Genomic DNA, 55,947 nt, shown 5'->3' on the forward strand with positions numbered 1-55,947 from the left:
CACAACGCGAAGGCCGAGCTCCAGGCGCGCCACCCGGGCCTTTCCATCGTCGGCAACCTGGTCGCCGAAGATGCCCAGGAGGCGCTGCTGAAGGCGGCAGCGGAGTCCGATATGACGGTGCTCGGCTCGCGGGGGATGGAGCCCGTCGAGAGCTATTTCCTGGGCGACATCAGCATGCCCGTCGTGGCACGGGCCGAGCGGCCGGTGGTCCTGGTACGCGCCGGGACGCGCGAAGCGGGGACATCGTCCGCTCCAGGCGCCTCGGGCGGCGTAGTGGTGGCGCTGAAACTGCACGGTCCGTGCGACGAACTGCTCGCATTCTCCTTCGCCGCCGCCGCGGCACGGGGTGTTCCCCTGCAAGCCGTCCACGGCCGAAGCATGCCCCTCCACGCTCACGCTCCCTGGGGCATGGACCACGACGTGACCGAGAAGATCAGGCAGGATGCGCAGAAGCTCCTGAATGACGCTCTCCGCCCCTGGCGCGAGAAGTTCCCGAGCGTGGAGGTAACTCCCGGTATCGGTCTTGAAAGCCCTACCAAGGTCGTGGTCCGAACCGCAGAGGGTGCCGGACTACTGGTTGTCGGCCGACGCAGGCACCGCCCCGCCCTGGCTCCCCCATTGGGTGCAGTGGCCACTGCCGCAATCCATCACGCACGCTGCCCCGTCGCCGTCATTCCCCATGACTGAGCCGGGTCACCCCGAGGAGTCGATGGGCTCGGCGCACCGGGCCGACGCGTCCGCGCTCCGGAGCGGCGCCGGCCTCGACGTTCCACTACTCCCGCGGGCAGAGGTGTGCGAGACGCACACGGCCGTGCTGTTCTTCGTCGGTGACCGCGCATACAAGATCAAGAAGCCGGTCGACCTGGGGTTCCTCGACTACACGACCACGGCCGCCCGGCGGACCGCGTGCGAACAGGAAGTCGCTCTCAACCGCCGCTTCGCCCCCGACGTCTACCTGGGGCTGGGAGAATTCCGCTGCCCGGACGCGGACACGCCCGAACCGCTCGTGGTGATGCGCCGCATGCCGGCGGAACGCCGCCTGTCCCTGCTCGTGAGCCAAGGCGCCGATGTCGACGACGCGCTGAGGACCGTTGCACGTCTCCTCGCCTCCCGTCACGCGGACGCGCCCCGCGGCCCGGACATCGACGAGCAAGGCAGGCGGGACGCGCTGTCCGCACGCTGGGAAGCGAGCTTCACGCAGGTCAGGGAACTGACCGACGACGTCCAGCTGCTCGAAGGGGTGGAGGAGATCGAGCGCTTGGTGCGGCGCTACCTCGCCGGCCGCGAGAAGCTGTTCGACGCGCGTATCGAGCAGGGGCGGGTGGTCGACGGCCACGGTGACCTGCTCGCCCAGGACATCTTCTGTCTCGACGACGGCCCCCGCGTCCTGGACTGCCTGGAGTTCGACGACCGCCTTCGCTCCGTCGACGGTCTCGACGACGCGGCGTTCCTCGCCATGGACCTGGAGCAGACGGGTGCCCCGGAGGCCGCGGCGTTCTTCCTCGCCCAGTACGGCGAGTATTCCGGCGACCCCGCACCGCCGTCCCTGTGGCACCACTACGTCGCCTACCGCGCGTTCGTCCGCGCCAAGGTGTCCCTGATCCAGGCAGCCCAAGGCGCTCGCGGCGCGGAGACGGCAGCGCGGCGACTGGTCACCACGACGCTGCGCCACCTGCGCACCTCCGCTGTCAGCCTGACCCTCGTCGGCGGTCTCCCGGGCAGCGGGAAGTCCACGCTCTCCGGCGCACTGGCCGATCGCCTCGGTGTCACGCTGCTCAGCAGCGACCGCCTGCGCAAGGAGCTGGCAGGCATGCCGGCGGAGGAATCCGCGGCCGCGGGCTACGGCGAAGGGCTGTACACGCCCGAATGGACCGCGAGGACGTACGCGGCGCTGCTCGACCGGGCGTCCGCCCTCCTGTCCCGGGGCGAGTCCGTCGTCCTCGACGCCACCTGGTCCGATGCCGGACAGCGTGAAGCCGCCCTGCGCATGGCCGAACGCACCAGCGCCGACCTGGTGGCCCTGCACTGCCAGGCTCCGGGCGACGTGTCGGCCGCACGCCTGACCACCCGCGCCCCGGGGGCGTCCGACGCCACCCCTGAGGTGGCCACGGCCATGGCAGCCGCGGAGCCGACGTGGGAGGAGGCCGTCCCCATCGACACCGGCGGCCTTCTGGAGGCCGCGGTCATCCAGGCGATGGGGGCCGTGCGCCCGTACGGCTCCGGCCAGGCCCCGGTCTTCCGCCGCCCCTACATGGAACCGGACTGAGGCGAGTGGCGACGCCGCGTGCAGCGGCGTGCTCACGGCAACACGGCAACAAAGGTCCTGGCGGCAGCTCGATGTCCGATCTCATCGGATGTCCAGCACTTCGGCTGCCGGGCGCCGGGGCGTTGCCGGACCCTGCGGCCCGTATCCGAGCCGGATCACCATCTGGACGTGGGTCATCGCCGAGCCCGGATCGCGCACCGTCCAGCGGAGCGCGGGCCATTCGAGCGGCTGCGAGGTCATGGACGTGACCAGCCCGTCGGCGGTGGCTTGAAGGAGAACCCGCTGCAGGGCCTGGCCTGCTCGTAGCCAGTCCTCGGGCCCGTCACCCGAAGTGCCCAGCAGCACGATGTGCGGCCTCTGTTCGAAGGTAGCCCACCCGCGCCCGGGAACGGGCCGGGAGCGACCGAAGTCGCGCACGACTCCACCCCGACCCGAGTGCTTCGGACCGAAGGCGTTCACAGGAATCCCGTCGGGACGGGTCTGCTCGTCCGGTGTGCCGGAATGTGTCCACGCCATCGTCTCTGCCGTCAGGGAGGGATCCATCTCCTCGCGATGCTCGGAGTCGTGTACCAGACCCAGCACGGTGTCGGTGTGCCAGGCGTCCGGTACGGCCAGGCGACATCCTTCGAGAAGAGCGGCGGCTCGCAGTCCGTCCAACAGTGCCGGAGTGACCTCCTCTTCCGCGAAAGGAAATCGGCTGGAATGACGTCGCCGGACGGCTGGGTGGAGGGTTCCGAGATCGCTGTCCGTGGGCCCCGGGTCCCGGAGGCTGGCAGCGGCCAGCAGCCACGGATCGTCCGGGTCGGGCAGCAGCCGTACATCAGCGCCCCAGCCTGCCGAGGCTGCGGACACCCGTAGGTTGAACAGAGCGGCGGCGCAGCCCATATGGAGGGCGCGGTGGTCCGGGTCGGCATGGGGCATGGCACGGCCCGGGTCGCCGTAAAGCTCGATGAGCCCGGAGGCCGGTCGGTAGAGGAACTTCCAAGGCTGGGCATTGTGCATGGAAGGAGCCATGGCAGCGTCCTCGATGAGCGGAACAATCGCTGCCGCGTCCGGAAACGATGCGTTCATGAGACTTACCTGCCTGTGATGTGGGCTTCACTCGTGGGCGATGACGGCGACCGGTGCGACCGCGTGGTGCATCACGGCGTGTGTGATGGGGCCGATGTGAGCGCCGAAGGCGGAGTGGCGGATTCGGCGGCCGACGACGACGAGGGCGGCGGTGGAGGCCGCGTCGAGGATCTGAATCGCCGGCTGTCCGATGGTGGCCCGGGAGTCGACCTGCAGCGAAGGGTACTTCTCGTGCCAGGGGCTGATCATCTCGTCCAGTGTGGTGGTGATGCCGTGGGCCATTTCCTGCTGGACCCCGGGGTCGAGCGCCGGTGCGTAGCTGAGGATGGGCGGTGGCGACCAGCCGTGGATGACCACGAGCGGGCAGCGGCGGTGGGACGCCTCCTCGAAGGCGAAGGCGAGCAACTTGTCACAGGGCTGGTGGATGTCCACGCCGACCACGATGGGCCCTCGGTCGCGGGTACCGTCCGGCGGATTGCCCGCGCGGTCCACGGACCGGACCAGCACGACGGGGCGCACGGCCTCGATGACGGTGGAAGCGCCGGTGGACCCGACGAGGAACCCCGCGATGCTGCCGAGCGCGCGCGAGCCGAGTACGAGCATGTCAGAGTCCTCGGCGGCGCGGGCGAGGGCCAGGGAAGGCAGCCCGCCCACTCGGCGGGTGTCGACCTTCAGCGACGGATGTGCGCGGTGCGTCTCATCGGCGGTGTCGCGGAGGACGGCCTCGGCCCACCTCCGACGTTCCTCGGTGGTCGTGACGGGAAGGGGAGGATTCTCCAGCCATTCCTCGGCGTGGACCAGGTCCAGGGAGGCACCGCGAAGCTCGGCCTCATGGGCTGCCCAGCGGGCAGCCGCCGTACTTTCCGGGGACCCGTCGAGGCCGACGGTCACTCGGTTCGCCATGGTCTCCATCTCCCTCTTCGCGGATCGGAGTCTTCCCGCTCACTCCAGACTGACTGCCCGACGGCCTCCTGTTGAGGGGCCGGTCGGCCCCCCGGGGGGCCGACCGGCCCGCCCCCGGTGCGGTGGCAAGAGGTCTGGGGCCTGATCAACCAGGGCCGGGTCACGTCAGGAGGTCTGCCGGTCGGCCTGGCATCAGGCGAGAGCCCGGAAGGCCTTGTGCTCCCGTCCATGCCGCAGAGAAGCATGTCCCCATGATCTCGCGTCGACGAGCGGGGCGCTGGGCCCGAGCCCAGACTGGAGACGGGTACGGATACGCATGTGAGGAGGCAGCCATGACCACCGCGCGGGACATCATGCACAGCGGTGCCACCTGCGTACAGGAGACCGAGACGCTCATGGACGCGGCCCGGCGGATGAGCGAACTGGACGTCGGCGCACTGCCGATCTGCGGGCCCGACGACCGTTTGCACGGCATCATCACTGACCGTGACATCGTGCTGAAGTGTCTGGCCAAGGGCAAGGACCCACACCATATGACAGCCGGACAATTGGCGCAGGGTAAGCCGATCACGGTCGACGCGGAGGCTGACACGAGCCAGGTGCTGCAGACGATGCAGGATCACCGGATCCGGCGTGTCCCGGTGATCGCCGACCACCGTCTTGTCGGCATGATCAGTGAGGCCGATCTCGCCAGGCACCTGTCCGAGGAGCAAGTGGGTCATTTCGTCGAGACGATCTGCGCGGAGCGGTGAGCCGCACCACCATGCATGGGGGCGTCGCTATTCGTGCGCGATGACGGCGACGGGCGCCTTGGCGTGGTGGAGAACCGCATGGGTGACCGGTCCGATGTGCGCGCCGATCGAGCTCCGCCGGATGCGGCGGCCCACGACGATGAGACCCGCCTCGGCGCCCATCCTGATGAGTTCCGTGGCGGCGTGTCCGAGGCTCGCGCGAGAGATGACGCCGACATCCGGGTACTTGTCCCGCCAAGGCGCCAGGACATCGTGCAGAGAGGCCTCCGCGCTCATTTCGAGCTGGGCGTGGACTCTCGGATCGTACGCCGCGCCATACCCCACCAGGGGAGGCAGCGACCAGCTGTGCAAGACGTGGAGGGCGCATGCCCGCCGCGCCGCCTCCTCGAAGGCGAAGGCGAGCAGGGCATCACACGGTCGGCTGATGTCAACGCCCGCCAACAGCTCACGGGCCGTGTGCCGGCCGTCGGGGTGTGGCACCGCGTCCTCGCTCGCCCGCACCATGACCACGGGCCGTACAGTCGCCTGGATGACCGCCATGCCGACGGAACCGAGGACGAAGCCCGTGACGGTGCCCAGTCCCCGAGAGCCCAGGACGATCATGTTCGCGCCGACTGCGACGCTGGCGAGCTCGGCGGCCGGTCTGCCGTCGATCGATCGGATGCCGACCTCCAGTCCGGGGTGGCTGGCGCGCAGTTCGTCGGCGGTCTCGTTCAGCAGCGCCTGGGCCCAGTGACGGCGCACATCGCTGGTCGGCATCGGGAGGTCGCGGGGAGATGACCATTCCTCGGCGTGGACGAGGTGGAGTGGCAGGCCGCGCAGAAGGCCCTCTCGCGCCGCCCAGCGGGCGGCCGCGAGGCTTTCCGTGGATCCGTCGAGACCGGCGACGATTCGATCGTTCATGATGGCTTCTCCCGGCAGGGTCCCGCATGGGTCGGGGAGTTGGTCGTCGCACGTGCCGAGGCCGCACGGCGGTTTCTTCAGACTGAGTTCGTGTCGTCGATGGCGTATCCGAGATGCTGGGTTACGGAGACGACGCCGTCGACGGTCCGGCAGAGGCGCTCGATGAGCGGGATGAGGCTCCTGAAGTCGACGGTTCCGTGCAGTTCGACCCGGCCGTCGGTGACGGCCACGGTGATGGCCGAGGGGCTCTGACGTACGCCGAGTTCGAGGACGTCACCCATGATCTCGTGACGGATGTCCTCGTCCGCCCGGAGGAAGATCCGCAGCAGGTCCCGACGGCTGACGATTCCGATCAGTACGTCCGAGTCGTCCACGACCAGGAGCCGCTTGACTCCTTGTGCTTCCATCAACCTGGCGGCTTCGGCGACGGTCCAGTCCGGCCGGGCACACACGGGGGGCGAGGACATCAGCTCCTCGGCGCGCGTACCCGCGGCCTTGTCCTCCTGCCAGGCCTCCCGTTCGGGAAGTGACCGGAAGTAGTCGCTTTGGCCGGCGGATTTCGGCAGCAGGTCACGTTCCGAGATCACGCCGAGCGGTCGGCCGGCAGAGTCGACGACCGGAACGGCTGACACCTTGTGCTCCGTCAGGGTGCGGGCGATCTCCTTGAACGGAGCGTTGCTGGGGACGGTGACGACCTCGCGGGTCATCAGCTCGCGGACTTCCCGATGCTTCATGCTCTTCTCCTACCGCGCGGTGGGCGTTCGGGCGCCGACCGACACGTCGTCCTGCGTGTAGTCGAGCCGGTTGACCACGTCGACGACGCCGTCGACGCTCTGGCACAGGCGCAGCACGATGGGGACCAGGCTGCGCCGGCTTACGGTGCCGCTGAGGGTCACCAGCCCGTCGGTGACCTCGACGGTCAACGACGACGGGCTGAGCCCGAGGGTGTGGGTCACCACGTCTTCGAGGATTTCCTCCTGGATCGCGTGGTCCCTGCGCAGGAAGAGCTGAAGCAGGTCGCTACGGCTCAGGATGCCGATCAGTCGGCCGGCGGCGTCCACCACGGGCAGCCTCTTGACCTGCCGCCCCCGCATGACTCGCGCCGCGCGGACGACGCTCCATTCGGTCTGGGCGGTGACGGCGGGGCTTGTCATGAGATCGGCGGCCGTGTTCGTGCCGCTGCCGGAGCTGCGCTTGCGGAGCAGGTCGGCTTCGGAGACGACGCCCACGGGACGGTCGTCCTCGTCCACCACGGGCACGGCGGAGATGTCGAACTCTTTGAGCAGCCTGGCGATTTCCTTGAACAGGGTGCCCCGCTGGACGCTGACGGCTGTCGGGGTCATCAGGTCGGCGACGCTGCGGTGCCTCATCGTCGGTCTCCTTCACGTGCGGACTTCGGTGTCGAGGCGCACGGCCGTGACGTCTACGACGCCCGGTACGGTGCGTGCGACACGCACCAGCACGTCCTTCAGGGCCGGGTCGGGAAGGGAGCCGTCCAGGTGCACGATGCCGTCGGCCACGTGGACCTGCACCATGGCGGATCCGGCGGGGATGAGCTTGGCCATGATCAGTTCGCGCAGCTCCTCGGCGATGTCGGCGTCGGGGCGGAGATAGATCTTGAGGAGGTCGCCCCGGCTGACGACGCCGATCAGGCGGCCGTCGCCGTCGACGACGGGGAGCCGCTTGAGGTGGCCGCGGGCCATCAGGCGGGCGGCGCCGGGGATGGTGGCGTCCTTGGTCACGGTGACCGCCGGTACGGTCATCAGCTGCCCGGCGGTGACCGCACGCGACTCGTCCGCACCCTGGGCCTTGAGCAGCAGATCCGCTTCGGACACCACGCCGGCGACCCGTCCTTCCTCCGACAGGACGGGCAGGGCGCTGATCCGCCACTGCCGCATGGCCTCAACGACGTCCTTGAACGGTGTTCTGCGGTCGACGGAGATGACGGCATGGGTCATCACGTCCTCGACGGTGCGAAGGTGCTTCATGATGCCTCCAGAACGGCGTCCCGATACGTCCGATCGTGGACACCTGTGCCCGCCTGGCGGTAGGGCCGTCAGGGGATCATTTCGGGCTGATCGGCCCTGTTGTCCAGGTGTCGGGCGTGCTTTTGTGAAATTGGCGGAAAGAGTCCCTGAGAGGATGCGGAGAAGCGGCTGGTGGCCGCGCACCGCACGATCGGGATCCGCGAGAAGCGGACGGGCTCTTTCCGCCCATGTCGCGAGGATTCAATGCCGGGCATCGTGAGGGTCGGCAACAGGAGACAGGTCATCGACCGCGTAACCAAGGGATTGGTCCACGCTGACGACCCCGTCGACCGACCGGCACAGCCGTTCGACGACCGGAATGGCCGACCGCTCCTCGACCCGGCCGCTCAACGAGACGACCCCTTCGCTCACGGCCACCGCAACGCCTCCCGGGGTCATCCTGAGGGTCCGGCCCAGGACGTCGTCGACGATCTCGTCGCGGATGGCGTCATCGTTGCGGAGCATGGGGCGCAGCAGGTCGGTGCGGCTGACGATGCCCACCAGGGTTCCGGTCTCGTCGACCACCGGCAGGCGCTTGACGCCTCGCTCGTGCAGGAAGCGGGCCGTCTCGACGATGCCCCACTCCGGCCGGGCGGTCAGGACGGGAGTGGACATCAGATCGCCGGCGGTCCGGGCGCCCATGGAGGCACGGTCCCCGGGCGTCGCGGTGTGCATGGGGTCGCGTCCTTCGGTGTCGGGCAGTCCGGCCTGCCTGCGGAGCAGGTCGGCTTCCGAGACGATGCCGATCGGGTGGCGACGGGTGTCCACGACGGGCAGGGCCGAGACCCCGTTGTCGTTGAGGCTCCGGGCGACCGTTTTGAGTGAGGCTTCGGGGCTCGCCGTGGCCACGTTCCGGGTCATGACGTCTGCGACAGTGCGATGAGACATGGTCCGATCTCCTTGTGAATGGGGCCGTCCGCCGTCCGCCGTCCGCCGTCAGCCGTCAGCCGTGAGCGATGACCGCGACGGGCGCAGCGGCGTGGTGCAGGACCGCATGAGCCACGGACCCCAGATGCACGCCCAGAGGCGAGCGGCGCAGGCGGCGACCCACGACGATCAGGTCCGCGCTTGCCGCGGCCCGGACGAGCTGCTCGGGTGCGGGCCCCTCGAACGCCTCGTGGGTGACGCAAACGGACGGGAACTTGTGCCGCCACGGCATCAGCATCTCGTCGAGCATCACGGTGATGGTCCGGCCGATCTCCCGCTCGTTCTCCGGGTCGAAGAAGGGCGCGTACTGGTACATGGACGGCATCTTCCAGCCGTGGATCGCACGCAGGGCGCAGCCGCGACGGTCGGCCTCCTCGAAGGCGAAGGCCAGTACCTTGTCCGCTGCCTCGTGGATGTCGACGCCCAGGACGATCTGCCCGTAGCGGGTGGGCTGGGCCGCCTCGGGCGCGTCCGACTCGCGGACGAGCACCACCGGCGTCTCGGTGGCCACGAGTGTCGACAAACTCACCGAGCCGATGAGGAATCCCACCAGGCATCCCACCCCGCGGGAGCCGAGTACGAGCAGCCCGGCGTCGGCCGCCTCCGCGGCCAGGGCTGCCGCCGGCCTGCCGGAAAGGCATCTGGTCGAGACCTCCAGCCCGGGATGCCGGCGTCGCACGTCCTCCTCCGCTTCGGTGAGCACCTCGTCGGCCCAACGGTCGGCCGCTTCGCGGCCCGGCGCCGGTACCGAGGGGCTGATCAGCCAGTCGACAGCGTGGACGAGCCTCAGCGGCACTTCCCGCAGGACCGCTTCCCGGGCGCCCCAACGGGCCGCGGCCCGGCTCTCGGGAGAGCCGTCGACGCCGACGGTCACATGGTGCTTCATGGCGAGACCTCCTTGGGTGCCGCAGGACCGTGGCCCTCTTCCAGCGTCACCTGCGGCGCGGCGACCGAGGAGGGGCCGACTGGCCCCATGTGGGACCGATCAGCCCCCGCTACTTCACGGACGTGTGTGAGGCGACGTAGTCCGCGCAGCCGTCCAACGTGTTCAACGCCGGATAGTCGGTCTCGGGCAGGGCGAGACCGGTGCGCCCGCTCAGCGCCTCGATGAAGTTGAGGAAGTCGAGCGAGTCCATCTCCAGGCTGTCCCGGAAGTTCTCGTCCTGAGGGAGAGCGGCCGCGTCGGCGCCGGGAACCGCATCTGTCAGGACGTCCTTGATCAGTACGAGGGCCTCGTCACGGTTCACAGTTCCTCCGGTCGTTGGAGCAGGCGGTCGATGGACGTCAGGAAACGCGCCCCCGTGGCACCGTCGCTCGCACGGTGATCTGCGCAGAGCGTGGCCGTGACGGTCGGGTGCACCGTGAGCATCCCGTTCACGGCTACCGGCTGCTCGATGACACGCCCCAGACCGACGAGCGCGACCTGCGGCGGGTAGATCACCCCGAAGACCGCCTCCACCCCCTGATCGCCGAGGTTGGTCACCGTCAGTGTTGGGTCGGCCGTCTCCGAAGCCCGCAGTCGGCCGCCGCGCGCCCGTGAGACCAGTCCCTTCAGCGTCGCCATGAGCTCCGGCAGCGGCATCGTGTCGGCGTCCGTCAGCGCCGGCGCGACGAGGCCTCCACCGCGCAGGGACACCGCGACACCGAGTCGCAGGGTGTGCGAGGGGACGAACGCTCCGTCCTTCCAGTAGCCGTTCAGTTCCGGTACTTGGCGTGCAGCCAGGGCAACCGATTTGAGCAGCAGGGCCGCCGGCACGAACCGTTCCGCCACGGGCCTGCTCGCATTCCGGTCGCGCATCCATGCCATCGCGACGGCCAGATCGATCTTCGTCGACAGGTAGTAGTGCGGGATCTCGCGGTTGGCGCGGCTCATCAGAGCCGAGATCGCCGCACGCGCCGGAGCTGCGGGCTCGGCCGTCGCCGAAGACGGGCGCGCTGGTTCGCTTTGGACCGCATGTGCCGGAGGGCCCGCCGTGGCAGCACGTACGTCGTCGGCCCGGATCGTGCCGCCCTGTCCGGTTCCCCGGAGCGCACCCAGGTCGACGCCCGCCGACCGGGCCAGCCGACGGGCGAGAGGCGAGGCCTTCACCCGATGCGGCCCTTCGGTCGGTGCGTGCTCCACGTCGGAACGGGTGATGCGACCGCCCTTGCCGGAGCCGTGCACGGATGACAGGTCGATGCCCTTCTGCTCGGCCAAGTGCCGCACCAGGGGAGAGGACACGGTGTCCCCGGCCGCGGTGGTGGTGCTGCCCGTGGCGGCTCGCAGTTCGGAGGCCGGGGCCGTCGGCTGCTTCGCAGGGGCAGGGGCAGGGGCAGGGACGGCGGCCGGAGGCTCAGTTCCCGTGTTGATGACGGCCATCCGTGTACCGACCGGCACGGTGGTACCCGGGTCGACGAGGAGTGCACCGACCGTTCCCGAGTCGAAGCACTCGACCTCGATCGTCGACTTCGCGGTTTCCACGACGGCGACGACATCGCCCTTCGTGACGGTGTCACCGGGGCCTACCAGCCACTCCACGAGGGTGCCCTCGTCCATGTCCGCGCCGAGGGAGGGCATGGTGAAGTCGGCCATGTCAGGTCACCGTCCGGCGCACGGCGTCCACGATGGTCGCGGGCTGGGGAAGCGCCGCTTCTTCGAGCTGCCGTGCATAGGGAATGGGGACCTCCGCGCTGCATACGCGCTGAACGGGGGCATCGAGCTCGTAGAACGCCTGCTCGGTGATGCGGGACGAGATTTCCGCGGCCAGGCTGCCGCTGCGCCATGCCTCGTCGACGATCACGGCCCGGTGGGTTCGGCCGACGGACGCCATGACGGTGGCGTCGTCGAGGGGGCGCAGGGTGCGTAGGTCCACGACCTCCGCGCTGATGCCCTCCCCGGCAAGGGTTTCCGCTGCGGCCATGGCCTTCGGCAGAGAGCCGCCGTACGTGATCACCGAGACGTCCGTACCCGACCGGCGTACGGCCGCCGTGTCGAGATCGACGGCATCAACGGTGGCGTCCAGCGAGCCCTCCGCGTTGTAGAGACTGCCGTGTTCGAAGAGCAGCACCGGATCGGGGTCCGCGAGGGCGGCTGCGAGCATGTGGCGCGCGTCGTCGACCGTCGCGGGTGCCAGCACCCTGATGCCGGGGATGTGGGCGTACCAGCCTTCGAGGCTGTGGGAGTGCTGGGCGCCGAGCTGTCGGCCTGCCCCGGTGGTCATGCGGATCACGACGGGGACGCTCAGCTGCCCGCCCGACATGTGGAGCAGTGTGGCCGCGTTGTTGAGGATCTGGTCCAGGGCCAGGAGACTGAAATTGACGGTCATGATCTCGACCACGGGCCGCATCCCGCCGAGTGCGGCGCCGATGCCCGCGCCGACGAATCCGGATTCGGACAAAGGCGTGTCGCGGATACGGTCAGGTCCGAACTCTTCGAGCAGGCCCAGGCTGACGCCGAAGCATCCGCCGTACCGGCCCACGTCCTCGCCCATGAGGAAGACCCGTTCGTCCTGCAGCAGGGCTTCGCGCAGCCCCTCACGGAGCGCCTCCCGATAGGTGGTCGGCCGGGAAGTCCCGGTCGGTGCCTTCCGTGTGCTCATGCCGCGCCCCCGGTTTCGCTCGTGACGAAGCGGAGCAGGTCCGAGACCGGTTCGAGCGGGGCCTTCTCGGCCCGCTGTACGGACTGGTCGATCTCGGCGAGTACTTCCTTGTCGAGTTCTTCCATCACCCGGTCGTCGAGCTGCCCTTCGGAACGCATCAGTTCGGCCAGTCCTTTGAGGGGGTCGCGTCCCTTCCATTCCTCGATCTCGGACTTGGCCCGGTACCGGTCAGGGTCGTACATGGAGTGGGCGCGGAACCGGTAGGTCTGTGCCTCGAGGAAGTGCGGTCCGTTGCCTGCGCGCACGGACTCCGCCGCCCTGAGTGCGGCCGCTTCGACGGCGAGGACGTCCATGCCGTCGACCGTCCACGCGGGCATTCCGTAGGAGGCGGCACGCATGGCGAGGTTGGTCTGGGCGTGCTCCCGGGCCAGGCTCGTGCCCATGGCGTACAAGTTGTTCTCGCAGACCAGCAGCAGGGGCAGCCGCCACAGGGCCGCGAGGTTGGCCGTCTCGTGGAACTCGCCTTCGGCGAAAGCTCCGTCCCCGAAGAAACAGCAGGTGACGCGGGTGCTGCCGCGCATCCGGTCGGCGAGTGCGAGTCCGGCGGCCAGGGGCAGGCCGCCGGCCACGATCGCGTTGCCCCCGTAGAAGCGGTGCGTGGCGTCGAACAGGTGCATGGAGCCGCCGCGTCCGCGGCTGCAGCCGGTGGCCCTGCCGTACATCTCGGCCATCACGGCGTCGGCGGAGACTCCGCGAGCCAGGGCATGCCCGTGTTCGCGGTAGGTGGAGACCACCGCGTCCTCCTCGCGCAGTGCCTGGTTGACGCCCACGGCGACGGCTTCCTCACCGATGTAGAGGTGGACGAACCCACGGATCTTCGCGCCGCTGTAGAGCTCCACGCACCTTTCCTCGAACCGTCTGATGGCAAGCATCCGGCGGAGCAGGGACAGGTGGTGCCCGGGTGCGGGATGCCCGTCGGGAGCGCCGCGGGCGGTGGTGGCGGGTCCCTTCTTGTGCCCGCTCCTGCGTGCTGCGCTCCGGGCCTTTCCTTCGGGCTGCGGGGTGGTGCTGCTCATGGTTCCGCCTTCTCTCACGAGCGGGTCATCCGGGGTTCTCCAGCGTGGACAGATCACCTTCGGGCAATCCCAGTTCCCGGGCGCGCAGCAGGCGGCGCATCACCTTGCCGCTGCGCGTCTTGGGGAGGTTCTGCTCGAACTCGATCTCTCTGGGCGCCACCGCGGGGCCCAGCCGCCTGCGTGCGAACGCCAGAAGTTCTCGCTTGAGGGACGCGTCGGGGGAGAGCCCGGGACGGAGGGAGACGTATGCCTTGACGACGGCTCCCACGACCGGGTCCGGGCGGCCGATCACACCGGCCTCCGCGACAGCGGGATGCTCCATCAGCGCGCTCTCCACCTCGAACGGTCCGATCAGGTGTCCTGCCGACTTGATGACGTCGTCGGCGCGGCCGACGAACCAGAACCACCCGTCCTCGTCGCGTTTCGCAAGGTCGCCGGTGAGGTACCAGCCGTCTGCGAAGCAGGCCCGGTAACGGGCCTCCTCGTTCAGATAGCCCCGGAACATGGAGGGCCAGCCCGGACGCAGCGCCAGCTCTCCCTCGACGTCAGCCTCGGTGATGACCCGAACGCGGCCTCCCGCGACCTCGGCGCGTCCGTCCTCGCCGCGTTCGAGCAACGCGGCCTCCACACCGGGCAGAGGCCGTCCCATGGAGCCGGGCCGGATGTCGCTGGCCGCGAAGTTGGCGATCATGATCGCCCCGGTCTCCGTCTGCCACCAGTTGTCGTGGATCGGCAGGCCGAGTACCTCCTGCCCCCACAGGACGGCTTCCGGGTTGAGCGGTTCACCCACGCTTGCGATGAAGCGCAGAGCCGACAGGTCGTACGGCCCGGGCAGATCCCGGGTGCCGTCCCTGGGGGTTGCACGCATGAGCATGCGGATGGCGGTCGGTGCCGTGTACCAGACGGTGACCCGATGGTTGTCGAGGATGCGGTACCAGCGGTGGACGTCGAAGTCCCCTTCGTCGACCATGACGGTCGCGCCGTGCGTGAGCGGGGCGATGATCCCGTACGAGGTACCGGTCACCCATCCCGGGTCCGCCGTACACCAGTACACGTCCTCCCGGCGCAGATCGAGCGCGAAGGCCGCCGTCGCGTGGTGGGCCACAACCGCTTCGTGCACGTGGACCGCGCCCTTCGGGGTACCGGTCGTACCGCTGGTGAAGTGCAGCAGCGCCATGTCCTCCGGATCGGTGGCCGGCACCGTGTACTCCTCCGGAGCCTCGTCCATGAGTGCGGCGAAGGAGAGCGTGCCAGGCGGCGGATCGGTCACCGGACCCACGAGCAGGACATGGTCCAGATGAGGCAAGCGGTGCCTGTTCTCCTCGACCTTGCGCCGGTACAGCGCCTCGGTGGTGACAAGGACCCGGGCATCGCCCAGCTCCAGCCGCTGGCGCACGGGCTCGGGGCCGAAGGCCGAGAAGAGCGGGCACAGCACGCGTGCGCTGCGCAGCGTGCCCAAGACGGTCGTGTACAGCTCGGGGCAGCGGCCCAAGAGGGTGAAAACCCTCTCTTGTCGGTCCACGCCCAGGGAGGTGAGGACGTTGGCGAAGCGGCCGGTGAGGCCTCCGAGCTCGCCGTAGGTGAGGCGGGTGACGGTGTCGTCGGGTGCGATGCAGCGGAGTGCTTCCCGCCCGCCCCGGCCTGCCGCCAGGTGCCGGTCGACGGCCTCGTAGCCGATGTTCAGCCCGCCTCCAGGCAGCCCGGACAGCAAGGACCTGGCCGTTTCCCAGTTGAAGTCCGCGCGGGCCCGCTCGTAGTCCTGGAGCATGAAGACGACACCGGGGCCGGGCTGCTTGCGGATGATCGAGTAATCCATGGCCGGGTCCTTCTCCTTGCCTTGGAACCATCAAGGAGACAGCGTCACGTCGGGTGACGGCCGTAAACGCAGCGAGCGGGCGTCGGAGATTCCCCCAGATGGGCGACACGGGACGTCGCCGTTACAGGGACATCCCGTAGGCGGTGCGGTGCGGTGGGGTGGGCAGGGAGCCATCGTGGGTAGCCGCCAGGCGGGAGGCGACTGCGACCACACCGTCCAGCTGGCTGGTGAGGCGGATCAGGACCGGAATCTGGCTCTGTTTCTCCAGCCGGCCCTCCAGTGTCACGATGCCGTCGACCACGTGGACGGTGACCGCATCGGCGCTCAGCCCCATCGTGTCCACGAGTATGTCCGCGACTACGCGGTGACGTATCTCCGAGTCCGGTCGCAGGAAGAGCCAGAGCAGGTCACGGCGGGTGACGATGCCGACGAGTCGGTCCTCGTCGTCCACGACCGGCAGTCGCTCGACGCCGCGGCGGGCCATCAGCCGGGCGGCTCCTGCCGCGGTCTCGTCCGCGTGAACCGTCACCGCCGGTGCGGACATGGCCTCACCAGCGGTGAAGGTCACCTCGGACGGGAATGGGGCCCCGCCCCGGCCGGTATCGGGCTCCTCGCCCACCGGTGCGTGATCGGCGGCTGCGAGGCCGATCAGGTCGCTCTCGGAGACGATGCCGAGCACCCGGTCCTCGTCGTCGAGGACCGGCAGTCCGCTGATGTCGTGCTGAGCGAGCAGCTTCGCGACATCCTTGAAAGGGGTGGACGTCACGACCGAGACGACCTCGTCGGTCATCAGGTCTCCGACCTTGATGTGCTTCATGAGGCACCTCCTGCCGTCACGGCGATCCACCCGGACGGGAACGCCGGAGGACGCCGATAACCACGATCCGCCCCGTGCCAAGAGACGAGGAGGGCCGAATGGTCCGGAGCCGGGCCCGATCGGACCTGTGCCGCACCTGCGGCGCGGGATTGCATGAACCAGGACCACCGGTCCCTGCCAGGTACTGAAGGGCCGTCCTGACCGAGAAGTCAGAAGAGCCGACCGGAGAGCCCGACCCCTGGCGGCTCCCTGAGGAGGAACCATGGAAGGCACCACGAGCAGCTCGGAACTCGGCGCCGTCGTCGTCGGTGTCGACGGCTCCGAACCGGCCCGGTGGGCAGCGTTCTGGGCGGCGGCGGAGGCCGCGCGCCGCGAGTGCCCGCTGCGCATCGTGCACGGGTCCGACACGGACGGCCGGGTCCTCTACGTCTCGGCGAAGAGCATCGAGCATGTCCGCCAGGCGGGCCGGGAACTACTGGATGCCACGGTGGCCGCAGTCACGGAGCGGTTTCCCGGCCTGCAAGTCAACGCCGAGTTCAGCCGCAGGGCACCGGTCCCGAGCCTCCATCAGGCCGCGGGCCCCGACGGCACCATCGTGGTCGGCAGCCGGGGGCTGGGCGGTTTCAGCTCCCTCATGCTCGGATCGGTCGGCCTCAGGGTCGCAGCGGGGGCGAAGACGCCCGTCATCATCGTCAGGGGCACCGAGAACGGCGCTGGGACGGGCGCGGTGCTCGCCGCCGTCCGTGACGAGCACGACCTCGATTGCGCACGGTACGCCGCACGCGAGGCACAGATCCGCGAGGGCTCACTGCGGCTGCTGCACGTGTGGAACATCCTGCAGTCCGTCGGCGAGGTCGTGACCCTGCTCGACGACGTGGAGGAAATCGCCAACGAGCAGGTCCATCACCTGAACGCGGTGGCGGACCGGGTGCGCCAGGAGTTTCCGGACCTGGCCGTGCAGGGTGACGCGGAGAAGAGCACGTCAGTGGCTTCTGTCCTGGTCGAGGCTTCGCGCCGGGCGGACCTGCTGGTGATGGGCGGCCGAAGGGCACCCAGCTACCTCGGGCCCACCCTCGGACGGGTCACGCACAGCCTCGTCCATCATGCCCACTGCCCCGTAGAGCTCATTCCGCGCCACACGGACGAGAACGGGAGCGAATCGTGAGCGACGCGGGCGCACACGAGGAGATCGTCGTCGCCATCGACCCGGCCAGGGACTGGCGTCTTCCCCTGGCCTGGGCGGTGGACGAGGCCGGGCGACGCCGGCTACGGCTGCGACTCGTGGTAGCCGTACCTCCTCAGCACGACACGCAACACGTCGACGACACACCGCGTAGCATCGCCTTGCACCAGGTGGCCGCGGACACCCTCGGCGAGGCTGCCGCCTGGAGCAGGGAGCGACACCCGGAGGTCGAATCGGTCGTGGATCTCGTCGAGGGGTTCCCCGCCCCGGAGATCGGTCGTCTGTCGAGGCGGGCCCGCATGATCGTGCTCGGCTCCCGTCACCTGAGCCGGACTTCGGAGTTCCTCAGCGCCGGTTCCCTGGTTGTTCCCGTCAGCGCCCAGGCGCAGTGTCCGGTCATCGTCGTGGGCGACGCCGAGCACGTCACGCAACAGCCGCCCTACCTGGTGGTGGGCATTGACGGGAGCGATTCCTCGAAGGCGGCCCTCGCGCTGGCCTTCGAAGAGGCCGACCTCAGGGGGGCCAGGCTGCGTGCCGTGTCGGTGTGGGAGCCCCCGCTCTTCCTGCACCACGACGAGGAGGCCGCGCTCCAAGGGCAACGACGCATGCTGTCCGAGACGACGGCAGGCTGGTCGCAGGAGTACCCGGACGTCGTGTTGACGCACGAGGTGCTGTCCGGGCACCCGGTGGAGGAGCTCGCCGGTGCCGCCGAGCACGCCCTCGCCGTGGTCGTGGGCCGTCGAGGCAAGGGAGGTTACACGGGCATGCGACTCGGATCGGTCGTCCACGGGCTGCTGCACCGGGCGCACTGCCCGGTGATCACGGTCCCCGTGCGTTGAGGACTGCGTGACGACGCCCGCCATCGGGTGCACCGAGCATCGTGGCGGTACGACGGAAGCCGAACCGGAACCCGAGAGCGGACAGCGCTGAGCCTTCAGGCGGTGCTCACCGAGGGACGGTCTGCGTGACGCGCCACAGCCGCCGGGGGAGGCCGCCTTCCTCGAAGGCGGCGACCTCGACCAGAGTCCAGCTTCCGGCGAGGGCGTCGACCAGGTCGCGGGAGAAGAAGTGGACGGCGAAGCCGCCGTGTTCCCAGATGTCGTCTCCGTGCCCGGCACCGGCCTGGTAGTGGGCGTCCCCGGTGTGGCGGACGGTGTAGACGAACACTCCGCCCGGCCGCAGTACCCGTCGCACCTCGGCGGCCAAGGCGTGGATCTCCTGGGTGGACAGCGCCATGCAGAGCAGCATGTGGGCGAACACGGCATCCACCGCGGCGTCCGCGAGCGGCAGAGGCTCGCGGACGTCATGGACCGCTGTAGTGACCCGCTCCGTGACGTCTTGGGCCGCGGCGGCTTCACGCAACTGTTCCAGACCCACCGGGCTGAAGTCGGTGGCCAACACGGAGAACCCCTGGCGGGCGAAGTACAGCGCGTCACGGCCATGGCCGGCACCCAGCTCCAGCACCTTCCGGGCCCCGGCGGCCCCGAAGACGGCAGCGGCGTGGATCGCCGGATCGGATGGCTCCTCCCCGTACATGCCGGGATGCCAGCCGTAGATCTGCTGCCAGTGCGCACGCTGAACGTCGCCCAGCCCCTGCTCCCGCTCCGACATACTCACGCCCTCCTCACCAGGTCGGCCTCGCCTCAATCGGCCCGCCAGGCCACCCTGGAGGGACACCATGTCGTCACCGCGCCCACCCGCCGTTCCACGGCCGTCATTGCTGTCGGCACTCGGCTTCCGGCACAACTTCTGTGGTGAAGAGCCGACTCTTGCGGTGGCGCCCGGGGCGGGAAGGTGTGCCCATTGCGGCCTTCGTTCGGGTCCTCCCGTCTCGAGGCGGGCACGGCCCTGAGCATAGGACTAACGGCCCTGGTTGCGACCCCGACCAGCCCATGCCCGGACGACACGGGCCGACGGACAGTGAGGACATGGGGGACATGCCCTGCGGGCCGTGTCCCAGACCATCGCAACAGGAGCGTGAGCCATGTTCTGGTACGACCACGGAATGGGCGGATGGGGCTGGGTCGCCATGACGTTCAGCATGGTCCTCCTCGTGGCTCTGGCCGTCGCGGGAGTCGCACTGCTCCTCCGCAGTGCCGACCGCTTCCCCTCGGGCCCGGTGCAGCCCCCGGCCGCGCCTTCCGCCAAGCAGGTGCTCGCCGAACGGTTCGCCCGAGGCGAGATCGACGAAGAAGAGTACGAACAACGTCTGACCGCACTGCGCGCGCACGGGCCAGGGCACGGCCGGCCGGGACCGGGAGAGACCTGAACCCCTCCCTCGGGGACGGTACAGGCCGCGACAGGCGGCGTGCGGTTCGTGATCCTCCATACGGAGCGCGGGCGGAGGCAGGCCGCAGATGAAGGGTCGCGATATCGAGTCTGTAGGCGGGGAGTGGCTTGAGGGCCCACTGGCCACAGGAAGGGCCAACCGGCCCCTCCTGGAGGCCGACCCGCCAGACAGACTGAGAACAGAGAAGGCAGCGCATGCCATGGAACCAGCGGTTGCGTTCGCGCGGCACGACGGGTGTCCGCGCGGACACGATCAGCGCCCCGAGAGGAGGGGGGTCGACGAAGGGGTTGGTGGCAGGGATGGGTTCGTACGTGTACGACTTCAACGAGGGCGGCCGGGGCATGGCCGCGCTCCTCGGAAGTAAGGGCGCGAATCTCGCGGAGATGACGTGCCTGGGATTGCCGGTTCCGCCGGGCTTCACCATCACCGTCGATGCCTGCCGTGCCTTCCTGGCCACCGGTGAGCCGCCGGAGGGCTTGGAAGGCGAGGTCAGCGAGCACTTGGCGGCGGTGGAGCAGGCTGCCGGCAAGAGGCTGGGGCAGGTGGACAACCCGCTTCTACTGTCGGTCAGGTCGGGTGCCGGGCACTTCATGCCGGGCACGACGGAGACCATCCTGGACATCGGCCTGAATGACCTGTCCGTGCTGGGACTGGCCAGGGTGCCCGACCGGGACAGGTTCGGCTGGGATTCCTACCGACGTCTTGTGCAGATGTTCGGCAGTACGGCCATGGGTGTCGAAAGTTCACTGTTCGAAGACGTGCTCCGGCGTATTGAGCTGCAGCACCAGGTCGCGGACGACTCAAGGCTGGACACCTGCGACCTCATACGGGTTGTCGAAACGTTCAAGGACCTCATTCTCGAACGCACCGGCCGGGCGTTTCCGCAGGACCCGGCCGAGCAGCTGTGGCAGGCGGTCCTCACCGCGTGCCGGTCCGGAACGGCGGTCACCGTCCAGAGCATGGTCTTCGGCAATCTCGGAGCCGACTCCGGCAGCGGCGTCGTGTTCAGCCGGGATCCGACCGCCGGGCGTTCAGGGCTGTACGGCAAGTACCTGCCGAACGCGCAGGGCGAGGATGTCGACTCGGGCGTCCGCAACAGCTTGCCGCTCCAGGAGCTGGCTACGCTGGACCCGGCCTCGTTCGATCGCTTGTGCGGATGCATGGAGCAGCTGGAAGAGCACTATCGCGATGTGTGCGACGTCGAGTTCACGATCGAACACGGCACCCTGTGGCTGCTCGAAACCCATGTGGGCCGGCGCGCGAAGTAGCCGCACCATCGCCTCACTCCTACCTGGCGACGGAACCGCCGGCGGCGAGGCCCCGGCCGAGGATGCCTGTCCGCCCGCCTTGTGAGCGGGGCGGCTACGGTGCGAGCTCGATGCCGATGTCCGGCGATCGCTGGAGCGTGTTGTGGACGGTGCAGTGCGAGGCGACGGCGAGAAGGCCCGCGCGCCGCTCTGCGGGCAGCTGCGGCGGCGGCACGATCATCATGCGCACCGCGGCCACCCGGGCAGGGCGGTCGGTGGCCATGTCGAATTCCGCCCGCACGCCCAGCCCGTCGCACGGCATGCCGTGGCGGAGCAGGTAGCGCCCCGCGTAGAAGGCGACACACGTAGCCAGGGACGCTGCGAACAGCTCGGTCGGCGTGGGCGCGGTGTCCGCCCCGCCCGCGTCCGTGGGCTGGTCGACACGGAGGCGGTGCCCGCGCACGTCGACCACGTAGACGTCGCCTTCGACGTGGGTGACGTCGAGCCGGTGGGCCTCTCCGGGCAGCCGCTTACCAGTCCCTTCCGGTGCAGTGTCGGTCATGGCGGTACCTCCGGTTCCGGTCGGTTGCTGCCACTGTGGGCGATCCGTCGGCCGTGGGCGTGGGCCCTTCGGGCAGCTGTCTGACCCTGTTGGCCCCTCACGAATCCGCAGCCGGAGCGCGAAGCTGAAGGCCCCACCGGGCTGAACTCATCCGGCCCATGCCCCGTCGTCGCATCGCGGAGGCACGCCATGACGGCTCAGGTCACCGTGGGTCTGGACGGATCCCGGGAAGGTTTCGCAGCGGCCGCCTGGGCCGCGTGCGAGGCCGTACTGCGCGAGGTCCCGCTGCACTTGGTCCACATGGAAGCGGGGCAGGGCCGAGCGGTCCCGCTGCCGCCGAGCATCGCTGCCAGGGTGCAGGAGCACCTCCAGCGGTATGGAACGTTTCGCGCCAGGGACGCGGTGAACCGGCTCCCGGGCGACTACCTCTTCTCGAACGTCGGTGGCACAAACATCCGCATGTACGCGCTCGTCGACCGTCTGTGGCGGACAGCCAAGCAGAGCGCGGGCATCACAAGGAAGATCACCCCGCACTGGCTGCGCCGCTTCTTCGCCTCGGCGGGTCTGTCCAAGGGTGCACCGGTAACGGAGATGGCCGAGTGGCTGGGGCACCGGAATCCACGCATCACCCACGAGACGTACGCGCACGTGATGTCGGACGCCCCGGGGCGTCTGAGGGCCTTGATGGATTCGGTCTTCACGCGCGAGACCGAGCTGAGCCTGCCGCTCGAGTTCGAGGCCGTGGTCCAAGCGGCCTGACGCCCGGTGGCGCGATCGCGATGCGACCGGTCTCGACCGTCCGGCCGTATCGCCGGACGCGAGGCGCCAATCCGATCCGCCCGTGAACGACCGGGTTCAACGCTGCGTGGTCAGCACCGAACCTGCACGGGAGCCACCACGGAGGGTGCAAGACGGGCTGATCCACGCGTTTGCGGCAGGCGTCGGCCGGGGGTTCCGGAAGCCTTCCAGGTGTCCAAGGCGGCGGTGTGGTGGTGGGGTACACAAGGTGGTGCCTGAATGTGATGTCCCGCCACATACGCCGCCGACCTGTGGGCTTCTACGGTGTGGCCACACCAAACGTCCCCGCAGACCCCGGAAGTGGTGCACATGACCGCCCCCGCAACAGCCGCACCATCGGCAACCGGAATCCGTAGAATCGTCGCCGCCAGCCTCATCGGGACCACCATCGAGTGGTACGACAACTCATCCGACCGGCGCTATGACCTGTGCTTTCCGTTCTTTTGAGTGAGGGCAGTCAGCACCGAACCAGCACCGGAACGGCGAGTGCTGGTTGTGGTCGCCGGACCCCGTACGCCGCTGCATCGGAGGTGAGGCTTCCGCGACTGACGGCCGTCACGCGAAGTTATATCTTGTGTCATCAGGTGTGTCACCACCGCCGCTGGAGTCGGAGGGCGGTTCAAGACCGTTCGCACTGGATCAACGGGTCACCTGCCCGGGGCGAGCGCCGCCTACCCAGCCGTCGCGGTGAGCGCCACGACTCGCCTACCGTACGATCCGGACTTCGAATGGGCGGTCTTGCTCATCCCGGGCCAGGCCTGCATCGAATGGCTGTGGATCACCGAGCTTCCCCTGTCGGCGCCGTTGGAGGTGGGCCTGTAGGTGGCGGATCTTTCGAGGATCGCCATGTTCTGGAACTGGATCGGACGGTCCCAAGAGGATATCGCAGGCTTCCGCGAAGACTGGATGAATGGCACCCGCTACGGCGAGGTGAAGGGCTACGACGGCGCTCCGATTCTGGCTCCGGAACTCCCCCCCAACTCGCCTGAAGACTAGGGGAAGAGTGCGCTGAACTGCGCGTATGACCTGAAGGTGGGGCCCGGTGTAGTGGCCGCGCCGTCCCTCCGCTGCCGGAGGTCCGTCGGGCGCCGACGAGGCCTCTGGGAGCGCTTCCCGATCTTGAGGTCGAGTCTCAAGTGAAGCAGGCTGTGGTCAGGTCCAGTCGGGCGAATGCTGACCCTTTGCTGACTTTACTGACGAGTAGTTAGATGTCGAGGGGGGAGTCTGGGCGCGCCTCCTGGCAGAGGAACGTCATGCCGAGGGGCCTGGTCCAGGGCTCTTCGGCGGTCGCGGGCAGCTCCAGGTGGGCTCTCGGTCGAGGCCGCGGCCTGCGGCCGGTGTGTCGCGGAAGTCCGTGCGCAGCGTTGTGGACAGTCAACAAAGCACGGAGTTGAAGCCGCCGGTCGGGGTCGGCTGAGCCTCGAAGTGACGGGCGCTCAGTGACCCGTGCGGCGCGGGAACGCCTGTTGGGTCAGATGCGGGTGCCGGCTCCCGACTGCTCGGCTGGCCGACGATCTGGGGCGGGGACGGCGAGCTTGCTGCGGGCCGACCAGACGAGGAACGACTCGGCATATCGCGTCGCTTCGGATTCGGCGTCGACCACGACGAGGGCATTCGGTGGGACATGGACCAGATCGTAGTGTCGTGATCACGCACTGTGGGGAGAGCTCCGTGATCCGCAGCAGCGTCTCCCCTCCCCCCCCGGGGGCGGACAGCCGGCCGATGCGCAGTGGTGGAACGGCGGGGCGGTCGGGCATCCCGGGGGACACCGCCTGACGAGGTATGTCCGGGCGCCCGTACGCGGGCGCCGGTGCCCGATGGCCGTCAGGCACCGCGGACGCGCCTTCAGGATCGCTGATGTGCCAGGCCGGAGCCGGAGGCCAGGAGCCGCATTTCAGGGCCATGAAAGAGACAACGAATGCGGAGCCGCGTGCGGACGCGCAGCATGGAGGCATGGTTGTGCTCTCGCGGCCGGAGAGGCGTTCGAAGGCCTCCGCGTCCAGCGTCGGACCGGGATCCCCGTCGAGCGGCTCCCGTACGGGTGCCGGCCAGGAGAGCTCCGGGATCCGCCGACGCCCGGTGCCACCCGGCCTGCCCCGAACGTCCTGCACGGCTCTCGCGGCCCTCCTGACGGCCGCTCTGGCCATCGTGCCGATCGGCCCCGCCCACAGCTTCACCGGTGACAATCACGAGGACATCACCCGGGCCGCACTGCCCTGGGAGTCCATCACACTGACCGAGATGGCCGACGCCCACGTCGGGGCGATCAACGGCAACGACCGCCCCCCGTACTTCGACGTCGGCCCCCTGCACTGCGACAACGCCGACTATCTGGCGCCCCGCCACGCCTCCGACTACCCCCGCACCCGGGATGAGGCGACCACCGAGCTCCTCGCGTGCGTCCGTACCTCCGTCACCCGCTTCCGCAACGCGGTCGAGGCGGCCGACGGCCTCGTGGACGCCGACGGCACGGTGCGGGCCGACCAGAGCGACCTGTCCTCGCACTGCACATGGAACGGGAAACCCGGGCGGGCCAAGTGCGCCGTCCTCGAACAGCTCGGCCGCGGCTGGCACCAGATCGAGGACTTCTATGCGCACTCCAACTGGAGCGACCGGCCCGCGCCCGGCCCGGTCGGCCTCGACAACCCGCCCCGCCTGGAACGTACGGACGTCGCACCGTTCCTCGACATCCGCCGCTACAGCGCCATGAAGGACGCCGACTGGACCCGCGACGCGCGTGAGCGTATCCCTGCGGACCTCGCCACCGGCTGCTACACCGACATCGATTCCACCGGGCTCAAGCCCGCCGACTGCGACGGGCGCGTCACCCACAACCGTGCCCTGAACAAGGACACCGCCGCGTCGACCCGCTCCAGGACGGGTGACAACTTCCACCACGCGACGGCCGGCGCCACCGCCGAGATCACGCGCCAGTGGAACGACTTCAAAGCCGAGCTGATCGCGAAGTACCCGGATCACCGCCGCGGCGCACAGATGGTCTGCGCCCTCGTCCACGATGAGCCGGCCAGCGCCTGCCCCTGACGGGGAAGAGAACGGTCGGACGCACGGCCATCTCCTCCCTTCATGATGTGGGCTTCAGCCTGTGAGTTGGTGGAGGCCTCTGCCGATGAGCCTCAGTCCGAGCACGAGGCAGTGGTACGGCGGCTCCGGCGGCGTCTGTGGGCGGTTACGGTCACGAGGCAGGCGAGCCAGGCGAGGACGAACGCCAGCCTCTTAACACCTCACAGGACGCGGACACGACCAGCACGAAGGCCGTGATCTGCAAGGGGAGGTTGCCGGGCTTTTCAGGAGGCATCCGACGGGGCAACGAGGGCAGTCGCCGTGGACCACAGTTCGGCGTCCGGAGCTCTCGACAGGCCAGCAGTCGAGGATTGGCAGATACGGGCGCGGGTGCTTTTGCGGGTACCACCCACCGGTCTCCGCAGTCCGGGTCGCCGCGACCCGATCAGGCCATGAGGACTTTGTGCTTGGCCTGCTGGAACTCGGCTTCCGTGATCTCGCCGCGGTTCTTGAGCTCGGCTAGCCGGGACAGTTCCTCCGCTTGGCTGCCGGACCCGGCGCTCTGGTGCACGTAGGAGCGGAACTGCTCCTCGTTCCGCTGGGCCTGCTTCAATTCGCGTTCGCCCATTCCGCGCCCGCGGGCGATCAGGTAGACGAACACACCCAGGAAGGGCAGCAGGATCACGAAGATGGTCCATCCCGCCTTGCCCCAGCCGCTCAGCTCGTCGTCCCGGAAGATGTCGCCGATGACGCGGAAGAGCAGGAAGAACCAGAGTACCCAGAGGAAGACCATCATCATGGTCCAGAACATGTTCAGCAGCGGGTAGTCCACTGCCAGGTTCATCGAGTCCTTCATGGGAGGTCTCCTGTCGGTTGTGACGGGGGCTGTGACAATGCGGCCCCGCGTCATACCGGTTCTGGGGTGAAGGCACACAACTCGTCGGCCCCGGCGTGTACGACGCCGTAGCTGCTCTCGGGAACCTCGTGCCAGGCGCCCGGCAGATCGCCGAGGGGTTCGGACACCACCAGGCGGGTCTCGTCGGATACTTCTTGAAGGAACGCCATGTCGGGGTGCAGTTTGCGCAGTGCGTCCACGCGGGTGCTGTAGAAGAGCGACCGTGAGGCGCCCTGGCTGGAGTAGCGGAAGGCCCACACGGTCGTCCCGTCACTGACGGCGACCGTCATCTGTATCGGGTACTCCACGCCGTGCTCGCGGCCGATGCGTTCCACCAGCCCGACCATCCTGGCGACGGCGCCCGGCGGGTCCTCCTCCAGCCCGAAGGTGAGCGCCAGGTAGAACATCGTCTCGGAGTCCGTCGTCCCCTCGATACCCGAGTACAGCGCGGGATCGACGAGCATGGTGAGGTCCCGCCGCATCGCGTGGAAGCCGGCGATGGAGCCGTTGTGCATCCACATCCAGCGGCCGTGCCGGAACGGATGGCAGTTCGTCTGCTGCACCGCCGTACCCGTCGACGCCCGGATGTGGGCGAAGAACAACGGCGAGGTGACGTGGTCCGCGAGCTCCCGCAGGTTCCGGTTGTTCCAGGCGGGGCCGACGTCTCGCATGAGCGCCGGGGTGCCGTCACTGCCCTGCGGATACCACCCGACGCCGAACCCGTCACCATTCGTCGTTTCGACACCCAGTTTGGAGTGCAGGCTCTGATCGATCAGCGAGTGGGTGGGTTTGTAGAGGATCGTGTCAAGCAGCAGGGGTGTTCCCGAGTAAGCCAGCCATCGGCACATGCGCGATCACCTGTATTTCTCACTGAACCGCGGGAGTACCTGCGTGGCCCGCTCGGCCCCCGGCTCCCGGCTCCCGAAGTCTGCAAAGAGGTTCGCCGGTCGCCGGTCACCTCGCTGCCGCAGCCCGCTGCTGCCGTGCTCTGCTGTGAGTGCGCTGAGAGTGGAGCGCCGCTTTCCCTGTGTCGCGGGCGGCGCCGTGTGCGCGGAGCGGGTGGCTCTTGTCCGGCCAACCTCATTTTCGCCTCCTTCGCCGCACATCGCCATGTAGCGCGGATCGGACGGCCGCCGCTGCGAGCTCGGGGCGGTGGAACCAGCCGAGCTGTCCGCTCCGAAACCGACGCGCGACCGACGACCGCCGCGTGGCCGGACTTCGAGGCCCACGACTTCGACCGGATCGCGACGCGGGGGGACGCACCTTCGCCGATTTCCGGTGCAGGAACTCAGCACCACCCTGCGCCACCTCAAGGACGGCCTTGGAGACGGCGTCCGGCACCGCGTGCACCCGACCTGACAGCGTGGCCTCATGGTCCGGACCGCGATCGCCGGTGGAGGGGGCGGGCCGGAGCGAGTGCGACGCGAGCACCGGCGGGCCCCGGTGTGGCCCGGCGCCGACTGTGCCCAGCGGTGGTCAGGCTGCGGGGAGTTCCTGTGCGGGCAGCCGGCCTGCTTGGACCGCGTCGACCAGAGCTTGATGGTCGCGTTCGTTCTGATCGGCGTACGCCTCGGCGAATGCGGCGACCGCCCGGTCGAAGGATTCGCTGCGGCCCAGGTACGCGGCGATCGCGATGCGGTCTCCCGACCGGGCGTGCGCACGGGCGAGGGTGATGCCGCACACCTCACCGAACGTCTCCAACTGTGCGGGCGACATCGTCTCCGGCATCGCGATGCCCTTCCAGTCGCGCAACTGGCGGATGTAGAAGTCGCGCTGCTTGCCGTCGATCCCGTCCACCCGCTCCCAGCCGAGGAAGATGTCGCTCGCCGCCTGCATCAGCCGCTGCCCGGAGACCACGCGCTCGCCTTGGTTGCGGTATCTGCTCGCGCCGATGTGGGCGGCGAGCACGGAGGTGTCGGCTTCCTTGGCCTGCAGGAAGAGAGGATCCTGGCCGTCACGGCCGAGCAGCAGCAGGATCCAGCAGCGGGTTCCGACGCTGCCGACGCCGACCACCTTGCGGGCCACGTCGACGAGCCGGTAGTCCTCCAGGAGCGCCCGCCGGTCGGTTGGCATCGTGAGGCCGTAGCGTTCGACCAGCCGGCGGAGCCGGCGCTCGAATGTGCTGCGCTCGGCGTCCGGCAGCAGGTCCGCGAGCGGTACCAGCAGCGGGGGGTCCGCCGCGATCTTCGGCCGGCCGTCGACCAGTTCCGTGAGTTTCTCGAAGACCTGCAGGGTGTCATGCGTGCGAGCCTTCGCCAGGGCACCGGTCAGTTTCTTCCGCCCGCTCTTGCCGAGCCGACCGGTGGTCAGGGCCTCGAGGCTGTCCGCGTCGATCTTCGCGTACCAGACGTCGAGGTTGCCCATGCCGGCGAAGCCGCGCATCGCCTCGCGGTACGAGCGCACGGCAGAGCTCACGATGCCCGCGCGCTCGGCCTCGTCGAATCCGTTCGCCCGGCCGGCGATGACGAGACTCGCCGACAGCCGTTTGACGTCCCACTCCCAGGGACCGGGCAGGGTCTCGTCGAAGTCGTTGATGTCAAACATCAGCTGGCGCTCCGGAGAGGCCAGCAGCCGGAAGTTCAGCAGGTGCGCGTCCCCGCACAGTTGGGCCGTGATCCCCGAGTCCGGGCTGCCGGCCAGGTCGGAGGCCATGATCGCGGCGGCTCCCCGGTAGAACCGGAAGGGGGACTCCGTCATCCTGCTGTAGCGGATGGGGACCAGCTCGGGTACCCGGGCCGCAGACTGCTCCTCCAGTATCGCCAGTGGGTCCCGCCTGTCCGGAGACGGCCGGTACTCGGCGTGCCCGGACCGCGGCGAGCGGCGCCGGGCCCCCTTGCCGTGGTCCGCGCGTTCCTGGGGTGTGCTGTGGGGTACCGCGCGCATCGCGGTGGTCGCACTCTGGGACATCAGTGCACTCCTGCCTGCTCTGCTGCCCTCAGGACGGGAACGGCTCGGCTCCTCGCTCTGCGAGAGCTGTCCTTGGGCATCGGCGACGGCATCGGTGGTGCCGAGTGCCGCGATGGTGTTGCCGGCGGCCGTCATACTGCGGGCGGTGCCCACGACGGGGGCGACGGAGATCAGCACATCCTGCAACCGCTCGGCAACCGGATCTGCCGTGCGGGCCGGTCATGTGGGCGGGTCAGGGGCAGGCGAACGACATGTGACAGTGCGTGCCCGCGGATCACCCGCATGCCTTGCTTCAACTTTAGAACCCCTCCCGGTCCTGCGCGCGGGGCAAGGTTCGAGCGGCCCACGTGCGCCGCGCAATGCCGGTCACCGCCCTGCACCCGCGGAACTCTTAGACGGCGCGGGCCGCCAGGGGCGTCCGTCGATGCAGGCACGTCATCCGGACGGCTCGGCCGGGAGGACCCCGGTGGAGCCTGCAACGCCCCGGTTCCGTCGGCATCCCGGTCACAGCTGGCCGGCGACTCAGGCTGTGGTGGCTCCTGAGGTGATCAGGGCACCGACCGCCGGGAGGCCGGCTTCCGCCAGGGCGCGGCGCTGGCGGTCGGCCGACGTTCCCCGCTGGAGCAGCCGATGGACGAGCGAGGTCACCTCGCGGTGGTCGCCGTTGTCCTCAAGAGCGGGGCCGATGTACCGCAGGAGCGCGCACAGCACGTCTCCGCTGCTCCGCAGCCGCCCTTTCTGGTCCACCAGCGTGCTGCTGATCCCGTGCCGGGCCGCATGCCACGTCGCCGCTTGCAGGAGTTCCGGTCGGCACGGCGTGTGAGCGACTCCCGCCTTTTCCTCGGTGATCGCGGTGGCGGCGAGCCCGCGGACGACACCGGCGAGCATGACCGCGTCGTCCGCCTCCAGTTGCACGTCACAGCAGCGCACCTCGATGGTCGGGTAGCGCTCGGAGAGCCGGGCCTGCCAGTACAGCTGCCCCCGGTCCGGGATCACCCCTGGTTCCACCAGCGCATCGGCCCGCGCCTCGTAGTCCGCGAGCCCCGCGAAGTGCGGCGGTGGGCCGCTGACCGGCCAGCGGCCGAAGATGATCGTGCGCCAGCTGGCGAAGCCGGTGTCCCGACCATCCCACAGGGGGCCGTTAGCGGACATCGCCAGCAGCGTAGGGAGCCAGCCGCGCAGCCGGTTCAGGACAGCCACCCCGGTCTCGCGGTCGGGCATCCCCACATGGACGTGCATACCGCAGATCAGCTGCTCGTCGACCAGCAACCGGGCCTCTTGCTGCATCCTCAGGTACCTTGCCGTGCTGGTGATGGGTACGGGTACGGCATTCCTGACCGGCGAGGTGGCAGAGATGGCGATGCGGCAGCCGTTCGCCTGCGCGGCGGAGGCGACTGCGTGGCGCAACCGCAGAAGATGCCCTCCAACCTCCTCGAGAGCCGTGCACACGGGGGTGGCGACTTCGATCTGAGCCTGAAGCAGCTCGTCCTGGACCTCTCGCTCTTCCGCGATGGGTGCCAGGCGGGCCGTGGCACGCACCTCCTGTACGAGCGGTGTGGGAAGGAGTGTCTCCGGGGCGACCAGCAAGTACTCCTCTTCGACCCCAACAGTGATCATGCTGGGTAGTACCCCGAACCCGCAGTGATCACCCACCTAAAGGGGCACCACGGCACCGATGGCCCCTCGTGGTTGCGCGAGCGCTCGGTGGTGGAGCGGGGACGAGGACGTCCGGACCGTTCGTGTCCGCAGGGCAGCCTGCACGTCCTCTACGGCGACGCCGGCCGGCAACTCCTGCGGCGCGTCATGCCGGGGCAGGGCCCGTCCGAGCGTCGGCCTCGGATCTGCCGGTCGGTGCCGGGCTGAGCCTGAGCATCACGACGTAGGCGACCACCACCGCGACGATGACCAGCGGCATGACGGTGAGACCCTGCGATCCCAGCAGCAGGGTGCCCAGGAGCACCGACGTCAACGGGAGCCTGAGCATGGTGACCGACATGGCCCCGATGCCCATGGCGAACGCCGGGGTGAGCTGCAGCCCTGGAAGGTGTGACATGGCGATGCCGCCCGCCGCCCCCAAGAACATCGCCGGGAAGATCGGGCCACCCCGGAAGGCGCTCAGCGAGACGCAGTACGCGAGCCCCTTGCAGGCCACGAGAAGCGTCAACGTGCCGAGGGTGTAATCGGCGCTGTTCGCGAGCAGCGGGCCCAGAGCGGCCTGCCCCGAGTACATCACCTCGGTCGCGGCCTTACCGGTGCCCTGGGAGTAGGCGATGGCGAGCCCGCCGATCACCAGGCCCATCAATACGGTGGCGGGAAGCAGGCGCCGTTCGACGCGCGGCTGCAGCCACAGCGCGAGCCGTCGGATGCCCGTGCCGACGAGGGCCATTGCGAGTCCGATGACGAGTGCCCAGCCGAATTCGGCGACGGTGGGCGAGTTGGCGTGTGGTATGTCCGGAATGGCCAGCTAGAAGGTGCCGAGACCGGTCCAGTTGTCCAGGCCGATGAAGACGAGCGAGCCGATGTCGGCGGCGAGCAGGCCCGGCACCAGCACGACCCCGAGCATCGGCCCGCCGATCCCCGACACCTCCATGAGGAGGAAGGCCCCGGTGATGGGGGAACCGAGCAGGGTGCTGACCGCTGCGAAGCTCCCGGTGGCACCGACCACGGCCCCGGCCTGCGGGGGCATGTCCGGCTTCAGTAGACGTACCAGCCAGAGGGCGACGCCGCTGCCGAGCATGATGAGCGGAGCCTCGGGTCCGAGGACCGCGCCGAGGCCCAGCGTGGCCACGGCCGCGATGAGGATGCCGGGAAGCTCACGCGGTTTCGGCGGGCCCGCCACCGACAGCCCTTCGGCCGGCTTGTGGCCGCCGATCCCGGGAAGGTAGCAGATGGTCGCCCCGACCAGCAGGCCTGCTATGGCGAGCAGTGGAAGGGGCCACCAGGGTGGGGTCTTCCGAAACTCCAGCGCCTTGGGCAGGTCGGTGTAGGTCCAGGGCTGGAGCGCATCGACCAGCGCGAGGAAGCCGTACGCGCCTACGGAGATCGGCACTCCGAGCACCGCCGCCATGACCAGGAGCCTGATGTAGCCGCGGGTCCTGACCAGGGCGAAGGGATCAGTCGATGGCGTCCCCGGTGCTCCGACGGGACTATCGGCCGACATTGCGAATCAATTCCTCGGCATCGATGTCCGTCGGGAACGTGGTGATTCACCGGCGTCTGCCCGACGTGATACCACGTGGCATCGCTGCGCACCTGGCGTGCGCCCCGCTGCCGTTCGGCGTCGGCGTGACGGTCACTCGGCCGGCCCAAACCCCGCCGAGCGGTTCACCCCGGCACGCCGGCCGCGCACAAGGGATTGTGGGCGTGGCCTCAGCCCCGTTGGTGGGGGCCGCACCGCCCCCGCGTGTTCCCTCATTCGTGGAATACCGTGGAACCAGTGGTCCGAGGTGGCTCGCAGGCCGCCGTCCGCGGAACGGAAGGCAGCGAGACGGTTTGGCATCTGCGATCCGAGGCGCTGGAGTTCCTGGGCCGTGCGCCGCTACGGTTGTCCTTCGCCGCACAGCTGGAGGCGCCACCGGACGCGGTCTTCAGGGAGCTCGCAACGAGGCCCGACGGCTGGCCCCGCTGGTTCCCGGGGTTCGCCTCCGCGGCGTACGTGGGGGCCCTCCGTACGGCGTGGGCACGGCCCGCCGGCTCCGGCTGGTCGGCGGCATGCGGGCCCTGGAGACGGTATTGGTCTGGGACCCGGCGCGGTGCTTCGCCTATCGCGTGGAGGAGGCCGGGGTGCCCGGCGTGCGGGCGATGATGGAGGAGTGGCGGCTGGCCCCCTCGCCGTACGGCGGCACGACGCTGCACTGGACCATCGCGCTGGATGTGCGGCAGCCGGTTCGGCCGCTGTGGAGAGCCGCCAACCCGTTGCTGGCCGGGGTGCTCCGGCGGGCGGCCCGCCGACTGGATCTACGGATTGCCTCCGCCGCGGTCCACGGCTGAGCTGCCGGCCCTCGGCCGAGAGGGAAGCGCGAACCTGCTTCGGCCCGAGCCGGCCCTCGTCCACACCAGCGAAGTGGCGAGACCCCCGTTCTTGCACGTCTGGCCGCACGCAACCTGGGTTGCACACTCGCCGAGCCGCCAGGCGTTGCTGACCGGTCCGGCGGGCCCTTCGACACCTGGCCGACCGGCGGGGGCGACTTCGGGCCGGAGGGGGGCGGGTCCCGGTGCCCGACGACCTGGCCCTCGGCCATCGGGAAAGTGTGCAGGTCCGGGCGGCATCTCACGGTCGAAGCAGACGGCATCTGTCACCTTCATGCAGGGACTTCGGCCAGGATGCGGGCCGTCAGCCACCGTGCGAGGCTGGCAGGCGGACGGGCACTCAGCGCATCCTCATCGCCCTCGCCGGTGGCGCGTCGTATCAGTGGCTCGGAATCACGCTCGCGGGGCCGGCCACGAACGTCGGCTTCCTCTGGCCGCCCTTCCAACGTTCGGGGCCACCATCTCCATCGCCGTCAACGCGCCGTCAACATCGTCATCATGTCGGCGCTCTGCGCTGGACCGGGTGAACAGGCCGGCATGTCCGAACGTGAGGTCTCGGAATCACAGCCACCGAAGAGGCACTCGACATCGAACGGGTGCTCATCGAGAGAACGGAAGGGCAGATATGACATCGCCTGACACCGACGAACTGGGGCCGGTCGACTACCTCGTCGTCGAGTTCCCGCCGGCCACCTCGCACTTCACCGGGGAGATGGCCGCCGAGCTCGACAAGCTGGTCACCTCGGGGATCATCCGGGTCCTGGACCTGATCATCCTGACCAAGGGGGCAGACGGCGAGATCGACGTTCTCGAGGTCGATGGCCTCGAGAACGCCGGCGAACTGCGCGCCGCAGAGGCGCAGCTGGCCGGCCTGCTCGCCGAAGAGGACGTCGTCAACCTGGCCGCCGCCATGGAGCCCGGCACGACAGCCGGGGTGCTGGTCTGGGAGAACGTGTGGGCAGGGCCCTTCGCCTCCGCCGCACGCCGCTCGGGAGGCCAGCTGATCGCCAACGGACGTATTCCGATCCAGGCCATCCTGGCCTCGATCGAAGCCGACCAAGAAGGAGAATGAGATGCCCCTCGGACCCATGCGCAGAGGACGACGTGGGGTCATCGGCGCCCCCGTCGCTCGCACAGCGGCCGTCGTGGGCACGGCAGCGGTCGTCGCCCACGGGATCGGTCGCCGCAGTGACCGGCGCGAGGACCGCCGGGACGACCGTGAGGACCGCCGGGAGGACCGCCGGGACCGGCGCTGATCCGGGTCTCACCGCGGTCCGGGACGGCGCGTGCTCCCTCCCGGTCGCCCGAGGCCGTGGCCGACCGGGAAGCGAGGGCGCCGGCCTCCACGACCGCGACGGCTTCCGGTAAAACGGGTCCTGCAGTCGCGGTCGCAGAGAGGCCGGGCCGCACACAGTGGGTCGCGGTCCAGCCGCCCCCGCCGCCGTCCGAGTGAACCAGTCGGCCTCGTTGCGTCGTTCGAGGGACACCGCTGCCCCGCATGGCCGACCCGGGCGAGCCGCCCGCCCTCGCGCAGGTCGACGCCGGGGAGTGTTGTCCCCCGGTGCCTGCTTACGGCCGACGACGGGCGAGATCGGTGAGCTCAGCTGTGGACGAGGAGCGACGGCCGGTGCCGGCGATTCTCCGGGGCCAGAAGGCGCTGGTGACCGGGGCGAACTCCGGCATCGGCAAGGCCACCGCGATCGGGCTGGGCCGGGCGGGCGCCGACGTGGCAAGCCCTTCACGCGTTGGTCGATCAGGAAGCTCGTCGAACATCTGCGGCGCAACGTCGCCCGCCCGGTTCGGATCGTCCGCGAAGGCCCGGTTCAGGCCTGCGTGTCCACTCGTTTGAGTTGAAATGCTGCACATCCTGTTCGGCTCCTCTTGCTCGGCGCTTAGCGTCGTGCCGGTATCGACCAGGACAGAGGCGCCCGACGGGAGGGCCGCTGTCACTGCATCTGAGTGGATGGGCCGGACTGCGATGGCGATGGCACTGGACATGACTGCCGCATCGGAACTGGCGGTGCTGCGGGCTCTGGAGCGAGCGGGAAAGCGCAAAGTCCCACGCTCCGAGCGAGGCAGGTTGAACGACGTCCTGCTGTGGGAGATCTACACCCACCGGCCGCCGGTGGCCCCCCAGCGATCTCGACAAGGCGCTTGCCAATGCCTGGGACCTCCCCGCAGCAGTGGGGTTCTCGGAAGAGCTCATCTCTGCTCCGGACGCCTACGCCCGAACTCTCCTCGCCTCCGGCCACGCGTTCAACCGAGATATCTGCAGCGAGTCCTGGCACGCGTCTGACCGTGTGCGCCGGACGGGTCGGGCATGAGCCGTTGGAGTTCGAGATCTCCGTCGTGGTCAGCGCATCCCCCCGGACACCCGCACAGTGCCGGTGCTAGTGCTCGTCTTCACACCGGTGAGTTCCCGAGTCCAGGAGCCCGTGGGCGCGGTCGACCAAAAGCTCCCCGTGGTTGAGGGTGTACGGGAGCGCTGCCACCTGCGGATCGGCCATGATGATCACTTGGGCCCGCCCCACGACGTTCATGTCGATGGCCTCCTCGGCACCGAGAAGCAACTGGCCGACGTAGGCGGCGTAGTGCCGGGTCGCGCCCGGGTAGCGGTCCAGAGCGAGGCGGGCCGCACGAAGTTTTGCTTCGGTGAGTTCACCGGCCTCGCGGCGGCGCTGGCAGCCGCGGCACAGGTGGATCAGATGCCACGGGTCGGGGGCCTCCGGCCTCAGGCCGGTCTTGCGTAGGAACGCCGGGGTACTCCTCGCGGCGGAGTTCTCCAGGGCGACGATGCCGTGGGGCTGGGGGAGCTGCCGGGTCGGGTGGGACATGGAGCACTCCGGGCTGAGCGCGAACAGCAGCCTCCGATCCGCGGCGGACATGCGAGGCGGTTCCCCCTGAGCGGCAAGCGCCTCCTCTTCACGCTTGGCCTGGCGCCACAGCCGTTCGAATTTACAGATGGAGTTCTCGATACCGGTCTCCCGGCTGATGCCCACGCCCCAGTCGCGGACCCACAACGACAGCCGGTCGACGATCGCCATCGTCAGACGCTGATCGGGCACCTTGGCCAGCCGGAACGCGTTGTGGACCCCACTGGGGCTCTTGCCGATCGCCTCGGCCAGCTCCCGGACACTGGGCAGCCCGGCCCGGCGATGCAACAGGTGAAGCTCCTGGTTGAGGTCTCGGCAAGCACCAGGTGGCAGATCCGGCCGTCCGATAGCTCCGAGGCGTCCCATGTGGCCCTTGCCCTTCTCTCGTGCGGATTCGTCGTGTCAGCTGGCAGCGGGGTTACGTCGTCCAGTGCGAGCGATGCGACGCCGACGCCATTCGAGCCGGGCCCACCGGGCACCCCAGACAGCCAGCGCGACGAGGAGCCCGGATGCGACGTTCTCAACGATGTTCATGGGGAAACCCTCCCAACGCCTGTGGGGCGAATGGACAGATCTGAACAGCGAGCTCGCTGCTTTCCCCGATCGACAGCAAGAGGCCCTGGGCAATGACGCCCAGGGCCTCTCTGCGTTCTTCGCTTGACCTCCCAGCTCAACGATGAGCGAGGTGGCGTGTCACGCCCAGTCCACGCCCAGCTTCACGAGCGAGGCGAGCCGATCGGCGGTGAGCTTGTCGCGCCGGCTCTTGGCGTCGGAGACCCATACGCCCAGCTTCACGACCACCGTCTCCGCCTCGCCGTCGACCGCGATCTCCTCGCCGTGGGCGCGGGGCACCGGCCGGTCCGTGCCTTCGCGCTCCACCCACTGCGCGAGCGCCACCAGGCCCCGCTGAAACGCCTGCTGCGCCTTGTGCGGGCGCTTCGCCGTACGACCCGCCGCGGGGGCGGGTGAGGGCACCTGGTCGGGTTCGACGCCCAGCGCGGTCAGCCGCTTTTGCCGTTCGGGCTGGAGCCGTGCCCAGGTGACCGGCTGTTACTTGGCTCGTCTCCAAGGGCGTCCTGCCGCACACACGGCCGATGTACCGCTGCCTGTCCGCGCATCTGACTAAGGCGCAGGCGAGAGGGCCGCTTCCCTGGCCTGCAGCGGCGTCTCTGGGACGGCCGTGGTCGTTCGGGGCGTCGGGTTCAGGGACGCGCCGACTCCCCCTGTGACGCTGCCCGGCGACGGATTCCTTCCCGATGATCGAGGTCCCCGCCGCGTTCTGCCGCGGGGTCCTTGCGCCCGTCGTCAGGTGGTCAGTTGAGGGCGGCCCAGTTCTGGGTGTTGGCGTTGCCGACCGGGTTGGCGGTGACAGCAGCGCCGGGGGTGACGGGGGCGCTGTCGAGGGAGTAGCCGGTCGCCGGGTTGGTGATCGTGTAGGTGCCGCTGCTGTTCTGGGTGACCTTCCAGTCCTGCCACGGATTGGAGGAGTTGACGGCCCGTAGGGTGGCCTGGCCGCCGGCGGTGCTGGGTGCGGTCAGCACGAGCGCGTCCGGGCAGCCGTCGATGAGCTTGGCGGTGCCGTTCGCCTCCGCCCGCAGCGTCCACCGCTGCTTGGCGCGCGCGGCGTCGAAGGTGGCGAGGACGGCGGGGGAGCTGCCGGAGGCGCCGCACTGGTCGGAGCGTTCCAGGGCCAGGCCGCCGCCGTTGGTGAGGGCGTGGGTCCGGCCGTCGCCCACGATGGTGGGGCCGTAGTTGATGGCGTGGGCGGCCAGGTAGGTGAGTGCGCTTCCGGTGGTGGCGAGCGCGGGGTTGGCGGTGGGCCGCCCGGTCTTGAAGTAGTCGGCAAAGGTGCCAGGCTGACGTGCCGTCATCACGCTGATGGTCCGGTCCCAGCCGCCGTCGACGTTGTTCCACAGGTCCAGCAGCGCGCCGTCCACGTTGCCCTGGACCTGGTCCCCGGTGTGCCAGCCGGTGGTGTAGGTGAAGCTCTGGCTGGCACCGTCGGGCCACACGTAGCGGTAGTCCTTCAGGAGGTAGGCGGCCGTGGCGTCGGCGAACGCCTCGGTCCAGGAGCAGCTGGGGGAGCTCGCCTGCTCGACGAAGTGCGGGCTGCAGCCGGTGACCTGCGGGAACTTGCCGTTGTACAGGCGGTGCTGGAAGAAGTGGCTGGCTTCGTGGAGCACGGTGTGCTCGGAGTCGGGGTCGGTGGCGGCGAGGTGGACGGTGTTGGCCAGGTCGTAGGAGGGGCCGTCGGCCGAGTTGGCTGTCCACTGGACGTTGAGTTCCGTGCAGGCGTTGTTCGCCTCATGGGAGGACCAGCAGTAGCTGACGGGGTTGCTGCGGGCCCACCACAGGAGGTTGAGGGTGTCGAAGGCGTGCCAGGCCCGTGCGTTCGACGGCTTGAGGGTGCCCAGGGTGGCGCTGGCAGCGACGTTGTTCTGGACAGGCGAGTCGTAGGTGTAGGCGGTGCCAGTGGTGTCGCTGACCTTCCACAACCGGGTGCTCTCAGCTGTGAACCGTACCCACATGCTGCTCATCGTGGTCGTGGTGGTGGGGGTGTGGCAGAGGTTGAAGCCGCCGTCGGCGACGGCGGTGTACTGGTAGTCGGCGGTGAGCTGGCGTGGGGCGTCGGTGGACTTCTCCTTGCCCCACAGCTGGATGTTCGCGTTGCGGACCGGCTTGGTCAGGGTGGGCTTGCCCCGGCCGGCTTCGGCGGACTGGTAGTCGTACTGGAGTTTGCCGCTCAGGCAGATGGGGGTCGCGGCCGAGGCGCTGGACGCCGTCAGCGGGACGGCGGCGAGGGTGAGCAGGGCGGTGCTCGCGGCGGCTAAGCCGCGTGGCAGCCGGAATCCGATGGCCACAGGGGTCCTCTCGTAGGGGAGCTGCAAGGTCCCGGTGCCGGTCGAGACCGCACGGTCTTGACCGGCGCGTCAGGAACACGAAGAAGCCCGGGCGCCGGTGGATGACCGCGCCGATCACCCTCGGTTACCAGTGCTTCGTGTGCCGTCAGTGTTCCAGCGCCCGCAGTGCCGCCTCACCGGCTCCAGAGCGTGCGCGGGACTCCGGCCGATGGAACGGTTGGGGGAATTGCCCGGCCCGCCGGCGGCGGAACGTCGTGCTTCACCCGTTCGTGGCGTGTCGCGCGTTGTCGCCGCTTCACCTGAACAGTGATCAGCTGATGACTCGTCGGCTGATCACTGCGTCGGTGGCTCTCAGGGCGGTCACGGTGTCCCTCGGTGAACGGCCCGCTGAGCATGCCGACCCCGGGTCCTGGCCGTGGCGATCCCCTTGGAGGCCTCTGCGCGGCCCGGGTCGGCGGCGCCCTGTACGACCCGCGCCCGGGTGATCAGCGTTGCTGGAACTGGTCCGGCGACGGCACCTGACTAGCTGATGATCATGAACTGCCCCTGAAGAATTGGGTGGTCTGTGCGGCGAGCACCCCGTCATGCTGATCTACGTGAGGGGTGCGCGTGGCACGCGATCAGGCGGAGATCGAGCAGAAGTACAGGCAGTGCCTTGAGTCGTTCGTAGTGCGAGCGCGCCGTGTGGCAGAGCAATCCCTTGCTGGTGACTGGGGGAAGCTCGTGGCGCTCATCGACCCAAAGATCGGGGTCCGTTTCGAGAACGGTGAGATCCGGATCCGGCATGAGCTGCCCGCCGCGCGCGGCGGCGCCTGGACAGCCGGGGAGCGGTCCCTGGGCGGGAGCTGCCACGCCGACGACGTCGCCCGCGAGGAAGCCGCACGCCTCCAGGCCGCCGCGCCGCCAGAGCCGGAACATGACCAGGGTAGGCCGCGCCGCCTCTTCGGCCGGCACTCCTGACCCAGCCCGGCGACGCCGCCCCACCCGCCGGACTGGGGCAGTGGCTGTAGACACGAGAACGCGAGTCGTTTGTTGACGACTTCGGGCGTGGCTTCGGGTGCCGCCACCACGATCAATGTCGATGGGTTTGGGAGTCACTCATTTCGGTCGAACGCGTCCCGCGGTTGCCTCAGGGCTGCCGCGCCGCCGAAGTGGAGCGACGGTTGGCCGCGATCCGCGGGCACCTGCCTGGCGCAGCGCCGGATCCTGCGCCACGTCCCGAGTGAAGTGCGCCGCAGCCTGCAGTCCTACGCGACCAGCGAAGGCTGGGCGCACTACTGCGAGGAGATGGCCCTGGAAGCGGGCTTCGGCGACGGCGACCCCCGGCACACCGCGGCCGTCGCCCGCGACGCACTGCTGCGCCTGACACGCCTGGCTTGCGTCATCGGGCTGCACACCGGCGAACTCACCCACCCACAGGCGGCCGCCCGGTTCGAAGCAGAGGCACACACACCCCCGGCACTCGCCGCACAGCAGGCCACGCGCTGCCTGCTCGACCCCCAGGCAGGCGACTACACCCGGGGAAAGTTCGCGATCCTCGACCTGCGTGACCAAGCCCGCCGGCACTGGGGGCCCGGCTTCACCCACACCCGCTTCCACACGGCGCTGCTCAACCTGGGCGCGCCACCACTGGCCCTGCTGCCGGCTCTGCTCGGAGCGGGCCGACGATGAGCGTCCTCTCCGACCCGCATCAGCTGCTGCTCTTCGTGGGCGCGTCCGCGGCCCTCGTCTGCGTGCCCGGACCGAACCTCGTCTACATCTGCACGCGCAGCATCGCCCAGGGCACCCGCGCCGGGATGGTCTCGGCACTCGGGGTGGAGACCGGCACCCTGATACACGCCCTCGCCACCGCCTTCGGAGTCGCCGCACTCGTCTCCGCCGAACCGGCAGCACTCAAAGCCCTCACCCTGCTCGGCGCCGCCTACCTCCTCTACCTCGGAATCCGTTCCCTCACCGGAGCCGGCTCGCCCGACAACTCGGCCCAGCCCGTTCCCAGCAGCCTCTGGCGCGTCTACCGCGAAGGGATCCTCGTCAATGTCCTCAACCCGAAGGTCATGCTCTTCTTCCTGGCCTTCCTGCCACAGTGGGTGAGCCACGACGCCGACGGCGCACAGGCCCGTATGGAACTGCTGATACTCGCCGCGATTACCTTCACGGTCGCGCTGGCCATGGACCTGGGGTACGCGGCCACCGCCGGCGCACTCGCGAGAAGGCTGCGCGGCCGCGCAGCGCCGGGCCGAGGCAGGACCCGGTACCTCGTCGCCCTCGTCTACCTCGGACTCGCGGCCGCCGCCATGTTCAGCTGACAGCAACTGCCGGGCGCCAACACGGCGCCCGGACCCGGCCTTCCCGGAGTGACCCGAGGGGATGGCGCCGATGGTGAGGGCGTCCTGGACGGGATCGCTCGCCGCACGACTTTACGAAGATCACCGTGCGGGTCAAACGCCCCGAACCGCTTGTCCACCGGCGCCGGACGGCCCTGCGGCTGCCTCTTCTCGATCGGCTCGACCTCGAACAACCGATCCTCACCATGCATACCGACATCATCCCGCGCGAACGATCACGAAACACCGAGCGGGTTGCCGCTCGGTGCGATTCGCTCCTACGGCGTGCCCGGGCGTGGTGGCGGTCGCTTGTACGGCGGCGATCCGTGCTTCGTCTTCGGCGGTGTCGGCGCCGGCCGCCCGATTGTTGCTCCAGCCGCGGGTGGACAACCAGCAACTGGTCCTCGGCGCCGTTCTTGTCCCGGTAGACGATGGCGGCCGGTCCCGCTCCGCTCTCGTGGCCGGGGAACCTCTGGTCAGGGGTACACGGGCCGCCGGTACGGTACTTGGTCCACCACAGGCTCTGGTCGCTGGAACCGTAGCCCCGGTGAATCGCGTACAGCTCTCCGGCGTAGACGGCCAGCGCCGGTCCCTCCAGGCTCTCGTGTGCGCCAAGCCTGCGGTCCGCCGACCACGAGGAGCCATCGTAGGCGGCGTGCCACAGCTGGGTGTCGTTGCCACCTCGGTGAAGGAGGTGGAGCTTGTTGTCGTACACCGCCAATGCCGGGTTCGACACCGTCTCATGACCGGGCAGCGCGCTGTCACCGGTCCACGAGGAGCCGTTGTAGGTGGCGTGCCACAGCCGATTGTCACGGCCTCCCTTGTGCACGAGGTGCAGCTTGCCACCGAAGACCGCCAGCGCCGGCCGGTGGACGATTCATGGGCGGGAAGCCTGACGTCGGGGGCCCACCGAGTGCCGTCGTACGTTGTGTGCCACAGACTGGTGTCGCTGCTGCCCCGGTGGACGCAGTGGAGTTTCCCGCCGAAGACCGCCAGCGCCGGTCCGTTCGCCGTCTCGTGCGCGCCGACCTTGGTGTCCTGGGTCCAGCCCTTGTCGGGATCGTAAGCGGTGTACCACAGCTGGTTGTCGCTACCGCCGCGGTGCACACAGATGAGCTTCCCGCTGAACTCGGCCAGGGCCGGGTTCGACCCCGACTCGTGCCCGGGGAACCGCTCGTCCGCGCTCCAGCCCTAGGCGGGCTTGAAGACCGACCACCAGAGGTTCAGGTCCTCTTCGGGACCCAAGCCGACCGGGATGAGCATCAACGGTGAGAACCACGGTGAAACCAACTTGCAGCCGTAGCCCCGAGAGACCGACTGGACCCAGACTTTCTGGGCCAAGGCCGCCACGGCGACGAGGGAGGACAGGGGCTCTTTGAGGACTTCCCCGAGAGCATCCGCGAGGTGGTCCTTGAGTTCCAGGTACTTGTCCACCGCCTCCTGGTTGAGCCTGAGCTCGAACCCCCACCAGTGCGCCCTGGGTTCAACCGTGATGCCCAGCGCCTCGAGGTCCTTCAGTGCCCGCGCCGCCCGCGCCGCGACTTCGGGGCTCGCGACGAAGGCCGCAGGTCCTTCCGGCGCGCCGTCCTGGGCCTGGACCGTCTCATCGATGACCATGGGACTCCTCTCGTTGTCGCGCAAGGCACCCAGCCGACCCGGATCCGTCCGGCTCAACCCATCGGCTTCTCGCAAACATGCTCTCTGCACGCGACAGTGGCGCTGGAGCCGACGGGTGAGCGGGTCGTCCGGCCGCCGGATGCGGACTCGGCGGGGGTGGCGGATGTCGTCGGTGTCCTGGAGGTCGGCGAAGTCTGCGTGCGCCTGGGCGACGGCTTCGGGGTACGCCTCCTGCTTCTCGTGTTCGGCGAGCGCCCACCTATGAAACAGGCGGTTGTCGGGCGTCAGCGTGACTCCGACGGGATGAAGATCGTTAGCGGGCCATGAACAACACCAGCCGGGCACTTACCGCCCTCTGCCTCGGGACCGCCGCTCTCCTCGGGGTCCTGGCTGCACCCGCCAGCGCCGCACCAACCGGGTTGTTGGATCAAACCGCACTAGCCCCCGTGGGTCGAGACATCTGCAAGACCCTCCATGGCCTCCCGATCGCCGGGAGGGTTGGCGATAACGTCTGCTATGTGGTGGACGACCTCCCCGCCGTTGGCGGCGTGTTGACCCCAATTATCGGCGTTGCACCGAGGTAGCCCGGCAGCCTCGGAACGGGGCACCAGCGGCCCCCAGAGTCCTCGCACGCGTCTTGAGTCGGTGGCACGGACGACAGAGCAGTTGCACGTTCCTGTCCGTGTCCGTCCCGTCGGCGCTGCCCTCGCCTTCGAGTGGGGGCATTTCCGGCCCGTCCTGTACCACCTGCGGCTAGGGAGTGGATATCGGGGGCAACGGGCGTGAGAATCGAGCTGACCGCCGGCCTGGGCGGGAACGGCAACGCTGGCAAGGTCAAGGCCACCGGCGGCACCGTCAAGGCAACCGGAGACGGGCCTCAAGGCGTGGGACGACCCGCGCCACCAGCACGGCCACCGGGCCCCCAAGATCGACATCGCCTGTGATCGACGTCCACCAACCCCGTGCGGACACTCCCCAAAAGAGCGGCAGCGGCAAGAAGACGTGTCATCGCCGACGGCAAGCGGCCGTCAAACCCGGACCCCGAAACCGGTCAGGCGATTGCCCCTGACGTTGAGGTATCGGAGGGCGCCGACTCCCCGGCGGCTACGCCCTCCTCTTCGGCCAGGCGGAACTGCGCCGGCGTGAGCCTGCTGCCGCCTGACCCGGGCCGGAGTGCGCGGACATACGTGGGGGCCGGAACCGCGAGAGCGGTTCCGGCCCCCACGTATGTCGATCAGTGCTTGAAGACGTCCTTGACCTTCTCCTTGGCCTGGCGGGCGTCGCCGGTGGCCTGCTCCGCGCGGCCCTCGGCGGTCAGCCGCTCGTTGCCCGTCAGGCGGCCGGCGGTCTCCTTGAGCTTGCCCTTGGCCTGCTCGACCTTCGCCTCGGCCTTCTGCTCACCAGACACAGCTGATCACTCCCTCTTGGGTGGAAACGCCTTACGAGACCCCGTATGGCCGCTGAAAGTCTTCGTAAACAGAGGCGACCGCGCAACAGGCTTACCCGGGCTCGCCAGGCCCGCAGGTGCGGGCCGGCGCGCTACCGGGGGAGGAGGGCGCGGACGGTCTTGCCGCCTTCGGGCCCGGGCGTGACGAGGACGTGGTGGGCGAGGTCGTTGAGCATGTGCCAGCCGAATCCACCCGTTCCGTCGACGAGGTCGGGGGTCCGCGCCCGGGGCAGCCTCGGGCTGGGATCCTCTATGGCTACCTCGATGGCGCCGGGGTGGGCGGCGAGGCGGAGGGTATAAGGCGCCACCACCGTGGCGCAGAGCGTTCGTCACGAGCTCGGAGACGACCAGGACGACCGTGCCGGCCTCCTCCCGGCCGATGGCCGGCTGCCCGAGGCCTTCGAGGAACGCCCGGGCGGCCTGGCGCGCCCGGGCGACGGCGGACAGAGGGCGAAGGGCTGTGCGCTCGGCGCTCACCGTGGTCATCGCGCGCTCCCGGTTCTGTTGTCGTGTCTGGCCCTGTCTGCCCGGTCGTTGTGCCCCCGCCCGCAACCGTTCAACCCCGGCAACAGTCGACTACCTCGGGGACGCGCGCACGAAAATCTATGTCGGTCGGAGTAGACATTGGGTGGTGTGGCCGTTATGGTTTCTCTCGTAGCCCAGAGAGACAGCAGGGCCTGGCAGAGACGAACTGCCGGGCAGCAGTACACGCAGTTGCAGTTCGCAGGACGGTGCGGTGGTGGAGTTCCGAAGCCAGAGCGGTTGCAGGACGGCGACGGGACTGGCGACCGGACCGGGCGGCCCGCAGTCATCAGGGGCCGCCGCAAGCAGTACCGCGGTTGACGCAGTGGCAGTACCGGTAAGTGCAGTTCGCAGTACCCAGCAGTGAAGTCAGTGAGCAGTACCTCGGTGAAGGCGTCGGCTGCGGGCGCGCGCACCGGGAAGTTCGGCAGTGGGGTTCTAAGCCAGAGCAGACGCACGATGGGCGACGGGGCTGGCTGCCGGAGAGTGGCGCTCGGTCAGGCCACTGAGCAGTTCGCATCACCAGCAGTACGCAGTAACCGTTTGATGAGTGATTGTTCCCAGAGGGAAGAACGGAGGAGCGAAGCGCCATCAGGATCGCCCGGGCAGCGTGTTGAGTCCGGGTACCGCAGGACATCGATAGTGAGGTGGTCTCCGGTCAAGCAACCGCGATCCCCGCACCCCGACCGCGCATGAGTCGGGTCTGCGGACACAGAAGGCCGGTGCAGTATCGGGGCCGGCAGATGGTGTAGCAGTTCCTTCGGGGCCCTGGTGCCGTACGGCACCAGGGCCCCTCCACGCGTTCCACGAGAGAGGTTCCATGACAGCAGACGACTCGTTCGGCCGTCTCGACGACGACGACTACCCCGCCTACACGATGGGCCGGGCCGCCGAGATGCTCGGAACCACCCAGGGCTTCCTCCGCGCCATCGGCGAAGCCCGCCTGATCACCCCGCTCCGCTCCGCGGGCGGCCACCGCCGCTACTCCCGCTACCAGCTGCGCATCGCCGCCCGCGCTCGGGAACTCGTCGACCAGGGCACCCCGATCGAGGCCGCCTGCCGCATCGTCATCCTCGAAGACCAGCTCGAGGAAGCCCAGCGCATCAACGCCGAGTACCGCCGCGCCGCCGAATCAGCGAATCCGACGGCCGCGACCTGAGGCGGGGAAGCCTGAAGGCCTGCCGGGTACCGGCGGGCCCTCGCCCACACCTGTCCGGGGCGGGACGCGCACGCAGGTCGTCTCCTGTGGTGACGGGGTGTGCCGGCGTGTAGCGTCTGCGTAGCTGTCGTGGTTCGGAATTTCCCTTTGCCCACGCTTTCGGTGTGGGCGTTTTGCTGTGCAGTGCCGCAGGAACCAGGACGATCACCTCCGCCTTCCGCATGGAGCGGGAGGCGTTCATCGACTGGAAGGCATGAGACATGGCTACGGGAACTGTGAAGTGGTTCAACGCGGAGAAGGGCTTCGGCTTCATCGCCCAGGACGGCGGCGGCCCGGACGTCTTCGCCCACTACTCCGCGATCAATTCCTCGGGCTTCCGCGAGCTCCAGGAGGGCCAGGTCGTGACGTTCGACGTCACCCAGGGCCAGAAGGGCCCCCAGGCCGAGAACATCACCCCGGCCTGATCTTCCCCACCGTCCTGCGGACCGCGGGACGGCGCTCGGAATGTGCGGGCCGACCGGCTCTGCTGCCGGAGGAAGTTCGGCCCCGACGATTGAGGCGCCCTGTGCCGGGCTGCGGCTCCCGTGCGTGGTGGGGAGCCGCAGCCCGGCGGGCCGGGCTCAGCCGCGGTCGCGGCCGTAGTACTGGCCGAGCTGGTCACGGTAGGCGGCATCGCCGCGGTGCTTGTCCTTGTCGTACTCGGGGGAGTCCTTGATCTGGTCCTTGGTGAGGTTGACGTTGATCGTCTTCTCCTCGATGTCGACGCGGACGACGGTGCCGGCCGGGATGAGGACTTCCTTGCCGAAGATCCACGGGCCGGTGTCGACGACGATGTAGGAGGCGCCGACCTCGTCGGTGTCCTCGTCGACCTTGCCGATACTCCCGTCGCTGGCTTCGACCTTGAAGCCGACCAGGCTGGTGCCGGGCGTGTAGTGCGACGCGGGGTTGTAGCTCCACATGTCGTCAGTCACAGGTGTGCTCCTTCTGGGACAGAGTGTTTGGTCGTACGGAGGGGGTCAGGTGTGCAGGAGGCAGTTACGGCCGTCGTGGCCGTCCGCCCCTTCTTCGTCGAGCCAGTGGCCGCCGTCGGCGAGGTAGCGGAATCCGTGGTGCTGGTCCACCGGGAAGGTGACCGTGACCGCGCGGCTTCCGTCCGGGCGCTCGACCAAGGGATGGGCGCCGGGCCGCCAGTCGTTGAAGTCACCGACCACGCTGACCTCACCGGCCGGATGGCCGGCGGGCAAGACGAACGTGATCTCGGTCCGCTTCTTGCTCCGAGTGCGCTCCAACATGGACGGTCAGCTCCTCACCTGCGGGGGGGAATGGCTTCGCCATCACTGCCCGCTGCGCTCGTCCGGGTATCGGGTCGCTACGCCACCCGGTACAGCTGTCCCCCGCTCGGCCGCACATTTAGGCGGCTCGCCGGATCCCTCGCAGGTCTGCGCGCGTGGAGGCGGAACGCTGCGGAGGGCACGCCCCTGTGGCACAGGTGCACACCGCGCCACAGTGCCCACCCCGGCCTGCGCCCCACCCGGCCCGTCGAGGCCGGGTCCCCAGGTGCCCGCATTCGGTCGGCTCGCGCCCTGGGGTAACCGCAGCACGTCAACACCTCGACCGAGCGCCTGCCCGGCTGTCGCGGCGGCCCCTGCGGCGCTCCGGCGGTCCCGTCAACCCGTCCAGTAGTCGATCAGCGATCCGGTATTCACGTTGCGACTGCCGTCATGGGGTCCGCGCCAGTCCAGGCACAGGACGGTGGCGTCGTCGCTCGGCGGCCGGCCGTCGTACGCGCCGGTTACCGCGCCGACCAGCGTGCGCACCACCTCGCGCGGATGCTCGGCCGCGGTCTTGCGTAGAAGACCGGGCAGGTCGACCGCCTCGGCCTCGCGGTCCTGCATGCCGTCCGTGTGGAGCAGAAGGCGGTCACCGGGGCGCAGGTCGAGGTCCTGGACCTGGTAGCTGCCCTGATGGTGGGTGATGCCGAAGGGCATGTTCACGTCCAGAGGCACTTCGGTGACCGTGCCGTCGCGCAGGAGGAGGGGGCGGGGGTGGCCGGCGTTGACGAGCTGGGCGCCGGTTCCGTCGAGGGCGATGCGCAGGAGCTGGCCGGTGGCGAAGGTGTGGTGGCCGTGGTCGAGGAGGGCCTGGTGGGTCTGGCGGGCCTGTTCGGCGAGGTCACATCCGGCGCGGCGGGCGCCGCGGGAGGCGTTGACCAGGAGGGTGGCCATGAGTGAGGCGTTGACGTCGTGGCCCATGGCGTCGGTGATGGACAGGTGCAGGGTGTCGTTGTCTAGGGTGTAGTCGTAGGTGTCACCGGCGATGTCGGAGGCCGGGACCAGGGCGCCGGCGAGGGCGAACTCGGCTGCCTCGCAGGACGGCCCGGACGGCAGGAGCTGGCGTTGGATCTCCGCGGCCAGGCTGACGGTGGTGGTGCGGTTGCCCCAGTGGTAGAGGTCGGTGAAACGGCGGTCGGTCACGATGATGTACGCCAGGGCGTGCCCTGCCTCCTCCACCTGTGCCAGTACATCGGGTGTGACCTGGGTGAGGAACAGCTCCAGGACACCGATGGTGTCCCCGCGGTTGGTGACCGGGGCGAGCACCCGCTGCCCGTGGCCGCCGTCCGGCGCCAGCACCAGCTTCTGCGTGCGCAGGACCTCGTCGTAGACGCCGCTGCCGACGAGGGGGACCTGTTCGGCGCGATCCTCCAGCTTCGTGGCCGTTGTGTCGCTGACCCTCAGCAGACGTCGGCCGACGACGTCGACGAAGAGAAACGACACGTAGTGGGCGTCGAAGCGGTCGCGGAGATTGTGTGCCACGACGTTGAGAGAGCGAACCGGCGCGGCGGCCTCCGCCGCGGCCAGTACATCGGCCAGTCCGATCCGGTCACGCGCCACATCAGCCTCCAGCGGTTACGGACTCGCCTTACGTCTTAGCAGCACCGCGCGCCTCGCGCGGCAAGCCTCTTCCCAACGGTAGCGAGTACCGCACCGGATCCGTATCGGGAACCGCGGGACCGACCGGTGGCGCATGGGCGACCGCCGCCGCCCCTCAGGCCGTGGGGCGGCGGCATTGGGCCCTGCGGTGGGACAATAGGGGCTATCAGCGGCAGGGCCGACGCGCTCAAGCGGCCTACGCCTTCCGCCTACAGGACAGCAGGTCAAGTCATGGCCAAGCAGCAGCCGAAGCCTTCCCAGCCCAAGCACGGCGAAGGGCCGAGCCCGCACAAGGGCACCGAGCAGCACGGCTGGTCGCCGGATGTCGACGAGACCAAACAGCAGGACAACCCCAGCGCCCACCGGTCCTTCCACCCGGACAAGTACGCCCCCGCCAAGGGACCCGGCAGGACCGTCTCCAAGGAAGAGGCGGGCAACCCTCACGGCACCCCCTCCAAGAGCATGGGCAGCCGCGGTGAGGACCAAAGCAAGGGCTCCGGCGACAAGGGAATGCACGACACCGGCCCCCGAGGCCGATCCCAGCGTCCCAGCGGAACCAAGGACGCCTCTGCCTCCACCGGTATCGACCCCCAGGATCCGCCCGGCACCCGCAGCGCGGGATAGATCACCCGTCGAGCCGCGGCCATGAACGCGTCCGCATGGGTGGGCGAGAGCCCGGCTCAGCAGCGCGCACCTTGCAGACCTCCAAGGCGGGCGCGGGGAGGTACCAGGTATGGCGAACGAGAAGGACACCACCCAGGCCAAAACCCAAGGGCAGCGTGTGGCCGACAGCCGGGCCATGGAGGTCGCCGCCCGGGTCGGGCTCTGCGCCCGGGGAGTGATTTACGTTCTGGTCGGGCTCCTGGCCGTGCGGATCGGCTTCGGCGGCGACAGCGGCGGCAAAGAGGCCGACCGGTCCGGCGCGGTGCGAACCATCGCCGAGCAGCCGTACGGCCGGGTGCTGCTGTGGGCGCTGGTACTGGGCCTGGCGGCCATGGCGCTGTGGCGCCTCTCCGAGGCCGTATTCGGGCAGGCGACGGAAGGCGGTGACAAATGGACCCGGCGCCTGGGATCGTTCGGGCTGGCGGTCTTCTACACCGTGATCTGCGTCGGCGTGGCGCAGACCGCGCTGGTCGGCGGGTCCGGCGGGACCCGCGCCGGCGATGAGTCGTCGAAGGAGTACACCGCGAGGGTGCTCACCTGGCCCCTCGGACGGGTACTCGTCGGCGTGTTCGGGGCCGTCCTGGCCATCGTGGGCGTGGTCATCGTGGTGCGCAGCTTGATGCGGAAGTTCGAGAAGAATCTCCGTACGGCCGAGATGAGCCCGACGACGAGGCGCATCGTCGCGGGTTTGGGCATCGTCGGCGGTGTGGCGTGCGGCGTGGTCGCGGCGGTGACCGGCCTGTTCGTCCTCCTGGCCGCAGTACAGTTCGACGCCAGCCAGGCGAAAGGCCTGGACGAGACACTGCGGTCGTTCGCCGCCACACCCGCCGGCCCGGTGCTGCTGATCGCCGCGGCCGTGGGCCTCCTGCTGTTCGGCCTCTACTCGTTCTGCGAAGCCCGCTGGCGCAAAGCCCCTGAACACGACGCCTCGGCAGAGCTTCCGACCAGCCGCCGTACCGGCTGACCACCCGGCCCGCACCCGCCACGCCCGCGATGCTCTGAAGAACGGCGCGACGCGTTGGACTGGCCTCGGTCCAGATCCGGCGACGAATCCGCCAGTGCACCGGAACACCGGTCAGCGTCAGGCGGGACGCGGCGGCCGCCGCGGATCGGACGCGCAGCGGACACAGGTGGTCGCGGCGGGACGGATCTCCAGGCGTTCGGGCGGAATCGCCCCGCCGCAGCCTTCGCACTGTCCGTACCGGCCCTGTTCGAGCCGTTCCAGCGCCCGGTCCAGTTCTTCCAGGTGTTCGCGCGCCCGCGCCAACAGGGTGGCCACGTGGGCCCGCTCGAAGGCGGTGCTGCTTCCCTCGGGGTCGTGCTCGTCGTCGACGCCGGACGCCCCGGGGCGTCTGAGGGCCTTGATGGATTCGGTCTTCACGCGCGAGACCGAGCTGAGCCTTCCGCTCGAGTTCGAGGCCGTGGTCCCAGCGGCCTGACGCCCGCTCGCGTGAACGTGATGCAGCCGGGCCCGCCCTGGCCGGCCGCATCGCCCGAACCAGCACGGGAGTCAGTATGAGGGGTGCAAAACAGGCTGATCCACGCGTTTGCGGCAGGTGTCGGCGGGACGTTCCGGAAGCCTTCAAGGTTTCGAAGGCGGCGATGTGGTGGTTGGGCATACAAGGTGGTGCCTGAATGTGATGTCCCGCCACATACGCTGCCGACCTGCGGGCTTCTACGGTGTGGCCACACCAAACGTCCCCGCAGACCCCGGAAGTGGTGCACATGACCTCCCCCGCAACAGCCGCACCATCGTCAACCGGAATCCGTAGAATCGTCGCCGCCAGCCTCATCGGGACCACCATCGAGTGGTACGACTTCTTCCTCTACGGCTCGGCCGCCGCACTCGTCTTCAACGAGCTGTTCTTCCCCGGCAGCGAGCCCCTGGTCGGCACGCTCCTGGCCTTCCTGACCTACGCGATCGGCTTCGCGGCCCGCCCGCTGGGCGGGCTGGTCTTCGGGCACTACGGCGACAAGATCGGCCGCAAGCGGCTCCTCGTCCTCAGCCTGCTCCTCATGGGCGGGGCCACCTTCGCCATGGGTCTGCTTCCCACCCACGCGAGCATCGGCGTCGGTGCCCCGGTCCTCCTCACCCTCCTGCGCCTGATCCAGGGGTTCGCGCTCGGCGGGGAGTGGGGCGGCGCGGTGCTGCTGGTCTCCGAGCACGGGGACGACCGGAGCCGCGGCTTCTGGGCCTCCTGGCCCCAGGCCGGCGCACCCGGAGGCAATCTGCTGGCCACCGGGGTACTCGCCGTGCTGGCCGCCGTCCAGTCCGACGAGGCCTTCCTCGCCTGGGGGTGGCGGATACCGTTCCTGCTCTCCGGCGTGCTGGTGATGATCGGCCTGTGGATCCGGGTGTCGGTCTCGGAGTCCGCGGTCTTCCTGGAGGCGCGGGCGAGGGCCGAGGAGCAGGCCGCCGCCGGGGTCAGGGCGAGGCCGCCCGTGGCGGAGGTGTTCCGTACGAACTGGCGCGGGGTCCTCACCGCGATCGGCACCCGCCTCGGCGAGAACATCTCGTACTACGTCATCACCGCCTTCCTCCTCGTCTACGTCACCAGCCACCTCGGGCTGCCCAAGAGCGACGGCCTGAACGCCGTACTCATCGGCTCCGCCGTCCACTTCGTGACCATCCCGGCCTGGGGAGCGCTGTCCGACCGCGTCGGGCGCCGCACCGTCACCCTCATCGGCTCGGTGGGCATGATCGGCTGGGCCTTCGCGTTCTTCGCACTGCTGGACTCCCGGTCCTTCCCGGTGATCGCCGCGGCCGTGACCGTCGGACTGCTCCTGCACGGCGCGATGTACGGACCGCAGGCGGCCTTCATCTCCGAGATGTTCGACACCGGGGTCCGCTACTCCGGCGCCTCGATGGGTTCCCAGCTGGCCTCCATCATCGGCGGCGCGCTCGCCCCGATCATCGCGGTGGCCCTGCTGCGCGACTACGACTCGTCCCTGCCCGTGTCGGTCTATCTCGCCACGGCGGCCGTCATCACCACACTGACCGTCCTGGTGGCCAAGGAGACCCGCGGGCGTAGCCTGGCCCGGGCGCACACCCCGGGACGCGCCCCGGTCCCGGCCGCCCGCCGGGCCGGGCAGGATCCGGTACCGGCCGACAACTGAGCGCCGGGCCAGGAGGCTTCCGGGCCTGCCGAGTGCGGGCGGTACCGGTTCGAACGGGACCGGTTCGAACGGTGCCGCCCCCGTCCACGCCGAGCATCACGGAGAGCCCCCGATGCCCACCACCGAAGACAGCGGGAGCACCGGCACCGGCGCGCTGCTGCGGCTGCGCGAGCTCCTCGACCTGCTGGACCGGGGTGCCCCCGCCGAGGCCTTCCAGGACGGTGAACCCTCCGCCTCGGACGCGGCTTCGGCGGCGGAGGCGGCCGTGATCGCGGACGCGACCCGCACGGCGCTCCGCATCCGCCGTACCCTCAGTCAGCACCGCCGCCGCGAGGCCGAACTCGCCGCCCTCTTCGACACCGCCGGTGACCTCGCCCGGCTCAGGGAGCCGGACGCCGTGCTGGCGGCGATCGTCCACCGGGCCAAGCTGCTGCTGGGCACGGACGTGACGTACCTGTCCCTCAACGACGAGGCGGCGGGCGACACGTACATGCGGGTGACGGACGGTTCGGTCTCCGCCGCGTTCCAGCGCGTGCGCCTGGGCATGGGGGAGGGCCTCGGCGGACTGGTCGCCGAGACGGCCCGCCCGTACTCCACCGGTGACTACCGCGAAGACCGGCGCTTCCGGCACACCACGACCATCGACAGCGCCGTCACGGAGGAGGGCCTACGGGCCATCCTGGGCGTGCCGCTGCGCCTGGGCACCCGGGTGATCGGCGTCCTCTACGCGGCGGACCGCACCGCCCGTACCTTCACTCCCGACGAGGTCGCCCTGCTGTCCTCCCTGGCCGACCACGCCGCCATCGCCATCGACGGCGCCCGCCTGCTGGACGAGACGCGCACCGCACTGGTCGACCTCAACGCGGCCTCGCGCACCATCGAGGCGCACAGCGAGGCCATGCGCCGGGCCGAGGACGCCCACGACCGGCTGACCGACCTGGTGCTGCGCGGCGGCGACGTCACCGACGTGGCCACCGCCATCGGCGCCGTGCTGCAGGGCGGCACCCTCGTCCACGACGCCGAGGGGGCGGAGCTGGCCCGGGCGGGCACCGGCCCCCGGCCCCCGTCCGCCCAGGCCGTCGCCGCCTCGCGGGCCGGCGGACGCGCGGTCTTCGCCGACGGGACGTGGGTGTGCGCCGTCCTCGCCGGACACGAACTGCTCGGCAGCATCGCCCTGACCGGCCGCGCCGACCTCGACGACGCCGACCGACGCCTCTTCGAGCGCGCCAGCCTGGTCACCGCCCTGCTGCTGCTCCTGCGCCGCTCGGTCGCCGAGACCGAGGACCGGATACGGGGCGAACTGCTGGGCGACCTCCTCACCCGGGCCGCCGACCCGGCCGGGCTGTCGGCCCGGGCCCGCCGGCTCGGCGTGGACCTCGGCCGTCCGCACGCGGTGTTCGTCCTGCACGCCGGCTCCGTGCCCCGGCCCCGGCTGCTGGCCGCAGCCGCCCGGGTCGCCCAGGCCCGCAAGGGGCTGGCCGGCCCGCACCACGAGGACGTCGTCCTGGTCTGCCCCGCCGATGCCCCCGGCCCCGGGCCCGCCGCCGCGAGCCTCGCGAGCGAGTTGAGCCAGGCCCTCGCGGGTCCCGTCACCGTCGGAGCGGCCGGTCCGGTCACCGGACCCGCGGAGTTCACGCACGCCTACGCCGAGGCCCGGCGCTGCCGGACCGCCCTGCGCGCGCTCGGCCGCGAAGGAACCGGGGCCGCCCTCCACGACCTGGGCTTCCTCGGGGTGCTGCTCGGGGACCAGACGGATCTGGGCGGGTACGTACGGCAGACCCTGGGTCCCGTGCTCGCGTACGACGCGAAGCGCGGCACCGACCTCACCCACACCCTCAGGGCCTACTTCGACGAGGGCGCGAGCCGGACCCGGGCCGCCGAGGCCCTCCACGTGCACGTCAACACCGTGGTGCAGCGCCTGGACCGCATAGGCAGCCTGCTCGGCCGGGACTGGCAGCGGCCGGAGCGGGCGCTGGAGCTCCAACTGGCGCTGCGCATCCACCGGGTGAACCGCCACGACGGCCCCGGCCAGGGCGGCTTCGCGCCGTAGCCTGCGCGGGCCCGGTTCAGCTGGCAGGGTGGACGGTATGTGCGGCCGATACGCTTCCACCCGCAGTCCCGAGGACCTGTCCGGCCTCTTCCGGGCCACGCCCCCGGATCCGGGGCACGTGCTGGAGCCGAGCTGGAACGTCGCCCCCACCGATGCCGTGTGGGCGGTGCTGGAGCGGGCAGACCGGGAGAGCGGGGTGCTGGAGCGGCAGCTGCGGCCCTTGCGGTGGGGGCTGGTGCCCTCGTGGTCGAAGAGCCCGTCCGGCGGCGCGAAGATGATCAACGCGCGGGTGGAGACGGTGCACGAGAAGCCGGCCTACCGGCGCGCGTTCGCCAAGCGCCGGTGCCTGCTCCCCGCCGACGGGTTCTACGAGTGGGAGCCCGTACCCGCCGCCGGCTCCGTGAAGGCCTACAAGCAGCCGTACTTCATCCGCCCCGAGGACGGCGACGTGATGGCGATGGCCGGGCTCTACGAGTTCTGGCGCGACCCGGCGGTCGCCGCCGACGACGATCCGGCGGCGTGGTGGGCCACCTGCACGATCATCACCACCGAGGCCACCGACGCCGCCGGCCGGGTCCACCCCCGGATGCCGCTGGCCCTCGCCCCGGCGGACTACGAGGCCTGGCTCGACCCGTCCCCTCAGGATCCGGACGCACTGCGCGCCCTGCTCGCCGCCCCCGCGGGCGGCAGGCTCGACGTCCGCGCCGTGTCGACCGCGGTCAACAACGTGCGCAACAACGGGCCCGAGCTCCTGGAAGCGCCTCCCGCCCCGGGGCGCTGAGGAGCACCTCTCGAACCGAACCGGACCGTCCCTGGCCGCGATGTGCTGACCGCCGCCCGGCGAAGTAAAGAAATATTGACATGGTGTCCTGATTCCTTGACACTCACAGTGTCTGGTTTTCTTTACATCAGGAGTGGCAGTGGCAGTCGAGGAGAAACGGGCGTGGATCATGATCGTGGTCACGGTCGTGTCGTACGGGGCGTATCTGGCCGTCATCCTCGGAGGTTCCGGGAAGGGGCCCCTGGCCGAGCAGCCGTACGCGGCCGCGCTGCTGTGGACGGTCGGCGCGGCGATCGTCGCCTCGATCGCGCTCCACATCACCGTGGCGCTGCTCTCGCCCGAGGAGGGCAGGGTCAAGGACCAGCGCGACCGGGAGATCCACCAGTTCGGTGAGCACATCGGCCAGTCGTTCGTCGCGATCGGCGCCGTGACCGGGATGATCCTGGCGATGGCCGAGGCGGACCAGTTCTGGATCGCCAACGCGATCTACCTGGGATTCGTCCTGTCGGCGCTGCTCGCGTCGACCGCGAAGATC

General features: G+C 69.6%; 52 protein-coding genes and 4 pseudogenes (2 of these 56 running past the window's edge). 24 read left to right on the plus strand and 32 right to left on the minus strand.

Going from position 1 to position 55,947, the window contains the following annotated elements; genetic code table 11:
* Together Sspor_RS38710 and Sspor_RS38715 are read left to right on the plus strand one after the other, a co-directional pair.
* On the plus strand, window positions 1–687 hold the 3' portion of the coding sequence (locus tag Sspor_RS38710) for a universal stress protein (RefSeq protein WP_202203295.1). The gene continues 189 nt to the left of window position 1, outside the view; only the last 687 of its 876 coding nucleotides appear in the window; its start codon lies beyond the left edge, outside the window; the stop codon is at window positions 685–687.
* A 103-nt stretch (window positions 688–790) separates the two neighbouring features.
* Window positions 791–2,266, plus strand: a complete 1,476-nt coding sequence (locus tag Sspor_RS38715; protein ID WP_202204115.1) for a bifunctional aminoglycoside phosphotransferase/ATP-binding protein — start codon at window positions 791–793, stop codon at window positions 2,264–2,266.
* 81 nt (window positions 2,267–2,347) lie between these two features.
* Here Sspor_RS38715 and Sspor_RS38720 read toward each other — a convergent pair whose 3' ends face one another.
* Together Sspor_RS38720 and Sspor_RS38725 are read right to left on the minus strand one after the other, a co-directional pair.
* The gene (locus Sspor_RS38720) at window positions 2,348–3,337 is read right to left on the minus strand and encodes an Acg family FMN-binding oxidoreductase (RefSeq protein WP_202203296.1); all 990 of its coding nucleotides are present in this window, start codon (window positions 3,335–3,337) and stop codon (window positions 2,348–2,350) included.
* 27 nt (window positions 3,338–3,364) lie between these two features.
* Window positions 3,365–4,240 carry a universal stress protein gene (locus Sspor_RS38725; RefSeq protein ID WP_308445568.1) on the minus strand — a complete coding sequence of 292 codons (876 nt, stop codon included), beginning with the start codon at window positions 4,238–4,240 and terminating at the stop codon, window positions 3,365–3,367.
* Window positions 4,241–4,572: 332 nt separating this feature from the next.
* On the opposite strand from Sspor_RS38725, the gene Sspor_RS38730 reads away from it, so the two are divergent.
* On the plus strand, window positions 4,573–4,992 hold the full coding sequence (locus tag Sspor_RS38730) for a CBS domain-containing protein (RefSeq protein WP_202203298.1): 420 nt from the start codon (window positions 4,573–4,575) through the stop codon (window positions 4,990–4,992).
* 27 nt (window positions 4,993–5,019) lie between these two features.
* On the opposite strand, the gene Sspor_RS38735 is transcribed toward Sspor_RS38730, so the two are convergent.
* The 12 genes from Sspor_RS38735 to Sspor_RS38790 all read right to left on the minus strand — a co-directional run bounded on the left by Sspor_RS38735 (window position 5,020) and on the right by Sspor_RS38790 (window position 16,136).
* Window positions 5,020–5,895 carry a universal stress protein gene (locus tag Sspor_RS38735; RefSeq protein WP_202203299.1) on the minus strand — a complete coding sequence of 292 codons (876 nt, stop codon included), beginning with the start codon at window positions 5,893–5,895 and terminating at the stop codon, window positions 5,020–5,022.
* 77 nt (window positions 5,896–5,972) lie between these two features.
* Window positions 5,973–6,629 carry a CBS domain-containing protein gene (locus Sspor_RS38740; RefSeq protein WP_030648547.1) on the minus strand — a complete coding sequence of 219 codons (657 nt, stop codon included), beginning with the start codon at window positions 6,627–6,629 and terminating at the stop codon, window positions 5,973–5,975.
* Between the two features lie 9 nt (window positions 6,630–6,638).
* On the minus strand, window positions 6,639–7,265 hold the full coding sequence (locus Sspor_RS38745; RefSeq protein WP_202203300.1) for a CBS domain-containing protein: 627 nt from the start codon (window positions 7,263–7,265) through the stop codon (window positions 6,639–6,641).
* 12 nt (window positions 7,266–7,277) lie between these two features.
* Window positions 7,278–7,883, minus strand: a complete 606-nt coding sequence (locus tag Sspor_RS38750; protein WP_202203301.1) for a CBS domain-containing protein — start codon at window positions 7,881–7,883, stop codon at window positions 7,278–7,280.
* Window positions 7,884–8,123: 240 nt separating this feature from the next.
* Window positions 8,124–8,810, minus strand: a complete 687-nt coding sequence (locus Sspor_RS38755; RefSeq protein WP_202203302.1) for a CBS domain-containing protein — start codon at window positions 8,808–8,810, stop codon at window positions 8,124–8,126.
* 55 nt (window positions 8,811–8,865) lie between these two features.
* On the minus strand, window positions 8,866–9,735 hold the full coding sequence (locus tag Sspor_RS38760) for a universal stress protein (protein WP_202203303.1): 870 nt from the start codon (window positions 9,733–9,735) through the stop codon (window positions 8,866–8,868).
* A gap of 109 nt (window positions 9,736–9,844) precedes the next feature.
* Window positions 9,845–10,096, minus strand: a complete 252-nt coding sequence (locus Sspor_RS38765) for an acyl carrier protein (protein ID WP_202203304.1) — start codon at window positions 10,094–10,096, stop codon at window positions 9,845–9,847.
* The gene (locus tag Sspor_RS38770) at window positions 10,093–11,421 is read right to left on the minus strand and encodes a dihydrolipoamide acetyltransferase family protein (RefSeq protein WP_202203305.1); all 1,329 of its coding nucleotides are present in this window, start codon (window positions 11,419–11,421) and stop codon (window positions 10,093–10,095) included. The genes Sspor_RS38765 and Sspor_RS38770 overlap by 4 nt, the downstream gene beginning before the upstream one ends.
* A 1-nt stretch (window position 11,422) precedes the next feature.
* Complete coding sequence (locus tag Sspor_RS38775; protein WP_202203306.1) at window positions 11,423–12,427, minus strand: alpha-ketoacid dehydrogenase subunit beta; 1,005 nt, start codon at window positions 12,425–12,427, stop codon at window positions 11,423–11,425.
* Window positions 12,424–13,503: a pyruvate dehydrogenase (acetyl-transferring) E1 component subunit alpha gene (pdhA, locus tag Sspor_RS38780; protein ID WP_202203307.1), complete on the minus strand. Its 1,080-nt coding sequence runs from the start codon at window positions 13,501–13,503 to the stop codon at window positions 12,424–12,426. The genes Sspor_RS38775 and pdhA overlap by 4 nt, the downstream gene beginning before the upstream one ends.
* Window positions 13,504–13,528: 25 nt before the next feature.
* The gene (gene acsA / locus Sspor_RS38785) at window positions 13,529–15,319 is read right to left on the minus strand and encodes an acetate--CoA ligase (protein ID WP_202203308.1); all 1,791 of its coding nucleotides are present in this window, start codon (window positions 15,317–15,319) and stop codon (window positions 13,529–13,531) included.
* A 121-nt stretch (window positions 15,320–15,440) separates the two neighbouring features.
* On the minus strand, window positions 15,441–16,136 hold the full coding sequence (locus Sspor_RS38790) for a CBS domain-containing protein (RefSeq protein ID WP_202203309.1): 696 nt from the start codon (window positions 16,134–16,136) through the stop codon (window positions 15,441–15,443).
* 262 nt (window positions 16,137–16,398) lie between these two features.
* On the opposite strand from Sspor_RS38790, the gene Sspor_RS41775 reads away from it, so the two are divergent.
* Window positions 16,399–17,301 (plus strand): universal stress protein, encoded by a 903-nt coding sequence (locus Sspor_RS41775; RefSeq protein ID WP_202203310.1) that lies wholly within the window; start codon window positions 16,399–16,401, stop codon window positions 17,299–17,301.
* A complete protein-coding gene (locus tag Sspor_RS38800; protein ID WP_202203311.1) occupies window positions 17,298–18,158 on the plus strand; it encodes a universal stress protein in 861 nt (286 codons plus the stop codon). The genes Sspor_RS41775 and Sspor_RS38800 overlap by 4 nt, the downstream gene beginning before the upstream one ends.
* Before the next feature lie 106 nt (window positions 18,159–18,264).
* On the opposite strand, the gene Sspor_RS38805 is transcribed toward Sspor_RS38800, so the two are convergent.
* Window positions 18,265–18,930: a class I SAM-dependent methyltransferase gene (locus Sspor_RS38805; RefSeq protein WP_202204116.1), complete on the minus strand. Its 666-nt coding sequence runs from the start codon at window positions 18,928–18,930 to the stop codon at window positions 18,265–18,267.
* 373 nt (window positions 18,931–19,303) lie between these two features.
* Here Sspor_RS38805 and Sspor_RS38810 point away from each other — a divergent pair, with 373 nt between their 5' ends.
* The gene (locus tag Sspor_RS38810; protein ID WP_202203312.1) at window positions 19,304–19,588 is read left to right on the plus strand and encodes an SHOCT domain-containing protein; all 285 of its coding nucleotides are present in this window, start codon (window positions 19,304–19,306) and stop codon (window positions 19,586–19,588) included.
* Window positions 19,589–19,908: 320 nt separating this feature from the next.
* Window positions 19,909–20,868 (plus strand): annotated as a pseudogene (locus Sspor_RS38815) (PEP/pyruvate-binding domain-containing protein); the annotation flags it as partial.
* Between the two features lie 103 nt (window positions 20,869–20,971).
* Here Sspor_RS38815 and Sspor_RS38820 read toward each other — a convergent pair.
* Complete coding sequence (locus tag Sspor_RS38820; RefSeq protein ID WP_202203313.1) at window positions 20,972–21,418, minus strand: OsmC family protein; 447 nt, start codon at window positions 21,416–21,418, stop codon at window positions 20,972–20,974.
* A 189-nt stretch (window positions 21,419–21,607) separates the two neighbouring features.
* Here Sspor_RS38820 and Sspor_RS38825 point away from each other — a divergent pair, with 189 nt between their 5' ends.
* The 3 genes from Sspor_RS38825 (at window position 21,608) to Sspor_RS38835 (ending at window position 25,258) form a co-directional block, all read left to right on the plus strand.
* Window positions 21,608–22,177, plus strand: coding sequence for a tyrosine-type recombinase/integrase (locus Sspor_RS38825; protein WP_202203314.1), 570 nt, complete (start codon window positions 21,608–21,610; stop codon window positions 22,175–22,177).
* A gap of 861 nt (window positions 22,178–23,038) precedes the next feature.
* A complete protein-coding gene (locus tag Sspor_RS38830; RefSeq protein WP_237404226.1) occupies window positions 23,039–23,212 on the plus strand; it encodes a pirin in 174 nt (57 codons plus the stop codon).
* 957 nt (window positions 23,213–24,169) lie between these two features.
* The gene (locus tag Sspor_RS38835; protein ID WP_202203315.1) at window positions 24,170–25,258 is read left to right on the plus strand and encodes a hypothetical protein; all 1,089 of its coding nucleotides are present in this window, start codon (window positions 24,170–24,172) and stop codon (window positions 25,256–25,258) included.
* Between the two features lie 424 nt (window positions 25,259–25,682).
* On the opposite strand, the gene Sspor_RS38840 is transcribed toward Sspor_RS38835, so the two are convergent.
* The 5 genes and pseudogenes from Sspor_RS38840 to Sspor_RS38860 form a co-directional block, all read right to left on the minus strand.
* Window positions 25,683–26,093 carry an SHOCT domain-containing protein gene (locus Sspor_RS38840; RefSeq protein WP_202203316.1) on the minus strand — a complete coding sequence of 137 codons (411 nt, stop codon included), beginning with the start codon at window positions 26,091–26,093 and terminating at the stop codon, window positions 25,683–25,685.
* A 50-nt stretch (window positions 26,094–26,143) separates the two neighbouring features.
* Entirely contained in the window at window positions 26,144–26,980 is an 837-nt protein-coding gene (locus Sspor_RS38845; protein ID WP_202203317.1) for a class II glutamine amidotransferase, read from the minus strand.
* A gap of 628 nt (window positions 26,981–27,608) precedes the next feature.
* Window positions 27,609–29,039 carry a DUF2252 domain-containing protein gene (locus tag Sspor_RS38850; protein ID WP_202204117.1) on the minus strand — a complete coding sequence of 477 codons (1,431 nt, stop codon included), beginning with the start codon at window positions 29,037–29,039 and terminating at the stop codon, window positions 27,609–27,611.
* A 522-nt stretch (window positions 29,040–29,561) separates the two neighbouring features.
* Window positions 29,562–30,656, minus strand: a complete 1,095-nt coding sequence (locus tag Sspor_RS38855; protein ID WP_202203318.1) for a carboxylate-amine ligase — start codon at window positions 30,654–30,656, stop codon at window positions 29,562–29,564.
* 184 nt (window positions 30,657–30,840) lie between these two features.
* A pseudogene (locus Sspor_RS38860) lies at window positions 30,841–32,199 on the minus strand (chloride channel protein).
* 23 nt (window positions 32,200–32,222) lie between these two features.
* Between Sspor_RS38860 and Sspor_RS40920 the strand changes: the two are divergent.
* The 3 genes and pseudogenes from Sspor_RS40920 to Sspor_RS40925 form a co-directional block, all read left to right on the plus strand.
* Window positions 32,223–33,029 (plus strand): SRPBCC family protein, encoded by an 807-nt coding sequence (locus tag Sspor_RS40920; RefSeq protein ID WP_237404450.1) that lies wholly within the window; start codon window positions 32,223–32,225, stop codon window positions 33,027–33,029.
* Window positions 33,030–33,693: 664 nt separating this feature from the next.
* The gene (locus Sspor_RS38870) at window positions 33,694–34,140 is read left to right on the plus strand and encodes a DUF6325 family protein (RefSeq protein WP_202203320.1); all 447 of its coding nucleotides are present in this window, start codon (window positions 33,694–33,696) and stop codon (window positions 34,138–34,140) included.
* Window positions 34,141–34,704: 564 nt separating this feature from the next.
* Window positions 34,705–34,797, plus strand: a pseudogene (locus Sspor_RS40925) (sugar dehydrogenase); the annotation flags it as partial.
* 661 nt (window positions 34,798–35,458) lie between these two features.
* Here Sspor_RS40925 and Sspor_RS38880 read toward each other — a convergent pair.
* The 3 genes from Sspor_RS38880 to Sspor_RS38890 form a co-directional block, all read right to left on the minus strand.
* On the minus strand, window positions 35,459–36,229 hold the full coding sequence (locus Sspor_RS38880) for a hypothetical protein (RefSeq protein ID WP_202203322.1): 771 nt from the start codon (window positions 36,227–36,229) through the stop codon (window positions 35,459–35,461).
* 405 nt (window positions 36,230–36,634) lie between these two features.
* Complete coding sequence (locus Sspor_RS38885) at window positions 36,635–36,916, minus strand: helicase associated domain-containing protein (RefSeq protein ID WP_385647770.1); 282 nt, start codon at window positions 36,914–36,916, stop codon at window positions 36,635–36,637.
* A gap of 338 nt (window positions 36,917–37,254) precedes the next feature.
* A complete protein-coding gene (locus tag Sspor_RS38890) occupies window positions 37,255–38,802 on the minus strand; it encodes an RICIN domain-containing protein (RefSeq protein WP_202203323.1) in 1,548 nt (515 codons plus the stop codon).
* 609 nt (window positions 38,803–39,411) lie between these two features.
* Here Sspor_RS38890 and Sspor_RS38895 point away from each other — a divergent pair.
* The 3 genes from Sspor_RS38895 to Sspor_RS38905 all read left to right on the plus strand — a co-directional run bounded on the left by Sspor_RS38895 (window position 39,412) and on the right by Sspor_RS38905 (window position 41,108).
* On the plus strand, window positions 39,412–39,762 hold the full coding sequence (locus Sspor_RS38895; RefSeq protein ID WP_202204150.1) for a hypothetical protein: 351 nt from the start codon (window positions 39,412–39,414) through the stop codon (window positions 39,760–39,762).
* Between the two features lie 267 nt (window positions 39,763–40,029).
* On the plus strand, window positions 40,030–40,473 hold the full coding sequence (locus Sspor_RS38900; protein ID WP_202203324.1) for a DUF885 family protein: 444 nt from the start codon (window positions 40,030–40,032) through the stop codon (window positions 40,471–40,473).
* Complete coding sequence (locus tag Sspor_RS38905; RefSeq protein WP_202203325.1) at window positions 40,470–41,108, plus strand: LysE family translocator; 639 nt, start codon at window positions 40,470–40,472, stop codon at window positions 41,106–41,108. Before Sspor_RS38900 ends, Sspor_RS38905 begins: the two co-directional genes overlap by 4 nt.
* Before the next feature lie 1,209 nt (window positions 41,109–42,317).
* Here Sspor_RS38905 and Sspor_RS38910 read toward each other — a convergent pair.
* The 4 genes and pseudogenes from Sspor_RS38910 to Sspor_RS41695 form a co-directional block, all read right to left on the minus strand.
* Window positions 42,318–42,743 carry a hypothetical protein gene (locus tag Sspor_RS38910; protein WP_202203326.1) on the minus strand — a complete coding sequence of 142 codons (426 nt, stop codon included), beginning with the start codon at window positions 42,741–42,743 and terminating at the stop codon, window positions 42,318–42,320.
* 561 nt (window positions 42,744–43,304) lie between these two features.
* Entirely contained in the window at window positions 43,305–43,469 is a 165-nt protein-coding gene (locus tag Sspor_RS41690) for an HNH endonuclease (RefSeq protein WP_202203327.1), read from the minus strand.
* Between the two features lie 508 nt (window positions 43,470–43,977).
* Window positions 43,978–44,151 (minus strand): CsbD family protein, encoded by a 174-nt coding sequence (locus Sspor_RS38920; RefSeq protein WP_202203328.1) that lies wholly within the window; start codon window positions 44,149–44,151, stop codon window positions 43,978–43,980.
* Between the two features lie 131 nt (window positions 44,152–44,282).
* Window positions 44,283–44,676 (minus strand): annotated as a pseudogene (locus Sspor_RS41695) (ATP-binding protein).
* Window positions 44,677–45,532: 856 nt separating this feature from the next.
* Here Sspor_RS41695 and Sspor_RS38930 point away from each other — a divergent pair.
* On the plus strand, window positions 45,533–45,871 hold the full coding sequence (locus Sspor_RS38930; protein ID WP_202203329.1) for a MerR family transcriptional regulator: 339 nt from the start codon (window positions 45,533–45,535) through the stop codon (window positions 45,869–45,871).
* A 260-nt stretch (window positions 45,872–46,131) separates the two neighbouring features.
* Window positions 46,132–46,335 carry a cold-shock protein gene (locus tag Sspor_RS38935; RefSeq protein WP_030303412.1) on the plus strand — a complete coding sequence of 68 codons (204 nt, stop codon included), beginning with the start codon at window positions 46,132–46,134 and terminating at the stop codon, window positions 46,333–46,335.
* Window positions 46,336–46,491: 156 nt separating this feature from the next.
* Here Sspor_RS38935 and Sspor_RS38940 read toward each other — a convergent pair whose 3' ends face one another.
* From Sspor_RS38940 to Sspor_RS38950, 3 genes are all read right to left on the minus strand, one after another.
* A complete protein-coding gene (locus tag Sspor_RS38940; RefSeq protein ID WP_202203330.1) occupies window positions 46,492–46,842 on the minus strand; it encodes a PRC-barrel domain-containing protein in 351 nt (116 codons plus the stop codon).
* 45 nt (window positions 46,843–46,887) lie between these two features.
* Window positions 46,888–47,163, minus strand: a complete 276-nt coding sequence (locus tag Sspor_RS38945) for an isoamylase early set domain-containing protein (RefSeq protein ID WP_202203331.1) — start codon at window positions 47,161–47,163, stop codon at window positions 46,888–46,890.
* Window positions 47,164–47,538: 375 nt separating this feature from the next.
* Window positions 47,539–48,762 carry a PP2C family protein-serine/threonine phosphatase gene (locus Sspor_RS38950; RefSeq protein WP_202203332.1) on the minus strand — a complete coding sequence of 408 codons (1,224 nt, stop codon included), beginning with the start codon at window positions 48,760–48,762 and terminating at the stop codon, window positions 47,539–47,541.
* Between the two features lie 270 nt (window positions 48,763–49,032).
* Between Sspor_RS38950 and Sspor_RS38955 the strand changes: the two genes are divergently transcribed.
* Together Sspor_RS38955 and Sspor_RS38960 are read left to right on the plus strand one after the other, a co-directional pair.
* On the plus strand, window positions 49,033–49,425 hold the full coding sequence (locus tag Sspor_RS38955) for a hypothetical protein (protein ID WP_202203333.1): 393 nt from the start codon (window positions 49,033–49,035) through the stop codon (window positions 49,423–49,425).
* A gap of 175 nt (window positions 49,426–49,600) precedes the next feature.
* Window positions 49,601–50,428: a DUF1206 domain-containing protein gene (locus Sspor_RS38960; RefSeq protein WP_237404227.1), complete on the plus strand. Its 828-nt coding sequence runs from the start codon at window positions 49,601–49,603 to the stop codon at window positions 50,426–50,428.
* A 117-nt stretch (window positions 50,429–50,545) separates the two neighbouring features.
* Here the strand turns inward: Sspor_RS38960 and Sspor_RS38965 are convergent, their stop codons facing one another.
* Window positions 50,546–50,845, minus strand: a complete 300-nt coding sequence (locus Sspor_RS38965) for a TraR/DksA family transcriptional regulator (protein WP_237404228.1) — start codon at window positions 50,843–50,845, stop codon at window positions 50,546–50,548.
* Window positions 50,846–51,189: 344 nt separating this feature from the next.
* On the opposite strand from Sspor_RS38965, the gene Sspor_RS38970 reads away from it, so the two are divergent.
* The 4 genes from Sspor_RS38970 to Sspor_RS38985 form a co-directional block, all read left to right on the plus strand.
* The gene (locus Sspor_RS38970) at window positions 51,190–52,581 is read left to right on the plus strand and encodes an MFS transporter (RefSeq protein ID WP_202203335.1); all 1,392 of its coding nucleotides are present in this window, start codon (window positions 51,190–51,192) and stop codon (window positions 52,579–52,581) included.
* A 112-nt stretch (window positions 52,582–52,693) separates the two neighbouring features.
* Window positions 52,694–54,631 (plus strand): helix-turn-helix domain-containing protein, encoded by a 1,938-nt coding sequence (locus Sspor_RS38975; RefSeq protein ID WP_202203336.1) that lies wholly within the window; start codon window positions 52,694–52,696, stop codon window positions 54,629–54,631.
* Window positions 54,632–54,668: 37 nt separating this feature from the next.
* Entirely contained in the window at window positions 54,669–55,412 is a 744-nt protein-coding gene (locus Sspor_RS38980; RefSeq protein WP_202203337.1) for an SOS response-associated peptidase, read from the plus strand.
* 139 nt (window positions 55,413–55,551) lie between these two features.
* On the plus strand, window positions 55,552–55,947 hold the 5' portion of the coding sequence (locus tag Sspor_RS38985) for a hypothetical protein (protein ID WP_202203338.1). The gene runs 33 nt beyond the window's last position; the window shows 396 of its 429 coding nt (coding positions 1–396); it begins with the start codon at window positions 55,552–55,554; its stop codon lies off the right edge, out of view.

Origin of the sequence: Streptomyces spororaveus, from assembly GCF_016755875.1 — a bacterium.
GTDB lineage: Bacteria > Actinomycetota > Actinomycetes > Streptomycetales > Streptomycetaceae > Streptomyces > Streptomyces spororaveus.

Excerpts from the sequence above, each read along its gene's own strand:
- Sspor_RS38720 (WP_202203296.1), bottom strand. The coding sequence starts at position 3,337 with ATGAACGCATCGTTTCCGGACGCGGCAGCGATTGTTCCGCTCATCGAG.
- Sspor_RS38725 (WP_308445568.1), bottom strand. The coding sequence starts at position 4,240 with ATGGCGAACCGAGTGACCGTCGGCCTCGACGGGTCCCCGGAAAGTACG.
- Sspor_RS38730 (WP_202203298.1), top strand. The coding sequence starts at position 4,573 with ATGACCACCGCGCGGGACATCATGCACAGCGGTGCCACCTGCGTACAG.
- Sspor_RS38735 (WP_202203299.1), bottom strand. The coding sequence starts at position 5,895 with ATGAACGATCGAATCGTCGCCGGTCTCGACGGATCCACGGAAAGCCTC.
- Sspor_RS38740 (WP_030648547.1), bottom strand. The coding sequence starts at position 6,629 with ATGAAGCATCGGGAAGTCCGCGAGCTGATGACCCGCGAGGTCGTCACC.
- Sspor_RS38745 (WP_202203300.1), bottom strand. The coding sequence starts at position 7,265 with ATGAGGCACCGCAGCGTCGCCGACCTGATGACCCCGACAGCCGTCAGC.
- Sspor_RS38750 (WP_202203301.1), bottom strand. The coding sequence starts at position 7,883 with ATGAAGCACCTTCGCACCGTCGAGGACGTGATGACCCATGCCGTCATC.
- Sspor_RS38755 (WP_202203302.1), bottom strand. The coding sequence starts at position 8,810 with ATGTCTCATCGCACTGTCGCAGACGTCATGACCCGGAACGTGGCCACG.
- Sspor_RS38760 (WP_202203303.1), bottom strand. The coding sequence starts at position 9,735 with ATGAAGCACCATGTGACCGTCGGCGTCGACGGCTCTCCCGAGAGCCGG.
- Sspor_RS38770 (WP_202203305.1), bottom strand. The coding sequence starts at position 11,421 with ATGGCCGACTTCACCATGCCCTCCCTCGGCGCGGACATGGACGAGGGC.
- Sspor_RS38775 (WP_202203306.1), bottom strand. The coding sequence starts at position 12,427 with ATGAGCACACGGAAGGCACCGACCGGGACTTCCCGGCCGACCACCTAT.
- pdhA (WP_202203307.1), bottom strand. The coding sequence starts at position 13,503 with ATGAGCAGCACCACCCCGCAGCCCGAAGGAAAGGCCCGGAGCGCAGCA.
- acsA (WP_202203308.1), bottom strand. The coding sequence starts at position 15,319 with ATGGATTACTCGATCATCCGCAAGCAGCCCGGCCCCGGTGTCGTCTTC.
- Sspor_RS38790 (WP_202203309.1), bottom strand. The coding sequence starts at position 16,136 with ATGAAGCACATCAAGGTCGGAGACCTGATGACCGACGAGGTCGTCTCG.
- Sspor_RS41775 (WP_202203310.1), top strand. The coding sequence starts at position 16,399 with ATGGAAGGCACCACGAGCAGCTCGGAACTCGGCGCCGTCGTCGTCGGT.
- Sspor_RS38805 (WP_202204116.1), bottom strand. The coding sequence starts at position 18,930 with ATGTCGGAGCGGGAGCAGGGGCTGGGCGACGTTCAGCGTGCGCACTGG.
- Sspor_RS38810 (WP_202203312.1), top strand. The coding sequence starts at position 19,304 with ATGTTCTGGTACGACCACGGAATGGGCGGATGGGGCTGGGTCGCCATG.
- Sspor_RS38820 (WP_202203313.1), bottom strand. The coding sequence starts at position 21,418 with ATGACCGACACTGCACCGGAAGGGACTGGTAAGCGGCTGCCCGGAGAG.
- Sspor_RS38825 (WP_202203314.1), top strand. The coding sequence starts at position 21,608 with ATGACGGCTCAGGTCACCGTGGGTCTGGACGGATCCCGGGAAGGTTTC.
- Sspor_RS38835 (WP_202203315.1), top strand. The coding sequence starts at position 24,170 with ATGGTTGTGCTCTCGCGGCCGGAGAGGCGTTCGAAGGCCTCCGCGTCC.
- Sspor_RS38840 (WP_202203316.1), bottom strand. The coding sequence starts at position 26,093 with ATGAAGGACTCGATGAACCTGGCAGTGGACTACCCGCTGCTGAACATG.
- Sspor_RS38845 (WP_202203317.1), bottom strand. The coding sequence starts at position 26,980 with ATGTGCCGATGGCTGGCTTACTCGGGAACACCCCTGCTGCTTGACACG.
- Sspor_RS38850 (WP_202204117.1), bottom strand. The coding sequence starts at position 29,039 with ATGTCCCAGAGTGCGACCACCGCGATGCGCGCGGTACCCCACAGCACA.
- Sspor_RS38855 (WP_202203318.1), bottom strand. The coding sequence starts at position 30,656 with ATGATCACTGTTGGGGTCGAAGAGGAGTACTTGCTGGTCGCCCCGGAG.
- Sspor_RS40920 (WP_237404450.1), top strand. The coding sequence starts at position 32,223 with ATGTCCGTCGGGAACGTGGTGATTCACCGGCGTCTGCCCGACGTGATA.
- Sspor_RS38870 (WP_202203320.1), top strand. The coding sequence starts at position 33,694 with ATGACATCGCCTGACACCGACGAACTGGGGCCGGTCGACTACCTCGTC.
- Sspor_RS38905 (WP_202203325.1), top strand. The coding sequence starts at position 40,470 with ATGAGCGTCCTCTCCGACCCGCATCAGCTGCTGCTCTTCGTGGGCGCG.
- Sspor_RS38910 (WP_202203326.1), bottom strand. The coding sequence starts at position 42,743 with ATGGTCATCGATGAGACGGTCCAGGCCCAGGACGGCGCGCCGGAAGGA.
- Sspor_RS41690 (WP_202203327.1), bottom strand. The coding sequence starts at position 43,469 with ATGCCCCCACTCGAAGGCGAGGGCAGCGCCGACGGGACGGACACGGAC.
- Sspor_RS38930 (WP_202203329.1), top strand. The coding sequence starts at position 45,533 with ATGACAGCAGACGACTCGTTCGGCCGTCTCGACGACGACGACTACCCC.
- Sspor_RS38935 (WP_030303412.1), top strand. The coding sequence starts at position 46,132 with ATGGCTACGGGAACTGTGAAGTGGTTCAACGCGGAGAAGGGCTTCGGC.
- Sspor_RS38945 (WP_202203331.1), bottom strand. The coding sequence starts at position 47,163 with ATGTTGGAGCGCACTCGGAGCAAGAAGCGGACCGAGATCACGTTCGTC.
- Sspor_RS38955 (WP_202203333.1), top strand. The coding sequence starts at position 49,033 with ATGGCCAAGCAGCAGCCGAAGCCTTCCCAGCCCAAGCACGGCGAAGGG.
- Sspor_RS38960 (WP_237404227.1), top strand. The coding sequence starts at position 49,601 with ATGGAGGTCGCCGCCCGGGTCGGGCTCTGCGCCCGGGGAGTGATTTAC.
- Sspor_RS38970 (WP_202203335.1), top strand. The coding sequence starts at position 51,190 with ATGACCTCCCCCGCAACAGCCGCACCATCGTCAACCGGAATCCGTAGA.
- Sspor_RS38975 (WP_202203336.1), top strand. The coding sequence starts at position 52,694 with ATGCCCACCACCGAAGACAGCGGGAGCACCGGCACCGGCGCGCTGCTG.
- Sspor_RS38980 (WP_202203337.1), top strand. The coding sequence starts at position 54,669 with ATGTGCGGCCGATACGCTTCCACCCGCAGTCCCGAGGACCTGTCCGGC.